The organism is Microbispora sp. NPDC049125 (assembly GCF_040802045.1).
GTDB lineage: Bacteria > Actinomycetota > Actinomycetes > Streptosporangiales > Streptosporangiaceae > Microbispora.
The window spans coordinates 1-51,872 of record NZ_JBEZDW010000051.1; the positions used below are offsets into that span (position 1 = coordinate 1).

General features: G+C 70.8%; 47 protein-coding genes, 3 tRNA genes and 1 pseudogene. 20 read left to right on the forward strand and 31 right to left on the reverse strand.

The window, feature by feature from the left end:
* Positions 1-138 precede the first annotated feature (138 nt).
* Together recG and AB0B72_RS36500 are read right to left on the reverse strand one after the other, a co-directional pair.
* Positions 139-2,310 (reverse strand): ATP-dependent DNA helicase RecG, encoded by a 2,172-nt coding sequence (gene recG, locus AB0B72_RS36495; protein WP_367744088.1) that lies wholly within the window; start codon positions 2,308-2,310, stop codon positions 139-141.
* Between the two features lie 37 nt (positions 2,311-2,347).
* The gene (locus tag AB0B72_RS36500; protein ID WP_367744089.1) at positions 2,348-3,907 is read right to left on the reverse strand and encodes a DAK2 domain-containing protein; all 1,560 of its coding nucleotides are present in this window, start codon (positions 3,905-3,907) and stop codon (positions 2,348-2,350) included.
* A 204-nt stretch (positions 3,908-4,111) separates the two neighbouring features.
* Between AB0B72_RS36500 and rpmB the strand changes: the two genes are divergently transcribed.
* Positions 4,112-4,297, forward strand: coding sequence for a 50S ribosomal protein L28 (rpmB, locus tag AB0B72_RS36505; protein ID WP_367744090.1), 186 nt, complete (start codon positions 4,112-4,114; stop codon positions 4,295-4,297).
* A 74-nt stretch (positions 4,298-4,371) separates the two neighbouring features.
* On the opposite strand, the gene thiD is transcribed toward rpmB, so the two are convergent.
* From thiD to AB0B72_RS36520, 3 genes are all read right to left on the reverse strand, one after another.
* Positions 4,372-5,169, reverse strand: a complete 798-nt coding sequence (gene thiD / locus AB0B72_RS36510; protein WP_367744091.1) for a bifunctional hydroxymethylpyrimidine kinase/phosphomethylpyrimidine kinase — start codon at positions 5,167-5,169, stop codon at positions 4,372-4,374.
* 89 nt (positions 5,170-5,258) lie between these two features.
* Positions 5,259-6,827, reverse strand: a complete 1,569-nt coding sequence (locus tag AB0B72_RS36515; protein WP_367744092.1) for a hypothetical protein — start codon at positions 6,825-6,827, stop codon at positions 5,259-5,261.
* 70 nt (positions 6,828-6,897) lie between these two features.
* Entirely contained in the window at positions 6,898-7,893 is a 996-nt protein-coding gene (locus AB0B72_RS36520; RefSeq protein WP_367744093.1) for a thiamine-phosphate kinase, read from the reverse strand.
* Positions 7,894-7,940: 47 nt separating this feature from the next.
* Here AB0B72_RS36520 and AB0B72_RS36525 point away from each other — a divergent pair, with 47 nt between their 5' ends.
* Entirely contained in the window at positions 7,941-8,174 is a 234-nt protein-coding gene (locus AB0B72_RS36525; RefSeq protein WP_367744094.1) for an Lrp/AsnC family transcriptional regulator, read from the forward strand.
* Between the two features lie 22 nt (positions 8,175-8,196).
* On the forward strand, positions 8,197-8,634 hold the full coding sequence (locus AB0B72_RS36530; RefSeq protein WP_367744096.1) for a DUF3515 domain-containing protein: 438 nt from the start codon (positions 8,197-8,199) through the stop codon (positions 8,632-8,634).
* Positions 8,635-8,642: 8 nt separating this feature from the next.
* Here AB0B72_RS36530 and AB0B72_RS36535 read toward each other — a convergent pair whose 3' ends face one another.
* From AB0B72_RS36535 to AB0B72_RS36550, 4 genes are all read right to left on the reverse strand, one after another.
* A complete protein-coding gene (locus tag AB0B72_RS36535; protein WP_367744097.1) occupies positions 8,643-9,758 on the reverse strand; it encodes a D-alanine--D-alanine ligase family protein in 1,116 nt (371 codons plus the stop codon).
* A gap of 40 nt (positions 9,759-9,798) precedes the next feature.
* Positions 9,799-11,037 (reverse strand): PLP-dependent aspartate aminotransferase family protein, encoded by a 1,239-nt coding sequence (locus AB0B72_RS36540; protein ID WP_367744098.1) that lies wholly within the window; start codon positions 11,035-11,037, stop codon positions 9,799-9,801.
* Positions 11,034-12,041, reverse strand: a complete 1,008-nt coding sequence (locus AB0B72_RS36545) for an NAD(P)H-dependent glycerol-3-phosphate dehydrogenase (protein ID WP_367744099.1) — start codon at positions 12,039-12,041, stop codon at positions 11,034-11,036. Before AB0B72_RS36545 ends, AB0B72_RS36540 begins: the two co-directional genes overlap by 4 nt.
* Positions 12,042-12,109: 68 nt before the next feature.
* Entirely contained in the window at positions 12,110-13,030 is a 921-nt protein-coding gene (locus AB0B72_RS36550) for a lysophospholipid acyltransferase family protein (protein ID WP_367744100.1), read from the reverse strand.
* Between the two features lie 77 nt (positions 13,031-13,107).
* On the opposite strand from AB0B72_RS36550, the gene cofC reads away from it, so the two are divergent.
* Complete coding sequence (gene cofC, locus AB0B72_RS36555; protein WP_367744101.1) at positions 13,108-13,764, forward strand: 2-phospho-L-lactate guanylyltransferase; 657 nt, start codon at positions 13,108-13,110, stop codon at positions 13,762-13,764.
* Between the two features lie 54 nt (positions 13,765-13,818).
* On the opposite strand, the gene AB0B72_RS36560 is transcribed toward cofC, so the two are convergent.
* Entirely contained in the window at positions 13,819-15,321 is a 1,503-nt protein-coding gene (locus AB0B72_RS36560) for an MFS transporter (protein WP_367744102.1), read from the reverse strand.
* A gap of 194 nt (positions 15,322-15,515) precedes the next feature.
* Here AB0B72_RS36560 and AB0B72_RS36565 point away from each other — a divergent pair, with 194 nt between their 5' ends.
* Positions 15,516-16,253 (forward strand): TetR/AcrR family transcriptional regulator, encoded by a 738-nt coding sequence (locus tag AB0B72_RS36565; protein WP_367744103.1) that lies wholly within the window; start codon positions 15,516-15,518, stop codon positions 16,251-16,253.
* Position 16,254: 1 nt separating this feature from the next.
* Here the strand turns inward: AB0B72_RS36565 and AB0B72_RS36570 are convergent, their stop codons facing one another.
* A complete protein-coding gene (locus AB0B72_RS36570) occupies positions 16,255-17,481 on the reverse strand; it encodes an MFS transporter (RefSeq protein WP_367744104.1) in 1,227 nt (408 codons plus the stop codon).
* A gap of 248 nt (positions 17,482-17,729) precedes the next feature.
* On the opposite strand from AB0B72_RS36570, the gene AB0B72_RS36575 reads away from it, so the two are divergent.
* A complete protein-coding gene (locus tag AB0B72_RS36575) occupies positions 17,730-17,930 on the forward strand; it encodes a hypothetical protein (RefSeq protein ID WP_367744105.1) in 201 nt (66 codons plus the stop codon).
* Positions 17,931-18,065: 135 nt separating this feature from the next.
* Here the strand turns inward: AB0B72_RS36575 and AB0B72_RS36580 are convergent, their stop codons facing one another.
* The 4 genes from AB0B72_RS36580 to leuC all read right to left on the reverse strand — a co-directional run bounded on the left by AB0B72_RS36580 (position 18,066) and on the right by leuC (position 20,709).
* A complete protein-coding gene (locus AB0B72_RS36580) occupies positions 18,066-18,365 on the reverse strand; it encodes an HU family DNA-binding protein (RefSeq protein ID WP_367744106.1) in 300 nt (99 codons plus the stop codon).
* A 51-nt stretch (positions 18,366-18,416) separates the two neighbouring features.
* Complete coding sequence (locus tag AB0B72_RS36585) at positions 18,417-18,677, reverse strand: hypothetical protein (RefSeq protein ID WP_367744107.1); 261 nt, start codon at positions 18,675-18,677, stop codon at positions 18,417-18,419.
* A complete protein-coding gene (gene leuD / locus AB0B72_RS36590; RefSeq protein WP_367744108.1) occupies positions 18,656-19,243 on the reverse strand; it encodes a 3-isopropylmalate dehydratase small subunit in 588 nt (195 codons plus the stop codon). The genes AB0B72_RS36585 and leuD overlap by 22 nt, the downstream gene beginning before the upstream one ends.
* A gap of 80 nt (positions 19,244-19,323) precedes the next feature.
* Complete coding sequence (leuC, locus tag AB0B72_RS36595; protein ID WP_367744109.1) at positions 19,324-20,709, reverse strand: 3-isopropylmalate dehydratase large subunit; 1,386 nt, start codon at positions 20,707-20,709, stop codon at positions 19,324-19,326.
* 135 nt (positions 20,710-20,844) lie between these two features.
* Here leuC and AB0B72_RS36600 point away from each other — a divergent pair, with 135 nt between their 5' ends.
* Together AB0B72_RS36600 and AB0B72_RS36605 are read left to right on the forward strand one after the other, a co-directional pair.
* On the forward strand, positions 20,845-21,561 hold the full coding sequence (locus tag AB0B72_RS36600) for an IclR family transcriptional regulator (protein ID WP_367744110.1): 717 nt from the start codon (positions 20,845-20,847) through the stop codon (positions 21,559-21,561).
* A gap of 216 nt (positions 21,562-21,777) precedes the next feature.
* Positions 21,778-23,481 carry a hypothetical protein gene (locus AB0B72_RS36605; RefSeq protein WP_367744111.1) on the forward strand — a complete coding sequence of 568 codons (1,704 nt, stop codon included), beginning with the start codon at positions 21,778-21,780 and terminating at the stop codon, positions 23,479-23,481.
* Here the strand turns inward: AB0B72_RS36605 and AB0B72_RS36610 are convergent.
* Together AB0B72_RS36610 and AB0B72_RS36615 are read right to left on the reverse strand one after the other, a co-directional pair.
* Positions 23,459-23,953 carry a PaaI family thioesterase gene (locus AB0B72_RS36610; RefSeq protein WP_367744112.1) on the reverse strand — a complete coding sequence of 165 codons (495 nt, stop codon included), beginning with the start codon at positions 23,951-23,953 and terminating at the stop codon, positions 23,459-23,461. The genes AB0B72_RS36605 and AB0B72_RS36610 overlap by 23 nt on opposite strands.
* A 50-nt stretch (positions 23,954-24,003) precedes the next feature.
* Entirely contained in the window at positions 24,004-24,789 is a 786-nt protein-coding gene (locus AB0B72_RS36615; protein WP_367744113.1) for an alpha/beta fold hydrolase, read from the reverse strand.
* 117 nt (positions 24,790-24,906) lie between these two features.
* Between AB0B72_RS36615 and AB0B72_RS36620 the strand changes: the two genes are divergently transcribed.
* Positions 24,907-25,494, forward strand: coding sequence for a TetR/AcrR family transcriptional regulator (locus AB0B72_RS36620; protein ID WP_367744114.1), 588 nt, complete (start codon positions 24,907-24,909; stop codon positions 25,492-25,494).
* Between the two features lie 91 nt (positions 25,495-25,585).
* On the opposite strand, the gene AB0B72_RS36625 is transcribed toward AB0B72_RS36620, so the two are convergent.
* The 4 genes from AB0B72_RS36625 to AB0B72_RS36640 all read right to left on the reverse strand — a co-directional run bounded on the left by AB0B72_RS36625 (position 25,586) and on the right by AB0B72_RS36640 (position 26,989).
* On the reverse strand, positions 25,586-26,440 hold the full coding sequence (locus AB0B72_RS36625; protein WP_367744115.1) for a sulfotransferase: 855 nt from the start codon (positions 26,438-26,440) through the stop codon (positions 25,586-25,588).
* Positions 26,441-26,706: 266 nt separating this feature from the next.
* Positions 26,707-26,779, reverse strand: a tRNA-Glu gene (locus tag AB0B72_RS36630).
* A gap of 10 nt (positions 26,780-26,789) precedes the next feature.
* Positions 26,790-26,865 (reverse strand) — tRNA-Glu (locus AB0B72_RS36635).
* A gap of 52 nt (positions 26,866-26,917) precedes the next feature.
* Positions 26,918-26,989, reverse strand: a tRNA-Gln gene (locus AB0B72_RS36640).
* A gap of 172 nt (positions 26,990-27,161) precedes the next feature.
* Between AB0B72_RS36640 and AB0B72_RS36645 the strand changes: the two genes are divergently transcribed.
* Positions 27,162-29,141, forward strand: a complete 1,980-nt coding sequence (locus AB0B72_RS36645; protein WP_367744117.1) for a M3 family metallopeptidase — start codon at positions 27,162-27,164, stop codon at positions 29,139-29,141.
* A 57-nt stretch (positions 29,142-29,198) separates the two neighbouring features.
* Here AB0B72_RS36645 and gltX read toward each other — a convergent pair whose 3' ends face one another.
* Together gltX and AB0B72_RS36655 are read right to left on the reverse strand one after the other, a co-directional pair.
* A complete protein-coding gene (gene gltX, locus AB0B72_RS36650) occupies positions 29,199-30,563 on the reverse strand; it encodes a glutamate--tRNA ligase (RefSeq protein ID WP_367744119.1) in 1,365 nt (454 codons plus the stop codon).
* Positions 30,556-31,326 (reverse strand): fumarylacetoacetate hydrolase family protein, encoded by a 771-nt coding sequence (locus tag AB0B72_RS36655; protein ID WP_367744121.1) that lies wholly within the window; start codon positions 31,324-31,326, stop codon positions 30,556-30,558. The genes gltX and AB0B72_RS36655 overlap by 8 nt, the downstream gene beginning before the upstream one ends.
* A gap of 175 nt (positions 31,327-31,501) precedes the next feature.
* Between AB0B72_RS36655 and AB0B72_RS36660 the strand changes: the two genes are divergently transcribed.
* Together AB0B72_RS36660 and AB0B72_RS36665 are read left to right on the forward strand one after the other, a co-directional pair.
* Positions 31,502-31,909 (forward strand): antibiotic biosynthesis monooxygenase, encoded by a 408-nt coding sequence (locus tag AB0B72_RS36660; protein WP_367744123.1) that lies wholly within the window; start codon positions 31,502-31,504, stop codon positions 31,907-31,909.
* 248 nt (positions 31,910-32,157) lie between these two features.
* A complete protein-coding gene (locus AB0B72_RS36665) occupies positions 32,158-33,858 on the forward strand; it encodes a heparinase II/III family protein (protein WP_367744124.1) in 1,701 nt (566 codons plus the stop codon).
* Positions 33,859-33,928: 70 nt separating this feature from the next.
* On the opposite strand, the gene AB0B72_RS36670 is transcribed toward AB0B72_RS36665, so the two are convergent.
* The 4 genes from AB0B72_RS36670 to cimA all read right to left on the reverse strand — a co-directional run bounded on the left by AB0B72_RS36670 (position 33,929) and on the right by cimA (position 38,153).
* Complete coding sequence (locus AB0B72_RS36670) at positions 33,929-34,579, reverse strand: DivIVA domain-containing protein (RefSeq protein ID WP_367744126.1); 651 nt, start codon at positions 34,577-34,579, stop codon at positions 33,929-33,931.
* Entirely contained in the window at positions 34,576-35,697 is a 1,122-nt protein-coding gene (locus AB0B72_RS36675) for a globin domain-containing protein (protein ID WP_367744127.1), read from the reverse strand. Before AB0B72_RS36675 ends, AB0B72_RS36670 begins: the two co-directional genes overlap by 4 nt.
* Positions 35,698-36,081: a group 1 truncated hemoglobin gene (locus AB0B72_RS36680; RefSeq protein WP_367744129.1), complete on the reverse strand. Its 384-nt coding sequence runs from the start codon at positions 36,079-36,081 to the stop codon at positions 35,698-35,700.
* A 497-nt stretch (positions 36,082-36,578) separates the two neighbouring features.
* Positions 36,579-38,153 carry a citramalate synthase gene (gene cimA / locus AB0B72_RS36685; RefSeq protein WP_367744130.1) on the reverse strand — a complete coding sequence of 525 codons (1,575 nt, stop codon included), beginning with the start codon at positions 38,151-38,153 and terminating at the stop codon, positions 36,579-36,581.
* 245 nt (positions 38,154-38,398) lie between these two features.
* On the opposite strand from cimA, the gene AB0B72_RS36690 reads away from it, so the two are divergent.
* The 3 genes and pseudogenes from AB0B72_RS36690 to AB0B72_RS36700 form a co-directional block, all read left to right on the forward strand.
* Positions 38,399-38,710, forward strand: a complete 312-nt coding sequence (locus AB0B72_RS36690) for a hypothetical protein (RefSeq protein WP_367744146.1) — start codon at positions 38,399-38,401, stop codon at positions 38,708-38,710.
* Positions 38,659-39,609 (forward strand): TolB family protein, encoded by a 951-nt coding sequence (locus AB0B72_RS36695; protein ID WP_367744132.1) that lies wholly within the window; start codon positions 38,659-38,661, stop codon positions 39,607-39,609. Before AB0B72_RS36690 ends, AB0B72_RS36695 begins: the two co-directional genes overlap by 52 nt.
* A 148-nt stretch (positions 39,610-39,757) precedes the next feature.
* A pseudogene (locus AB0B72_RS36700) lies at positions 39,758-40,024 on the forward strand (hypothetical protein); the annotation flags it as partial.
* A 30-nt stretch (positions 40,025-40,054) separates the two neighbouring features.
* On the opposite strand, the gene AB0B72_RS36705 reads toward AB0B72_RS36700, so the two are convergent.
* The 3 genes from AB0B72_RS36705 to serA all read right to left on the reverse strand — a co-directional run bounded on the left by AB0B72_RS36705 (position 40,055) and on the right by serA (position 44,550).
* Complete coding sequence (locus tag AB0B72_RS36705) at positions 40,055-41,146, reverse strand: branched-chain amino acid aminotransferase (RefSeq protein WP_367744134.1); 1,092 nt, start codon at positions 41,144-41,146, stop codon at positions 40,055-40,057.
* Between the two features lie 140 nt (positions 41,147-41,286).
* The gene (locus AB0B72_RS36710) at positions 41,287-42,333 is read right to left on the reverse strand and encodes a 3-isopropylmalate dehydrogenase (RefSeq protein WP_367744136.1); all 1,047 of its coding nucleotides are present in this window, start codon (positions 42,331-42,333) and stop codon (positions 41,287-41,289) included.
* A 627-nt stretch (positions 42,334-42,960) separates the two neighbouring features.
* Positions 42,961-44,550: a phosphoglycerate dehydrogenase gene (serA, locus tag AB0B72_RS36715; protein ID WP_367744137.1), complete on the reverse strand. Its 1,590-nt coding sequence runs from the start codon at positions 44,548-44,550 to the stop codon at positions 42,961-42,963.
* Between the two features lie 289 nt (positions 44,551-44,839).
* Here serA and AB0B72_RS36720 point away from each other — a divergent pair, with 289 nt between their 5' ends.
* The 3 genes from AB0B72_RS36720 to AB0B72_RS36730 all read left to right on the forward strand — a co-directional run bounded on the left by AB0B72_RS36720 (position 44,840) and on the right by AB0B72_RS36730 (position 48,376).
* A complete protein-coding gene (locus AB0B72_RS36720) occupies positions 44,840-45,736 on the forward strand; it encodes a hypothetical protein (protein ID WP_367744139.1) in 897 nt (298 codons plus the stop codon).
* 190 nt (positions 45,737-45,926) lie between these two features.
* On the forward strand, positions 45,927-47,366 hold the full coding sequence (locus tag AB0B72_RS36725; RefSeq protein ID WP_367744140.1) for an MFS transporter: 1,440 nt from the start codon (positions 45,927-45,929) through the stop codon (positions 47,364-47,366).
* A gap of 242 nt (positions 47,367-47,608) precedes the next feature.
* Positions 47,609-48,376: a CAP domain-containing protein gene (locus AB0B72_RS36730; RefSeq protein ID WP_367744141.1), complete on the forward strand. Its 768-nt coding sequence runs from the start codon at positions 47,609-47,611 to the stop codon at positions 48,374-48,376.
* Between the two features lie 74 nt (positions 48,377-48,450).
* Here the strand turns inward: AB0B72_RS36730 and AB0B72_RS36735 are convergent, their stop codons facing one another.
* Positions 48,451-49,236 (reverse strand): hypothetical protein, encoded by a 786-nt coding sequence (locus AB0B72_RS36735; RefSeq protein ID WP_367744142.1) that lies wholly within the window; start codon positions 49,234-49,236, stop codon positions 48,451-48,453.
* Positions 49,237-49,523: 287 nt separating this feature from the next.
* On the opposite strand from AB0B72_RS36735, the gene AB0B72_RS36740 reads away from it, so the two are divergent.
* Together AB0B72_RS36740 and dacB are read left to right on the forward strand one after the other, a co-directional pair.
* Positions 49,524-50,057: an FHA domain-containing protein gene (locus AB0B72_RS36740; protein WP_367744143.1), complete on the forward strand. Its 534-nt coding sequence runs from the start codon at positions 49,524-49,526 to the stop codon at positions 50,055-50,057.
* Between the two features lie 111 nt (positions 50,058-50,168).
* Positions 50,169-51,716, forward strand: coding sequence for a D-alanyl-D-alanine carboxypeptidase/D-alanyl-D-alanine-endopeptidase (gene dacB, locus AB0B72_RS36745; RefSeq protein WP_367744144.1), 1,548 nt, complete (start codon positions 50,169-50,171; stop codon positions 51,714-51,716).
* Positions 51,717-51,872 lie beyond the last annotated feature (156 nt).

The window sequence follows — 51,872 nt, forward strand, 5'->3', positions numbered from 1 at the left end:
CTCTTCCCCTCCCCGACGCTCTCCCGAGCTGCGCCCGTCCCTGGGCGGGCCCCGGGGTCTTTCCGGGGGGGTGGCCCGGGCGCTCAGCGCCCGGACCACCCTCCCTTTTTCCCCGCCGAACCTGTTTCCCACGGGCGGTCAGGCCTTTTCGAGGAACTCCGCCTGCTCGCCGGCCACCAGCAGGTCGAGCTCGGCGCGCAGGGCCGGGTGGGCGGTCAGCTCCGGGTCGGCGGCCAGCAGCGCCGTCGCCTCCTCGCGGGCCGTCTCGATCACCTCTTCGTCGCGAAGGAGCTGCAGCAGCTTCAGCGAGGACTTCCGCCCCGACTGGGCGGCCCCCAGGACGTCGCCCTCCCGCCGCTGCTCCAGGTCCACCCGGGACAGCTCGAAGCCGTCCAGCGTCGCCGCCACCGCGTCGAGCCGCCGGCGCGCGGGCGTGCCCTCGGGGGCCTCGCTCACCAGCAGGCACAGCCCGGGCAGGCCGCCCCGGCCCACCCGGCCGCGAAGCTGGTGGAGCTGGGAGACGCCGAACCGGTCGGCGTCCATGATGACCATGACGGACGCGTTGCGCACGTCCACGCCCACCTCGATCACCGTCGTGGCCACCAGCACGTCGACCTCGCCCCGCGTGAAGGACCGCATCACCGCGTCCTTGTCCTCCGGCGCGAGCTTGCCGTGCAGCACCTCGACCCGGAGCCCCTCCAGCGGGCCCTCGGCGAGCGCCCGCGCGACGTCGAGCACGGCCAGCGGGGGACGGCGCTCGTCGTCGCCCGCCTCCACGTCGCCCTGGTCGCCCTCGTCGCCCTCCTGGTCCCCGATGCGCGGACAGACGACGTACGCCTGCCGGCCGAGCCCCACCTCCTCGCGGACCCGCTGCCAGGCGCGGTCGAGGAAGTGCGGCTTGTCGGCGGCGGGCACGACGTGCGTGGTGATCGGCGCGCGGCCGGAGGGCAGCTGCGACAGCGTGGAGACCTCCAGATCGCCGAAGACGGTCATCGCGACCGTACGGGGGATCGGGGTGGCCGTCATGACGAGCACGTGCGGGCGCCCTCCCCCGCCCTTTTCACGCAGGGCGTCGCGCTGCTCCACGCCGAACCTGTGCTGCTCGTCCACGACGACCAGGCCGAGGTCGGCGAACTGGACGTGCTCCTGGAGCACCGCATGGGTGCCGATCACGATCCCGGCGGCGCCGGAGGCCGCGTCGAGCAGCGCGCTCCTGCGAGCGGCCGCGCCCATGGAGCCGGTGAGCAGCGCCACGGCCGTGCCCCCGAACATGCCGCCGGTCGCGAGGTCGCCGAGCATGGCCGTGATCGAGCGGTGGTGCTGCTGGGCGAGCACCTCGGTGGGGGCGAGCAGCACGGCCTGACCGCCGGAGTCGACGACCTGGAGCATGGCGCGCAGCGCCACCACGGTCTTGCCCGCGCCGACCTCTCCCTGGAGGAGCCGGTGCATGGGGTGCTCGCAGGCGAGGTCGGCGGCGATCTCCTCACCGACCTGCCGCTGCCCCTCGGTGAGCTGGAACGGCAACCCGGCGTCGAACGCGTCGAGCAGGCCTCCGGCGCTCCCGGGGCGCGGCCGGGAGAGCCAGGCGGACGCCGCCATCCGCCGCCGGACCAGCACGGCCTGGAGCGTGAACGCCTCGTCGAACTTCAGCCGTCCGCGCGCCCGCACCCAGTCGTCGGCGTCGCGTGGCCGGTGCACGCGGCGCAGCGCGTCCTCGAAGGCGGGCAGCCGCAGCCGCTCCCGCACCTCGGGGGGCACCGGGTCGTCGAGGCTGATCACGTCGAGCACCATCCGCACGGCCCGGCGGATCTTCCAGCTCGGCAGGCCCTGGGCGGACGGGTAGATCGGCACGGGAGCGGCGGCGAACTCCTCCGCCGTCTCGCCCGTCTCGTCGAACGACTCGTACTCCGGGTGGGTGAGCGAGACGCGCTTGGTCTTCCCCGTGGTGAAGACGCTCACCTTGCCCGAGAACATCGCCTCGGTACCCGGGGGAAGCCGCTGCTCGGCGACGTAGCCGCCCTTGCCGAAGAAGGCGAGGTGCAGCCTGTCCTTACCGTCGCTCACCTCGACGTCGAGCCAGGTGCCCTGCCGGTTCTTCATCGGCCGGCGCATCGCGGACGACACCTTCGCGACCACGGTCACGTGCTCGTCGTGCTCAAGCGAGGCGATGGGCGTCAGCTCCCCCCGGTGGACGTAGCGCCGGGGGTAGTGGCGCAGCAGCTCGCCCACCGTGGTGATGCCCAGCGCACTCTCCAGCGACGCGGCCGTCTTGCCCACCGCCCGCTTGAGGGGCTCGTCGAAGCTCGTCACGACACCAATTCCTACCCTGGCGGGCCGACATTCCGGCTCACTCGACACCGATGAGAAGGGGATAACCGCCCTGGCCGCCCTCGTACACGACCACCTCCAGGTCGGGGCGGGCCCGCTCCAGGTGGTCGCGTACGGCGTGGACGAGGCCGGGCGGCGGGTCCGCCCCGGTCACGAGCGTCACCAGCTCGCTGCCGCTGGAGACCAGGCGGCCGATGACGGCGACGGCGGTCGCGGCCAGATCGTCGCCGATCAGGGCCACCTCGCCGTCGGCCACGCCGAGGACGTCGCCGGGACGGCACAGCCCGGCGCTGGTCATCGCCTCGCGGTCGGCGATCCACACGTGCCCGTGGCGGGTGTGGCCGGCCGCGTCGGCCATCGCCACGATGTCGTCGTCGAAGCGCCGCAGCGGGTCGTGCACGGCGAGCGCGGCCAGGCCCTGGACCGACGCCCTGGTCGGCAGCACGCTGACCGTGACGCCCTCCTCGCGTGCCACCTCCGCCGCCGCCACGGCGACGGCGTTGACGCCGCCGTCGTTGGGCAGCACGGCGACCTCCGCGCCCGCCTCGCGGATGGCCTGGAGCAGCGCGGCGAGCGGCGGGGAGGAGCCGGGCTCGCGCCGCACCACGGTCGCCCCCGCCTGCCGGAACAGCGCGGCGAGGCCGTCCCCCGCCGCCACCGCCACCACGCCGCGGCCCTTGCTCGGCTCGTGCGTACGCGCGCCGAGGTAGGTCACACGGACGCGGTGCGGACGGCCCGCGCGCAGACCGGCCTCAATGGCCGCCCCGGCGTCGTCCACGTGGACGTGGACGTTCCACAGGCCGTCGCCGCCGACGACGACGAGGCTGTCGCCGAGCTCGTCGAGCTCGGCTCTGAGGCGGTCCACCTCGTCCTGCCCCGCGTCGAGGAGGTACATCACCTCGTACCCCGGGCCGTCCTCGGTCTCCACGGTGATCTTCGAGGTCGGGGCGGGCACGTCGTGCCGGTCGCTGTAGGCCTCGGCGACCACCTCGGCCAGGCTCTCCAGGATGATCGCCAGCCCGGCGGCCCCCGCGTCCACCACGCCGTTGCGTGCCAGCACGTCGAGCTGCCCCGTGGTGCGTCGCAGCGCCCGGCGCGCCTCGTCCGCCGCCCGCCGCGCCACCTCGGCGAGGTCGTCGGGGGCGTCCCGCACGGCTCCGGCCACGGCGGTGAGCACGCTCAGCACGGTGCCCTCCACGGGACGGACGACGGCGGCCCTGGCCAGCTCGGCGGCCTTGAGCAGGCCGTCGCGCAGGTCGGCCCCGCGCCCCTCGGCCTGCCTGAGCACCTCGGCCAGCCCCCTGATCGCCTGGCTGACGATCACCCCCGAGTTTCCCCGGGCGCCGAGCAGCGCGCCGCGTGCGAACGCCTGCCAGGTCGGGTCGCGGCCGGCGTCGCGGGGCAGGGCGTCGAGGGCCTCGGCAGCCGACAGGAGCGTGAGGTGCAGATTGGTCCCGGTGTCCCCGTCGGGCACGGGGAAGACGTTGAGCGCGTCGATCTCCGCCCGGGCCCGCCCCAGGGCCTGCGCGCAGTGCCTTGACCAGCGCCTCACGGCCGGGGGGTCGAGCACCTCCAGCATTCGGGCATCCTTCCTGCGACGCCACGGTGCTCGCATGCGCTACCGTTGGCGGATACGAGATTATGCCTGCCTCCTGGGGTCACCGTTTGGCGTGCACCTTCGGACATCGGATATCCTCGTACGGCCAGCCGGTTGTCCCGGCATGCTCGGACAAGCCGTTGTACCGGCGCCGGGCCGATCGACTGAATCAAAGGAGTGACTACCGTGGCCTCCGTCTGCGACGTCTGCGCCAAGAAGCCGATCTTCGGCAACAACGTCTCCCACTCGCACCGCCGCACCCGCCGCCGCTGGAACCCCAACATCCAGACCGTGCGCGCGGTGGTCAACGGGACGCCGAAGCGGATGAACGTCTGCACCTCGTGCATCAAGGCGGGCAAGGTCACTCGCTGACCTCCCGCACTCGCTGAGCCCGCCGCCGAGTCTCATCCCGGTGGCGGGCTTTCGCGTTCCCAGCACGTGAGGCGCTAGGCGGAGGCGCGCAGCCGCCAGCCGTGGTCGACCGGGCCGATGCCCGCTCCCAGAGGGAAGCCGTGCTCGATGGCCCCGGTCACGTACTCCTTGGCCAGCCGTACGGCGCCGGGAACGTCCTCGCCGAGGGCGAGATAGGACGCGATGGCCGAGGCCAACGTGCAGCCCGTGCCGTGGGTGTGCCGGTTGTCCAGCCGCCTGGCACGGAAGCGGTGCTCGGCCGAGCCGTCCGTGAGCAGGTCGACCGGCTCGCCGGGCAGGTGTCCCCCCTTGATGAGCGCCCATGTGGGGCCGAGCGCGAGCACGGCCTCCGCCGCCCTGGGCAGGTCGTCCTCGTCCTCCACCTTCACACCGGTGAGCTGCTCGACCTCCCACAGATTCGGGGTGACCACCGTCGCGACGGGCAGCAGCAGGCTCTTCACCGTCCCGACGGCGGCGGGCGCGAGCAGGCTGTCGCCGTGCTTGGACACGCCGACCGGGTCGACCACGACGGGCACGCTCACGGCGGACAGCACCTCGGCGACGGTCTCGACCAGCGCGGCCGAGGCCAGCATGCCGGTCTTGACCGCCTGAGCGCCGATGTCCCCGAGCACCGAGTCGAGCTGGGCCCGCACCGCCTCCGGGGGGAGCTCCCAGTAGCCCTGGACGCCCACCGAGTTCTGCGCGGTCACGGCGGCGATCACACTCATGCCGTGCACGCCCAGCGCCAGCATCGTCTTGAGGTCGGCCTGGATCCCTGCTCCGCCGCCGGAGTCGGAGCCGGCGATCGTCAGGACACGCGGAGGAGTCGTCATGCGCCCATCAAATCAGGACCTCACAGCGGGTGAGATCCGCCACCTGCCGCTCATCGCACAGGAGGTCGCCTCGGGACCTTCGTGAGCCCTCAGTGCCCGGACCGCCGGCGCTCGTGCGACGAGGTGGCGGCCACCGCGCAGTCGCCCCCGGCGAGCACGCATTCCCCGGGTGTGCGGGGGTCGCCCACGGCGTCGAACGCGATCCGCAGCTCGCCGCCCTCGGTGAGCGGGTCGCCAGAGGTGACGACCAGGGTGCCGCCGTCCTGCCGCCAGTCCGCCCCCTCGACTCCCGTGACCCTGCCGCCGACCGGCAGCTCGATCGTCCAGGAGGACAGGGCGGCCCCTTCGTTGCGTACGGCCAGCTGGGCGGCGTAGCCGCGCCGGTCGCGACCGGTGACCGCGAAGTCCACGCTGACGTCGCCCGGGGCGTCCGCCCTCGCCTGAGGGTCGTCGGCGTCGGCCGCCATGGGGGTGTCCGCGTCGTCGCCGGTCGTCCCTCCGGCCGCCGCGGAAGAGCCGGTGTCCGCCGGGGAGTCGCCGCCGGAGACCGGTGAGTCGTCCGAGGAGGCGGAGGTGTCGTCCGGCACGCCGGCGGGAGAACCCGTGGCCGACGGCTCGCGCGTGTGCTTGCCCCCGCTCGCCTTCGTCGTACGGGAGCCGGGGGTGGTGGGTGTCCCGGCGCCGGCCGGCGCGTCCCCGGCGGAGGGAAGGGCCGACGGGCTCGCCGATGAGGTTGGCCCGGCGTCGCTCCCCAGGTCACCGGTGTCGCCCGGCAGGGGCGCGGCGCTGTCCGGAGCGCCGAAGGTCCCCGGAGCCGCGGGGGCGGTGACGCCTCCGGCGGCGAGCGTGCCACCCGGGGCGGAGTCGCACTGGGCGGCGGTCGCGCATTCGGAGGAGGGCGGCTCCATGGTGAGAGCGGTCCGCCCGGCGGCCAGTTTCACGCCGCCGACCGTCAGGCCGACGGCGAGCACGACGGAGAATCCGGAGATGAGGGCCATCCGGCGCAGTCGCCGGGGCGGCCGCGGCTCGTCGTTCCATCCCGAGCCGAGGAAGCCGCGCCGGCCCTTGCCGTCGCGCTCATCCCCGGGGAGGGAGCCGTGCCGGCCCGTGCCGGCAGGCGTCCCCGACGCTCCCACGACGCTCTGCCCGCCCTTCGGCGCCGGTGCGCCGCCGGCGAGCGCGGAGCGGCTGGGCTCGTCGCTTCCCTTCCAGGCGGGGAGCACCCGTCCCCCCTCCGGGCCGAGCTCCTCGGTCCTCGCCTTCCACGGCTCTTCTGCCAGGCCGCTCCAGGCGGAGCCGGAGAAGGCCCCGGTGGCCGCCTCGGCGGCCAGGCTCTCGGGCGACAGCGCGGCGAACGGCGCCGTGTGATCCAGCCGCTGATCGTCGCGGTCCGGCCAGGAGGAGACATCGCGGTCCGGCCATGCCGGGGCGTCACGGCTGGGCCGGGCGGAGGCGTCACGGCCGGGCCGGTCATCGGCGGTGAGATGGCCCGGACGGGCGGGGGCGTCGCCGTCGCCCGGCAGCGCCGTTCCCACGGCAGGCGAGTCGGGCCAGCGGAAGGTCAGGCCACCGACCAGGCGGCCGGTATCCGCCGGATCATCCGGGGCCGGAGAGGGGTGGCCCTCCCCGGGATCTCGTGCTGTCGTGTGGCGACCCATGGCGGTCCTTCCTGTTGGCGACCGCCATACTTAATAACAGATCTAGCACGCCTTTGTCACAAATTTCACATCATCCCCTGAAGTGATCCCAGCCCCCCTTTGTCCTCGTATGTCCCTCCACCTGCACGTCGTGTCCCGCGACCACCCGGCCGATCGGGGTCCAGTAAGGCGGGAGTCGTACGCCGTCGGGGAAGGTCGCCGCGAGCGCGTGGTCGTCACCGCCCGTCAGCACCCAGTCCAGCGGATCGGCCCCCAGCTCGGCCGCGGCCTCCGCGATGATCTCCGGGATCGGCAGCGCGGCGGGGTCCAGCACGAGCCCCACACCGGCGGCCTCGGCGATGTGGCCGAGATCCTGCAGCAGCCCGTCGCTCACGTCCAGCATCGCCGTCGCGCCGAGCCTGGCCGCCTCCGGGCCTTGTGCGTACGCGGGCTGGGGCCGCCGGTGGGCGTCGATCAGCGCCACCCGGCCCGCCGCCGCCTCGCCCGGCACAGGATGGTGCGTCTGCGTCCCGCGGCCGCCCTCCAGCAGGGCGAGCCCGGCGGCGGCGTAGCCGAGACGGCCCGCGACCGCCACGACGTCACCTGGGCGGGCGCCCGCCCGGGTCACCGGCGGGCGGCCGCCGAGATCCCCGAGCGCTGTCACGCCGAGCACCACGATGTCCGAGCGGGCGATGTCCCCACCGGCGACCGACGCCCCGACCAGGGCGCACTCGTCGCGGAAGCCGTCGGTCAGCGCTTCGAGCCAGGCGACCGCCGTGTCGGCGGGCAGGCCGAGCCCCACGACGATCGCCGTCGGGTCGGCTCCCATGGCAACGACGTCGGAAAGGTTCTGAGCCGCCGCTTTACGGCCGATGTCATAGCCACTGGACCAGTCGCGGCGGAAGTGCCTACCCTCGATCAGGAGGTCCGTGGTCACAACTACCCGGCCGTCGGGCGCCGCGAGGACGGCGGCGTCGTCTCCGGGGCCGAGCAGCACCTGCGCTCCCTGCGACAGACGTCCGGATATACGCTGAATCACTCCGAATTCGCCGAGATCTCCGACTCTGATGACACACCCCTTGTGCATTCGAGGTACGGTTACGCTCCGGCACTGATCTCTACCCGGAGGGCGTCATGGTGCAGGCTTACATCCTCATCCAGACCGAGGTCGGCAAGGCGGCGAACGTCGCGGGGGAGATCGCCTCGATAAACGGCGTCACCAAGGCAGAGGATGTCACCGGCCCCTACGACGTCATCGTCCGCGCCGAGGCCCGCAACGTCGATGAGCTGGGCAAACTCGTCGTGGCCCAGATCCAGGCCGTGGAGGGCATCACCCGCACGCTGACCTGTCCGATCGTCCACATCTGATCGGACACCCGGTGGTCGAGCGATGCTGAGCACGGCGCGCGTGGCGGCGGCCGCCGCCGCACTGGCGGCCCTGGCGGCGTGCTCGGGGACGGTGCGGATCGAGCCGCCGGCGCCCACAGGGAAGGCGGCCGAGGCCTGCGCGAAGCTCGGCCCCGCGCTCCCCCGCACCCTCGACGGGCTCGACCGGGTGGCCACCGAGCCGTCGTCACCGTACGTCGCGGTCTGGGGCGCCGGGGAGATCGCGCTGCGCTGCGGCGTGGACCGGCCCGCGGCGATGTCCCCCACCGCCGAGGTCTCCGACATCAACGGCGTCGGCTGGTTCGCCGACCCGCGGGCCGGGACGCTGTTCACCGCCGTCAACCGGGTTGCGTACGTCGAGGTGACCATCTCGCGCGAGCACCCCGCCGGGGCGGTGCTGGTCGATCTCGCCGCCCCGATCAAGGCCACCATTCCCGAGTAGGGCCCGGCTCAGCGCAGGCCCGGCGCTCGGCGCAGCGCGAGCTGGATCAGCCGGTCGACCAGCTCCCCGTACGGCAGGCCGGTGGCGGCCCACAGCTGCGGCGCGACGGACAACGACGTGAAGCCGGGCATCGTGTTGATCTCGTTGACGATCAGCTCGCCCGACGGCGTGTAGAAGAAGTCCACCCGGGCGAGCCCCTCGCAGCCGAGCGCCTCGAACGCCCGCACGGCCATGGCGCGCAGCGTCTCCATCGTCTCGCCGGGAATGTCGGCCGGCACGTCGAGCGCCATCTGCCCGGCGAAGTACTTGGCCTCGAAGTCGAAGAACTCGTGCTCGCCCTGGACCAGCACCTCTCCCGGGATGCTCGCCTCGGCGGCGGCGTCGTCCAGCGACTCCAGCACGGCGCACTCGATCTCACGCCCGGAGATGGCGGCCTCGACCAGCACCTTCGGGTCGTGCGCGCGGGCCGCCTCGATCGCGGCCTCCAGAGACTCGGAGTCGTGCGCCTTGGAGATCCCCTGGGACGACCCGGCGCGGGCGGGCTTGACGAACACCGGCCAGCCGAGCTGCTCGATCTCCTTGAGCACCCGGCCCCGGTCCAGGCGCCAGTCGCGGTCGCGCACGGCCACGTACGGCCCGACCGGCAGCCCGGCGGCCTGGAGCACCACCTTCATGTACGCCTTGTCCATGCCGACGGCGCTGGCCAGGACGCCGGACCCGACGTAGCGGACGCCGGCCATCTCCAGCAGGCCCTGGATGGTGCCGTCCTCCCCGAACGGGCCGTGCATCACCGGGAAGACCACGTCGACGCCGCCCAGGGAGCGCGGGATCTCACCGGGCTGGAGGGCGACGAGCGCCCCCGGCTCCGACGGAAGCGCGAGAGCCGTTCCGGTGGCGTCCACCTCGGGCAGGGTCCCCGACTCGATCGCGTACGCCTGGTCGTCCGACGCCAGCACCCAGCGTCCGTCCTGGGCGATGCCGATGGGGACGACCTCGTACTTCGACCTGTCGATGGCCTCAAGCACGCTGCCCGCCCCCATGAGGGAGACGGCGTGCTCGGAGTTCTTGCCGCCGAATACGACTGCCACGCGCACGCGCGACCCGGGCTCGCGATCCTCGTTCATGATGCCCGAATCTACCCTGTTCGAGGGGCAAAATGGCTTGTCAGCCGCGCGTCGCGGTTGTCGTGCCGAGCGTGTCGAGTGCCTGGGTGACGTCCATCACGATGTCCTCGGCGTCCTCCAGCCCGATCGAGAACCGTACGGCTCCCGCGTCCACGCCGGACAGGGCCTCGCCGGAGCGGGCGGCGGAGGCGAGGTGGGAAGCCCGGGTGTGGGTGCCGCCGAGCGACGAGGCGACACCGGTCAGCCGCAGCGCGTCGGCGAGCGCCATGCCCGCCGCGTATCCGCCGTGCGGCACCACGGTCACGCACCCGCCGAACCGGGTGCCCTCCGGGCCGGAGTCGAACAGGTGGCGGGCGAGCTGGTGGCCGGGGTGGGCCGCCAGCCCGGGGTAGTCGACCCGGCGGACGGCCGGGTGCTTGGCCACAGCGGCGGCGAACTCCATGGCGGTCGAACACATCCGGCGCACGCGCAGGGTGAGCGTCTCCAGCCCGCGGCGCAGCAGGAACGCGTCGTCCGGGGAGAGCGAGGCGCCGGTGTCGATCCTGACCTCGCGGATCTGCGCCATCAGGTCGGGCCGGCCCACCACCACTCCCCCGGTGCAGTCGTCGTGGCCGCCGAGATACTTCGTGGCCGAGTGGACGACGAGGTCGGCGCCGTGCTCCAGCGGGCGGCAGACGATGGGGGTGGCGGTGGAGGAGTCGACGACGAGCAGGGCCCCCGCCTCACGGGCGATCCGGTACAGCCCCCGCAGGTCGGCGACCGACATCGTGGCGCCGGCCAGCGTCTCCGCGTACACGACCTTCGTCGTGGACCGCACGGCCGCGTGGACCCGCCGCAGGTCGGCGTAGTCCACGAAGTCCGCCGTCACCCCGAACCGGGACAGCACGCCGGTCAGCAGCGAGTAGGTCCCGCCGTACAGCGGGGCGGGCGCCACCACGTGGGATCCGGCGCGCAGGAAGGTCATGAGGACCGCGTTGATCGCGGCCATGCCGGAGGAGAACGCCTCGCCCGCCACGTCCTCCGGCGCGGCCGCGCCCTCCAGCGCCGCCACGGCGGCCGCGAACGCCGCGACCGTGGGGTTGTCGACGCGGCTGTAGGCGAAGCCCGGCCCCCGGCCCGCGAGGACGTCGCCGTACTCGGCCGAGCTCTCGAAGCCCCAGGCGGCGGTCCGCCACACGGGCAGGCCGATCGGCACCTGCCGGGGCAGCGGAGGAGACGGCAGGTGGACGGCCCTTGAGTTCTCCCCGAGCATCCGGCGAGCGCGCCTCGCGGAGCTCATACGCCGTAGCGCTCGGGCTTGGGCGTCCGTGACATCAGCAGCATGGCGGCCTCACCGGGGGTCATACCGTCGTGGACGACGCCGACGACCACTTCGGTGATGGGCATCTCCACATCGTGCTTCCTGGCCAGTTGCAGGACCGATTCGCACGACTTGACTCCTTCTACGGTCTGCTTCGTCGCCGCGACGACCTCGGCCATGGTCATCCCGCGCCCCAGATTCTCCCCGAAGGTGCGGTTTCTGGCCAGCGGTGACGTGCAGGACGCGACGAGGTCGCCCATGCCGGCGAGACCGGCGAACGTGTGCTGGTCGGCGCCGAGCGCCGCGCCCAGCCGGGCGATCTCGGCGAGCCCCCTCGTCATCAGCATGGCGCGGACGTTGTCGCCCAGGCCCATGCCGGCCGCGACCCCCACCGCGACGGCGATCACGTTCTTCACCGCGCCGCCCAGCTCGACGCCCACGACGTCGTGGTTGGTGTACGTGCGGAACCACGGCAGGTGGCAGGCGTCCTGCAGCCTGCCGGCCACCTCCTCGTCCGCGCAGGCCACCACGGTGGCGCCGGGCTGCCGCTGGGCCAGCTCGCCGACCAGGTTGGGCCCCGACACGACCGCCACCCGGCTCTCCGGCACCTGCGCCACCTCGCAGATGACCTCGCTCATCCGCTTGCACGTGCCGATCTCGACGCCCTTCATCAGGCTCACCAGGACCGCGCCGTCCGGGATGTGCGGCCGCCAGGCGGTGAGGTTCTCCCGGAGCGTCTGCGCGGGGACCGCGAGCACGACGAAGTCGGCTCCGCGCATCGCCTCGGCCGGGTCGGTGGTGGCCCGGAGCGTCTCGGGAAGCGCGAGGCCCGGCAGGTAGTCCGGGTTCTCGTGGGTGTCGTTGATCGCGTCGACGACCGCCGCCCTCCGGCCCCACAGCGTCGTCCGGGTGCCCGCCTCAGCGAGGATCATCGCGAACGTGGTGCCCCACGAGCCCGTACCGAAAACGCCCGCCCTGCTCACTGGTCGCACCTGTCTCTCTTGGTCCGGCGGGCCGGCTCCCCGCCGTTTTTCCTCACCGTACGCCCGGGTCAGCCGCCGGCCGCGTTCTTGGGGTCGTAGGGGACCTCGGGCGCCTTCTCGTCGCGGATCTCGGCGAGCAGGGCGGTGACGGCCGCCATGATGTCCGCGGTCGCCTCCCGCAGGACCGACGCCCGCAGGGGCAGCCCGGCGTACTTGGACAGGTCGACCGGCGGCCCGGCCACCACGTGGAAGGTCGTGCGGGGCAGCAGCCGCGGCTTCTTCGCGCCGTACGGCAGCAGCTCCTGGGCGCCCCAGTGGGCGATGGGGATCACCGGCACGCCGGTCGTCAGGGCGAGCCTGGCGACGCCGGTCTTACCGGTCATCGGCCAGTTGCCCGGGTCCCGGGTGATCGTGCCCTCCGGGTAGAACAGGATGGACGCACCGCCGCGCAGCCGCTGCTCGGCGGTCTTCAGCGACTGGGTGGCCTCGGTGCTGCCGCGGTGGACGGGGATGGCCTGGAGCTGGGTGACGGCATGGCCGAGCACCGGCACCTTGAAGATCCCCGCCTTGGCGAGGATCGTCGGCCAGCGCCCGTTGTTGTAGAGGTAGTGCGCGAGCAGCACCGGGTCCGACCAGGACAGGTGGTTGGCCGCGATGATCAGGCCGCCGGTGCGCGGGATGTGCTCTCCCCCGCGCCACCTCCGCTTGACGAACAGGCGCGACAGCGGCTTGACGATGACGACGGCCAGGGCCTCCCAGAAGCGCGGCGGGCGTCCGGCGCGGCGGCCCGGCGTCGCCGGGACGGCCTCGGCGTCGCGGGAACGCGCGACGGGGCGCGCGGCTCTCGCCGGCACGGCCGGATCAGCGGGCGCGGGCTCGACCGCGGGCTCAACCGAGGGCACTGGCGCGGCGGAGGACGGGACCGTGGGGTCGGGGGCGCTGGGGAACGGTTCCTCCGCGCCGGACGGTCGCTCGCTGGGCTGGCTCACTGGGTCTCCAAATCACCGGGATGCGGCACAAGTCTCCCGGTTGGCCGTGGGCAATGTCGAGGCGGGATGCTACAACCATGCAGCTCGCACGATGGTCCATTGTGGTGCCGGTCAAAACCCTGATCCGGGCGAAGACCCGCCTGGCCGGAGCGGCCGGGCCGTACCGGACGGACCTGGCGGTGGCGGTGGCGAGCGACACGGTCGCCGCGGCGCTGCGCTGCCGGCTGGTGGCGCGCGTGGTGGTGGTGACGGCCGACCCGCTGCCCGCCGAGCGCCTGGCGGCGCTGGGCGCGCACGTGGTGAACGATCCGGACATGGGGCTCAACACGGCGCTGCGCGCGGGCGCCGCGGAGGCCGTACGGCTCGCGCCCGGCGACGCCGTCGGAGCGTTACAGGCGGATCTGCCGGCGCTGCGGCCCGCCGAGCTGGAGGCGGTGCTGGCGGCGGCGCCGCAGTTCGAGCAGGCGTTCCTCCCCGACGCCGCCGACGTGGGGACGACGTTCTACGGCGTACGGCCCGGTGTGCCGTTCGTGCCGCGGTTCGGCGGCGAGTCGAGGGCGAGGCACCTGTCGGGCGGGGCGAAGGAGCTGACCCTGGCCGGTGTGTCTTCGGTGCGCCGGGACGTGGACACGGTCGAGGACCTGCGGGAGGCCGTTGCCCTCGGTCTCGGCCCCGCCACCTCGGCTGTCGTGCCCCTCTTCCTCCGGGACGGGTTCGTTCAGGACGGCCCGTGACCCCGCGGCGGAAGCCACGGGGTCACGGGCGGCGGCGGGGACGCATGGCGAGGGTCACGCGGCGACGGTCTCCGCTCCCTCTTCGACCTCCTCACGGGCGTGCCGCGGGAGGAGGAAGGCCACCGCGAAGGTCAGCAGCAGCATCCCGGCGACCACCCACAGAGTGATCTTCATCGCGTCGCCGAAGCCGTCCGGGGTAGGCACGTTCCCGAGCACGTCGAAGAACACCGTGCCGAGCAGCGCCACCCCGAACGCGTTGCCGAGCTGCTGGACGGCGGTCAGCGTGCCGGACGCCGAGCCCGTCTCGTGCTGCTCGACACCGGCGAGCACGATGTCGAAGAACGGCGCCATGAGCAGGCCCATCCCGATGCCGCCCACGACCAGGCCGGGGGCGAGCTGCCACGGCGTCACGTGCATGCCGGTCACGCTCACCGTGTAAAGCAGGCCGAGCACGCCGAGGGTCATGAGCAGGACGCCGGCGTGCAGCACCTTGCGCCCGAACTTCTGCACCGCCTGGGCGATCCCGAAGCCGACGATCATGCCGGCGGACATGGGCACCATCGCCAGGCCCGCCTTGAGGGTCGAGTAGCCGAGCCCGATCTGGGTGTACAGGTTGAGGGCGAGCATCATTCCGGCCATCCCGGAGAAGAACACCATGCCGGTCAGGAGCCCGCCGGTGAACGCCCGTTTCCGGAACAGGCTGGGAACGATCAGCGGGTCCCCGCCCCGGCGGCTCCTGCGCGCTTCGAACCAGCCGAAGAACCCGAAGACCACGACCGAGGCGGCGAGCATGACGAACGCCCACGCCGGCCAGTCGTTCTCCCGTCCCTGGACGAGGGGGTAGATCGCCAGGAAGCCGCCCACCGACGCGAGGGCCACCCCGGGGATGTCGAGCTTGAGCGGGTGGGGCGAGCGCGACTCGGGCAGGAAGCGGAGCCCGGCGAGCAGCGCGGCCAGGCCCAGCGGCAGGTTGATGAGGAAGATCATGCGCCAGCCGGTGCCGAAGTAGTCGGCGTCCACCAGCCAACCGGCCAGGATGGGGCCGCCCACCGCGGACAGGCCCATGATCGGCCCGAACATCCCGAACGCCGTCTGCATCTCCTTCGGCGGGAACAACTCTTTGATCATGCCGAGCCCCTGCGGCAGCATGACGGCGCCGAAGAGCCCCTGCAGCACCCGGGCGCCGATCAGCATCTCAGGCGACTGCGCCACCGCGCAGAGCAGGGACCCGATCGTGAACCCCACGGCCCCGATCAGGAACATGCGCTTGCGTCCGAAGATGTCCCCGAGCCGGCCGCCGGTGATCAGGCCCACGGCCATCGACAACGTGTAGGCCGCCCCGAGCCACTGGATCGTCGCGCCGGAGCCGCCCAGGTCGGCGCGCATCGTCGGCGCCGCGATGTTGGTGACCATCGCGTCGAGGAGGTCCATGACCTCCGCGGCGAGGATCACGAACAGAGCCGCCCACCGCCATCGGTACGGCGGCGTCTCGGCCGCCGTACCGGCCGGCGGAGCCGTCAGGGAAGGGGTGGACGGCGGCGCGGGTGGGTTTCCCATTGTCCCTCCAGATCTTTTGAACAGCGTTCATGATTTAGTGAGCACTGTTCTACACTCGATCAGCGTTCATCCGCAAGTATGACGTTCTTACGATATATCTCGATCTCTCCGTGAACAAGATATGTCTCGATACAGAGCGTCGTTCGTCCTGGGAAGCACTGTTCATTACGATGGCTGGGACAGCGGAGGTCCCCATGAGTCAGCAGGATGTGCCCGTACCCCCGTGGGAGCGTCCGAGAAAGCGCCCCGCCCCGGCACGCGTGCCCCTGACCCGGGAACGGATCATCGACGCCGCCTTCGCCGTGCTCGACCGCGAGGGCTACGACAAGATGAGCATGCGGCAGGTGGCCGCGGAGCTCGGGGTCGCCGTCTCGGCCCTGTACGCCCATGTGAGCGCCAAGGACGAGCTGCTGCAGCTGATGTACAACCGCATGTTGCGCAGCGTCGAGCTGCCCGATCCCGACCCGGAGAACTGGCAGGAGCAGATCAAGGAGTTCGCGCGGGACGGGCGGACCCGGATGCTGAGCCACCGCGACATGGCCAGGATCTCGATGGAGCAGACGCCCTTCACCCCCGAGCTGCTTCCGCATATCGAGAAGCTGCTGGCCATCTTCCGGCAGGCCGGCCTGCCTGATCGGGTCGCGGCGATAGCGGGCGACATCCTGTCGACGTTCATGGACGGGTTCATCCTCCAGGAGTCGATCTGGCAGGGACGCCGCGTCGAGGCCGGCGAGTCCGGAGGCACCGGAGACAAGGGGTGGCCGGAGATGCGCGCCGAGATCCAGAAGTACTTCGCCGCACTGCCGGCCGACCGGTTCCCGAACATGGTGGCGCTGGCCGACCTGATGGTGGACGAGTCCAACGACTACCGGTTCGATCTCGGCCTGGACATCATCCTGCGAGGCCTGGCCTCCTACATCGAGGAGAAGTGACCTACCGGACCGAACGGATCCCGGGAGTCGCCAGCACGGGCACGTGGGCGAGGGAGTAGCAGGCGCAGGCCGCCACGAACGCGGCGCGCACCCCGGCGAGCTGGCCGAGCGTGCCGGCGAGCAGCCCGCCCAGCGGCATCGCACCCCACATCAGGAAGCGCATGGTCGCGCTCAGCCGGCCGAGCAGGTGCGGCGGGCAGATCGACTGGCGGTACGCCCCCTGGACCACGCTGAACACCGTGCCCGCGAGGCCGCTGAGCGCCAGACCGGCGGGGAAGACGAGCAACCGCCATCCCGGGCCGGTCAGCGCCACGGGGAGCATGAACGCCGCGGCGAGCGCGGCCGATCCGTACATGGCGGGCCCGGTCCCGAGGCGCCGGGCCACCCGTGGCGCGAGCCAGGCGCCGCCCACGCCTCCCGCCGCGCTCGCCGACAGCAGCAGGCCGTACGCGGCCGGGCTCACGCCCACCTCGCGGATCAGGTAGAGCGGCAGCGTGGCCGTCCACAGGCCGAACGCCAGCATGGTCAGCGCGCCGGTGACGGCGACGACCCGCAGCACGGGATGGCCGGCCACGAACCGGACCCCCTCGGCGATCTCGGCCCGCAGGCTCCCCCGCCGCTCCTGGAGACGCTCCTCCCCCGCGCGGACGCCGAGCAGCAGCACGGCGGAGACGGCGAAGCTGACGGCGTCGGCCAGGATCGCCACCGGCGCTGTGAGCAGCTGCACGAGCCATCCGCCGATCCCGGGGCCGGTGAGCTGGGCCAGTGAGAGATTGCCCGCGAGCGCGCCGTGGCCGCGCGTCAGGTCCCGCCCGTCGACGATCGCGGGGAGGTGACTCTGCTGGGCGACGTCGAAGAAGACCGTGCACAGCCCGGTCAGGAGCGCCACACCGTACAACTGGGGCAGTGAGAGCACGTCCAGTGCGGCGGCGACGGGGACCGACAGCAGGGCGGCGGCGCGGATCGCGTCGGTCACGACGAGGACGGGCCGGCGGGGCATCCGGTCGACCCAGGCCCCGGCGGGCAGCCCCACCAACAGGAACGCCAGCATCCCCGCGGCGGTGAGCAGGCCGACCTGGAACGGGCTCGCATGAAGGGTGATCGCCGCCGTCAGCGGCAGGGCGACCAGGGTGATCTCGCTGCCGAGCTTGCTGATCGCGTCCGCCCCGGCGTAGCGGCGGAAGGAGGGGACCTGCCAGAGGCTACGGGTCCCCTCTCCGGCTGTCATGCCGGGAAATCCTCGCAGGAGCCTCGTCCACGGTCAAAAGGTTTCGCTTCGCGGGCAGATCGTTCGCGTGCGGGACGAGGACTGCCGCAACAGAGGCCACCAGGGGGTCGCGGGAGGGGCTCGCGGGAGGGGCTCGCGACCGGGCCGCGAGGCTGGTGAGGCCGGGGGCGCGATGGACGGCGAGTGGACGGGTGGGCCGAGGCCGGTGAGGGCGGGACCCAGCCGAGGCCGCCGAGTACGCTGATCGCGTGCAGGCCACGGTGAAGACGTTCGACCGCGCGACCCGCTCGGGCTCGGTGTTCCTCGACGACGGGACGGAGATCCCGTTCGACGCGGAGGCGTTCGACGCGGGGCCGCTTCGGCACCTGCGCCCCGGCCAGCGGGTCGCCCTCGTGATGGCCGGCGGCCGCGTCACCTACGTGACGCTGTCCACGTTCCCGTTGCCGTGACCCGTGAAATCTTGAACCCGTGAACCCGTGAATCTGGGAACCCGCGCCGCCCGACGCCGGTGTGCGCCGTTGTGCGGAGACACGAACGGCGCCCGGAAGGATCCGGACGCCGTCCCTGGCCTGGTTGTGCGCCGCCTACTTCTTCTTCGCGGACGCCTTGCCGCCGGCGTTGACCTGCTCCTTGAACTCGGCACCCGGGCGGAACCTGGGAGCCCAGCTCTCGGCTACCTTGATCGGATCGCCGGTCGAAGGGTTGCGAGCCGTACGAGCCGGCTTGTGCACCATCTCGAAAGCGCCGAAGCCGGTGATCGAGACCTTGTCACCGCCCGCGACCGCGTTCTGGATCGCGTCAAGGACAGCGTTGACCGCTTCGGTAGCGGTCTTCCTGTCACCGACGCGATCAGCGATCGCGTCGACGAGTTCCTTCTTGTTCATTTGGTTCCTCCCCCTTACGCGCTTTGAAATTAGGGGACGAGGAAGCGGGACTCAATCACCGGGGGGCATGTTTCGCCTGCTCGGCGTGTCGGATACGCCGTCCAGGTAGGCGATGAAGGCGTCCAGCCGGACGGCCGCATGGCCTATGTCCCGCTTTGCCACGTCACAGATGGAGAGCAGCCGTCGAGTCAGGCGAGCCCGCTCCTCCTGTGGTAAGGCTAACGCCCTGACGCGGCGATGCGCATCACGCAGTCGCCGCGCCAGCAGGACTTCCAGGGTCTGATGATCGTTCAGACGGTCGTCGGCAGCCATGGCTGCCGTCCATTCTCGTACTCGCCGATCGCGTCCGCGTGACGCAGGGTCAGCCCGATGTCGTCGAGGCCCTCCAGGAGCCGCCACCGCGTGTAGTCGTCGATCTCGAACGAGGCCACGAGGTCGCCCATGCGCACCTGCCGGTCGACGAGGTCGACGGTGATCTCCGCCGACGGGTCGGCCTCGACCGCGGCCTGCAGGCGCTCGACCACGTCCTCCGGCAGCACGACGGGCAGCAGGCCCATCTTCGTGGAGTTGTTGCGGAAGATGTCGCCGAACCGGGCGGAGATCACGGCGCGGAAGCCGTACTGCTGGAGCGCCCAGACGGCGTGCTCGCGCGAGGAGCCTGTGCCGAAGTCGGGTCCGGACAGCAGGATCGAGGCGTCCGCGTAGGCCGGGTCGTTCAGGACGAAGGACGGGTCCTCCCGCCAGGCGGCGAACAGGCCCTTCTCGAAGCCGGTACGGCTGACCTGCTTCAGCCAGACGGCGGGGATGATCTGGTCGGTGTCCACGTTGCTGCGCCGCAGCGGCACCGCGCGGCCGGTGTGTGTGGTGAAGGCATCCATGAGTGATCTTTCCTAGGACAGGTCGGGACGGGTGGGCCGGCCGCTGGTCACCCGCCGGGACGGGCAGAGCCGGCTGCGTGTCACAGGTCGGCGGGCGCGGTCAGCCTGCCGGTCACCGCGGTCGCGGCGGCCACCTGCGGCGACACCAGGTGCGTACGGCCACCCTTGCCCTGGCGGCCCTCGAAGTTGCGGTTGGAGGTCGAGGCGCTGCGCTCGCCCGGCTGCAGGATGTCGGGGTTCATTCCGAGGCACATGGAACATCCGGCCTCGCGCCACTCGGCGCCGGCGGCCCTGAACACCTCGTGCAGGCCCTCCTGCTCGGCGGCCCTCTTGACCTGCATCGAGCCGGGGACGATCAGCGTGCGCGTGACGACGGTGCGCCCGCGCAGGATGTCGGCGGCGGCGCGCAGGTCCTCCAGCCGGCCGTTCGTGCAGGAGCCGACGAACACGGTGTCGACCTGGACGTCGCGCAGCGGCGTGCCCGCCGTCAGGCCCATGTACGTGAGCGCCCGCTCGGCCGCGGACCGCTCGACCGGGTCGGCGAAGTCCTCCGGGGACGGCACGACCGAGCCGAGCTGGACGCCCTGCCCGGGGTTCGTGCCCCAGGTGACGAACGGCGTCAGCGTCGAGGCGTCGATGTTCACGACCTTGTCGAACTCGGCGTCGTCGTCGGTGCGCAGCGTCTTCCAGTACTCGACGGCCTGGTCCCAGGCGACGCCCTCGGGGGCGTGCGGGCGTCCGCGCAGGTACTCGAACGTGGTCTCGTCGGGGGCGATCATGCCGGCCCGGGCGCCCGCCTCGATCGACATGTTGCAGACGGTCATCCGGCCCTCCATGGAGAGCCCGCGGATCGCCTCGCCGCGGTACTCCACGATGTAGCCCTGCCCGCCGCCGGTGCCGATCTGGGCGATGATCGCCAGGATGAGGTCCTTCGCGGTGACGCCGACCGGGAGCTCGCCCGCGACCTCGATGGCCATCGTCTTCGGCCGGTAGGCGGGCAGCGTCTGGGTGGCGAGCACGTGCTCGACCTCGGAGGTGCCGATGCCGAACGCGATGCCGCCGAACGCGCCGTGCGTCGAGGTGTGCGAGTCACCGCAGACGATCGTCATGCCGGGCTGGGTCAGGCCGAACTGCGGGCCGATGATGTGCACCACGCCCTGACCGGCGTCGCCCATCGGGTGCAGCCGGACGCCGAACTCCGCCGCGTTCTTCCGCAGCGTCTCCACCTGCGCGCGCGACACCGGGTCGGAGATCGGCCCGAGCACGGTCGGGACGTTGTGGTCCTCGGTGGCGATCGTGAGATCGGGCCGGCGCACGGTCCGCCCGCTGAGACGGAGGCCGTCGAACGCCTGAGGGCTCGTCACCTCGTGGATGAGGTGGAGGTCGATGTAGAGCAGGTCGGGCTCGCCGTCGGCGCGGCGTACGACGTGCTGCTCCCATACCTTCTCAGCCAGTGTGCGACCCATAGGTGTAACGCCTCCTTGCGTTCGACCCCCGGATGTCTCTTATCATGAGACGCAAATATCGGGATATGGACACTGTATCTCGTGAATCCCAATATTGCGTTTGCATCTCGGATAGCGAGACGGCAGTATCGGGGTATGGACAACTCTAGCGGGGTCGGAGTACTCGACAAGGCGGTTCTCGTACTCAACGCCCTGGAGGCGGGCCCCGCTTCCCTGGCACAGCTCGTCCAGGCGACGGGACTGGCCCGGCCCACGGCTCACCGGCTCGCGGTGGCGCTGGAGCACCACCGCATCGTCTCCCGCGACACGCAGGGTCGTTTCATCCTGGGCCCCCGGCTGTCGGAGTTGTCCACCGCCGCCGGGGAGGACCGGCTGCTCGCCGTCGCCGGTCCCGTGCTCATCCAGCTCCGCGACCTCACCGGGGAGAGCGCCCAGCTCTACCGCCGCCAGGGCGACGAGCGCGTCTGCGTTGCCGCCGCCGAGCGCGCGAGCGGCCTGCGCGACACCGTGCCGGTCGGCTCGGCCCTGCCGATGACCGCGGGCTCGGCCGCCCAGATACTGCTGGCCTGGGAGGAGCCCGACCGGCTGCACCGCGGCCTGCGCGGCGCCAAGTTCACCGCCGCCACCCTCGCCAGCGTACGCAGGAGGGGCTGGGCCCACAGCGTCGGCGAGCGGGAGCAGGGCGTCGCCAGCGTCTCCGCCGCCATACGGGGCTCCGGGGGCAAGGTCATCGCGGCCGTGTCGGTCTCCGGCCCCATCGAGCGCCTGACCCGCACGCCCGGCCGCATGCACGCCGCGCCCGTCGTCGCCGCCGCCGAAAGGATCACCGAGGCCATGCGGCGGGCAAACTAGCCGGTCCTCCCCCGTAGCGGTGTTCTGCGGGCCGGCGAACCCGGCCCCGGCGGGAATTCGGGGCTTGCGAGGAGTCCTCGCGGGTGCGGCGACGACACGGCGAGACGTCATCTGAGCGGCGGCGGCAGGCGAGAAGATCCAAAAGACATGGCCCGGTCATCCACAGGCGCGCTAACTGATTAGAGAGCGGCGTCCCGATAGCCCTAGGCTGGCGGGGTGACAGATCGCATCGAGGCGGCCGCCGGTGAGCTGCGTCCCCTGCTCCAAGAATTCATACTCTGGGCGCCCGCCAACGCACCCGGCAGCGATCCGGAGCTCGTGGGGCCGGTCGCGTTGTGGCACCGCCTCATCGCCCGCGAGGACGTCGGGCTCTGGAAGCGCGGCGATCTGCGCACCGTGCTCCTTGAACGCATGCCGCAGGTGGTCGAGGACCCCGACGCCGCCGCCGACGGCATGGTGGGCGCGATCCGGGCGTACCTGACGTTCCTGTCGTCGACCGGCCGGCTCTCGCCGGGCTCCGCCACGCTCCCCACCCTGCTCGCCGAGCTGGAGGAGATCGAGGACGACTTCGTCGACGCGATGGAGGACGCCATCGCCGAGCGCGACTGGGACGAGGAGGAGGACGAGCTCGACGGGGACGAGGAGGACGAGGGTCTCGGCGACTTCGAGACGTTCGCCGACGAGATCGGCGCCCTGCCCACGATCCGGCTGCGGCCCGACTCCGAGCTCGCCGAGGCGGCCCGGGGGGTGACGCTCATCGCCCAGGCCAGGGACCTGGCCCTGTGGGTCGGGACCGGCCGCAAGGTCGGTGAGGAGACGCTGCTCGGGGACGACGAGGTGGACGAGGCCGTGCGGACGCTCGGGCTGCCCGACGCGCACAACATCTGGAACCTGTGGAACCTCGCCATCGACCTGGAGTTCCTCGCTCCGGACGGCGACGACACGGTGAGCGTGGACTCCGACACCGCCGCCTGGCCGTTCGACGACGACGAGGACGTGCTGGACGCCTGGCTGCTCGGGCTCCACTCGCTCGACTACGGCGACCCCGAGCTCGACGACGACGATCTGACCCTCGCGTTGTCCGGGCTGACGCGCGCCCTGCTGATCCGCCTGCTCCTGGGCGGCGGCGAGCGGTCGCTCACCGACCTGCGGGGGGAGCTGGCCGAGGCGGTGGCCGAGTACGACGACCTCGGCCCCGACGCGTGGGCCGCCGCCGGCGACCCGCTCGCGCCCGTGATCGCCTGGCTCGGCGGCTACGGCATGGTGACCGTCGAGGACGACGTCGTACGGCTGACGCCGCTCGGCACCGAGGGCATGGTCCACATGCTCGACGACGCCGACATCGAGATCGACGCGCGGCCGGCCATCGACGCGATGACCGCCCTCGACCTGCTGTCGTTCAGCGCCGACATGTCCGAGGAGGAGGCCGACGAGGAGTTCGCCGCCTGGCTGAGGCTGCGCGACACCCCGCAGGCCGCCTCGGAGCTGCTCGCCGCCGCCGCCGAGGAGGAGTCGGACGCCCTGGTCCGGGTCCAGGCCGCCAGCCTCGTCGGGGCACTGGGAGAGGCCGCCGTGCCGGCCTGGCGGGAGGCGCTGAAGGAGCCGTCGCTGCGGCCGTACGCCGCGACCCACCTCACCCAGCTGGAGGTCGAGGAGGCGCCCGAGCCGACGCCTGAGGACACGCACTGGCTGATCCTCGACATGTGGACCATCTCCGCCGGGCTCGGGCGGCCGGAGTTCGTGAGCAGCCTGCACGACATCGGCCCGGCCCAGACGCTCATCGAGCTGCTCGACGTGATCTGGAAGGTCCCCCACCCTCACGTGGAGGAGCTGATGGAGGCCATCGACGACGCCCATCCGGACAAGCAGGTGGGCAAGGCCGCCAAGCGGGCGCTGTTCAAGGCGCGATCGGGAAGATAGCGCAGGTCGTCGTGCCGTGGGCGTAGAGCTTGCCGTCGGCGGCGCCCACGATCCTCGCCTCCGCGGTGGCGATCGACCTGCCCACATGCAGGACGGTCCCCTCGCAGCGCAGCGTGCCGGTGTGCGCGAACGCCGGGCGCACCATGTGGACCGTCAGGTTCGTGGTGGTGTAGCCCGCCCCCGCCGGCAGCCGGGTCATCACCGCGCAGCCGAGCGCGGAGTCGAGCAGCGTGGCGTAGTAGCCGCCGTGGACCGAGCCGATCGGGTTGTACAGGTGCTCCCCGGTCTCACCCTCGAAGACGGCCAGTCCCGGCTCCACCCGGACGAGTGTGAAGCCCAGCGTCCCGGCGATCGGCGGCGCGGGGATCCGGCCTTCGATCATCTCGTGGAGGAACTCCAGCCCGCTCAGCTCGCCGGGAGGAACCGTCGGAGGGGCCCAGGAATGGGTGCGGGAGGTGGCCGTCGTCGTCATGGGTTCAACTTTGGAACCCAGACCACCTTCAGCGCAAATCGGTCGTCCGCCTAAAGCCCGCGCAGGAACTCGTGGACCACCGCGGCGAACCCGTCCGGGTCGGCGGCGTGGACGAAGTGGTCGCCGTCCAGCTCCGCCCGGCGGGTGCCGGGACGGCGGCTGATCATCTCCTGGACCTGCTCGGCCGGGATGACGCCGCGGCTGCCGTGGACCAGCAGCGCCGGACATGAGCCGGCCGTCCAGTCCGCCCAGTGACTGCCGTGCACCAGCTCTTCGGAGTCCACCATGTCGCGGGGGACGAACGGCAGCCGCCAGCCACCGTCGGCGTCGCGACGCAGGCCGTCGGCGAAGAACGGGGCGAAATGCCCGAGCCCCTCGATCAGCGCCTCACGGGTGGGCGCCTGGTACGGCAGATCCAGCACGAAGGACAGCGGGTTGGGGCCGTGCAGGCCGAGTTCGGCCGGGCCCTCGGTGTTGACGAGGGCCGCGACGCGAGCGGGGTGGCGGGCGGCGAACTGGTAGGCGTTGATCGCGCCCAGCGAATGCCCGAGCAGCACCACCCGGTCGAGGCCGAGATGGTCGAGGAGCGCCAGGACGTCGGCGACGTAACCCTGGCGGCTGTAGTCGGCCGCCCGGTCGGAGTCACCGTGCCCGCGCTGGTCGGGGGCGATGACCCGCCATCCGGAACCGAGCCGCGCAGCCAGGCCGGCGAAGGAGGCGCCTTCGGACATGTGCCCGTGCAGGGCCACCAGAGGACGGCCGGGGCCGCCGAAGTCGAGGTAGGACAGGCGACGGCCGTCGATGGTCAGCTCGGCGCGGTTGATGGTGTGGCTCACGGGATCCCCCTTGGTTGTCGGTGTCTCCACGTTAACGGTGGTTTGCGCGTACGCGCAAGACGTACGCCTAAGGCATTTGCCTAGGACGATCGCCTCATCGGCCGGTAGCATTCCCGCATGGGAAATCGGGAGGACCTGATCGCCGGAGCGCGGCGCTGCCTGGAGGAGAAGGGCTGGGCACGGACGACGGTCCGCGACATCTCGGCCGCCTCGGGCGGTGTCAGCATGGCGGCCATCGGCTACCACTTCGGTTCGAGGGAGGCGCTGCTGAACGCCGCCCTCATCGAGGCCATCGACGACTGGGGCGCTCAGACGGGGCGGGTGCTCGCCGACTTCGGCCAGGCCGGGTCAACCCCGGCCGAGCGGTACGAGGCGATGTGGGACCGGGTGATCGCCTCTCTCGCGGAGAACCGCAAGCTGTGGCTGGCGACCGTCGAGGCCCTCATCCAGGCGGAGCATTCGGAGGAGCTGCGGCGTTACCTGTCCGACGGCCAGAGCGAGGGCCGCCGTGGGCTGGCGGCCCTCCTGGCCGGCGTCGAGGAGGACACGGTCGACCAGGCCACCGTACGCACGCTCGGCGCCGTCCAGCTCGCCCTGCTGTCCGGAGTCCTGACGCAGTGGCTCACCGACCCTCAGCGGGCTCCCACCGGAGCGGAGGTGATCGCGGGCCTGCGCGCGCTGGCCCCTCTCCTGGGCCCTTCCTGAATCGATCCCCGGCCGTCCGCGTGATCGGGAATCTCGCGGGGGTGCGCGGTAGCGGCAGACGGCCGATCACGAGCACCGTCTGACCGCGGTGTCAGGACTCTTGGAGGTAACCCCAGGCGGTGGCGACCTCGCGCAGGTCCTCCGGGACGTCCTCGGGGGCGGGAAGCGGCCGGCCACGCTGCACCCGGCCGCTGCGGATCTTGTCGCGCCAGTCTCCGATGCCCTTCACGAACTCGCCGTGGTCGTGCCGGCCGTACTCGATCATGCCGGGCTCGTAGCCGATGCCGAGATAGGTGCACACACGGCGCATCTCGCCCTCGGGGTCGTCGACGAGCGCCTCATATCTCAGGTCGAGCCCGTCGTACCGCCGCCTGGCCTCCTGGAGGTAGCGCATGTACTGCAGGGTGTGCCGGACGGCCTCCTCCATGGGCCGCTCCTGCGGGTCGGCCTCATGCCAGGAGCCGGCGATCGAGGCGGGGTGACGCATGAGGAAGATGAAGCGGGCGTCGGGCCAGCACGTGGATATGCGCCGGTGGGCGAAGACGTTGCTGGGCGTCTTGTCGACGATGATGTCCTTGCCGCTCGCGACCAGTTCCCGGTGCAGCATGCGGTCCCAGAGGACGTGCTCGATGTCGCTCGGGGAATGACCGAGCGCGTCCATGGCCTGCCGCACCGGCTCGGTCGTCAGGCTGACGGCGATCCTCCGTATGTGGAGCTCGTGCGGCGCATGGATTCGCGAATGGCTGTTCAGCATGACGCGGAGCAACGTGGAGCCGGACCTGACGGGCGAGAGCACGAAGACGGGTGCGCGCAGCAGCCGGTCGATCTTCGGATCGGCCGGCGGGCGTGGAGTGTCCTTGGGGGGCGGGGCCTGCGGCCTGGGCCGGACGATGGTGTAGCCGGTGATGCCTTCGAGGGCCGAGTTGACCTTCGTCTTCCACGTCATGGGCCTTCACCGTAGGCAGGGCGGTTGGCCGAGAGATGAACGTGAGCTGGGAAGGGCCAAAGAACCGGACTGGCGCCCGCGCAGCGGGCCGTGAACAGGGCGCGGCGTCCCGTAACGGCGAAACCCCCGGCGATGGAGATGCCGAGGGTTTCTATGGGATGTAGCCCCGACCGGATTCGCGCCCGCGCAGCGGGCCGTGAACAGGGCGCGGCGTCCCGTAACGGCGAAACCCCCGGCAGGTGGATGCCGAGGGTTTCTATGGGATGTAGCCCCGACCGGATTCGAACCGGCGCTACCGCCTTGAGAGGGCGGCGTCCTAGGCCACTAGACGACGGAGCCAGGTGCAGTGTGGTAGTCCCGAGCGGATTCGAACCGCCGTTACCGCCTTGAGAGGGCGGCGTCCTAGGCCACTAGACGACGGGACCATGCACTGCGCTGTTGTTCTTCCAGCAGAATCCCTGAACTGGGGGGATCCAGCTGGGGTACCAGGACTCGAACCTAGACTAGCTGAACCAGAATCAGCCGGGCTGCCAATTACCCCATACCCCATCTGCTCACGAGACCCAGGGCCCCGCTTGCGACTCCGAAAGGATAGCCCAGCTTGGGACCCACTACCAAAACGATTCCCGGCGAGCCCCCGGGCGATCCCCGAGCCGTCCCTCGTGTGCCAGGCTGGGCAAGCGCCAGCCCACCCATCGCACGACGCGAGGAGCCGCCAGAGATGACCCCGGCCGCGAACCCTTTCCTCACCCCCAGCACGCTGCCCTACCGCCTGCCCCCCTTCCAGGAGATCCGGGAGGAGCACTACGCGCCGGCGTTCGAACAGGGCATGGCCGAGCACCTGGCCGAGGTGGAGGCGATCGCGGACAACCCGGAGCCGCCGACGTTCGAGAACACCATCGAAGCTCTGGAACGGTCAGGACGGCTGCTGGAGCGGGTCTCCGCGGTCTTCTTCAACCAGGCGTCCTCGGACACCACGCCGGGCATCCAGGAGATCCAGAAGGACGTCGTGCCCAAGCTGGCCAAGCACGCCGACGCCGTGCACCTGAACGCGGCGCTGTTCGCCCGCATCCAGGCGGTCGAGCCGTCCGGGGACGAGCAGCGGTGGCTGCTGGAGCGCTATCTGACCGACTTCACCCGCGCGGGCGCCCGGCTGGGGCCGCAGAAGCAGGAACGCCTGCGGTGGCTCAACGAGCGGCTGTCCACGCTGTCCACGACGTTCCAGCAGAACCTGCTGGCCGACACCAACAACCGGGCCGTCCTCGTGCACGACTCCGCGGAGCTCGACGGCCTGTCGCAGGACGCGATCGCCGGGCTCGCCGAGACGGCCAGACAGCGCGGGCTGGACGGCGGATACCTCATCACCCTGGTGCTGCCGACGGGTCAGCCGGCCCTCGCCGAGCTGACCGACCGGTCACTGCGGGAGCGGATCCATGCCGCCTCTGTCGGCCGGGGCGCGGACAACGCCGAGCTGATCACGGAGATGGCGGCCCTCCGCCAGGAGCACGCCACCCTGCTGGGCTACGGCAACCACGCGGAGTACGTCCTGGCCGACCAGACCGCGGGGACCACGGCGGCGGTCACCGCGATGCTGGAGCGGCTGGTGCCTCCGGCGGTGGCGAACGCCCGCAAGGAGCAGGCGGACCTGGAAGAGCTCGCCGGCCATGCCGTACAGCCGTGGGACTGGTCGTTCTACGCCGAGAAGGTGCGCAAGGAGCGCTACGACATCGACAGCGCCCGCATGCGGCCGTACTTCGAGCTGAACTCCGTGCTGGAGAAGGGCGTCTTCCACGCCGCCAACCGGCTGTACGGGATCACCTTCACCGAGCGGCCCGACCTGCACGGCTACCACCCGGAGGCGCGGGTCTTCGAGGTGGCCGAGGAGGACGGGTCGCCGATCGGCCTGTTCCTCGGCGACTTCCACGCCCGGGCCTCCAAGCGGGGCGGCGCCTGGATGAACAGCCTGGTCAGGCAGTCGGCCCTGGAGGGCACCGGGCCGGTCGTGGTCAACAACCTCAACATCGTCAAGGGCGAGCCGACGCTCATGACGTTCGACGAGGTCAACACGATGTTCCACGAGTTCGGCCATGCCCTGCACGGCCTGTTCTCCGACGTGCGCTACCCGCGTTTCTCCGGCACGTCGGTGCCGCGTGACTTCGTGGAGTATCCCTCGCAGGTGAACGAGATGTGGGCCACCCATCCGGAGATCCTGGCCAACTACGCCCGTCACCACGAGACGGGCGAGCCCATGCCTCAGGAGCTCGTCGACCGGATGCTGGAGACCCAGAAGTTCAACCAGGGGTTCGCGACCGTGGAGTACCTGTCCGCCACGCTGCTCGACTGGGCCTGGCACACGGCGTACACGGGCGGCGGCGCCGAGGAGTTCGAGGCGCGGGCGCTCAAAGACGCGGGCGTGGACCTTCCGGCTGTGCCGCCGCGCTACCGGAGCACCTACTTCGCCCACATCTGGGCGGGCGGGTACAGCGCCGGGTACTACTCCTACATCTGGAGCGAGGTCCTCGACGCGGACACGGTGGAGTGGTTCACCGAGAACGGCGGCCTGCGCCGGGAGAACGGCGACCGGTTCCGCCGGGAGCTGCTGTCCAGGGGCGGCAGCGTCGACGCGATGACGGCCTTCCGCCGGTTCCGCGGCCGGGACCCGGAGATCGGCCCTCTGCTCACCCGCCGCGGCCTGCTGTAAAGCCCCTTTTCAGCGCCGCGTCTGCGGGTGACGGCCGAAGACCGTCACCCGCAGGTGTCAGGAGAGCCGGGCGAGAGCCGTACGGATCCGATCAAGTGATCGCTCACGGCCGAGGACCTCGATGGACTCGAACAGCGGCAGGCCGACCGTCCTGCCGGTGATCGCCACCCGTACGGGGGCCTGGGCCTTGCCGAGCTTCAGCCCGTGGGCGGCGCCGACCTCTTCCAGCGCCTCCTTCAGCGAGTCCGGGTCCCAGCTGACCGACTCCAGGCGCTCGGCGTAGCCGGAGAGGATCTCGGCGGCGCCCGGCTTCATCGCCTTGTCCCACGCCGCGGGGTCGACGGCCGGCTCCTCCAGGAAGAGGAAGTCGACGTTGGCCGTGATCTCCGACAGCACGGCGACCCGGGTCTGGGCCAGCCCGGCCACCCGGGCGAAGACGTCCCGGTCCCACGAGGGGTCGAGCCACGGGTCGCAGCGGGCGATGAAGACGGCGGGCGGCAGCGCGCGGATGTATTCGCCGTTGAACGCCCGCAGCTTCTTCTCGTCGAAGAACGCCGGAGCCTGGTTGACGTCCTCCAGGCGGAACAGCGGCACCATCTGCGACCACGGCATGATCTCGCGGTCGTCGCCGGGGCCCCAGCCGAGCAGCATCAGGTAGTTGACCATGGCCTCCGCGAGGTAGCCCTCCTCGCGGTAGGACTCCAGGGCCACCTTGTCACGCCGCTTGGACAGCTTCTGCCGCTTCTCGTTCACGATGACCGGCACGTGCGCCCAGACAGGGGGCTCCGCGCCGAGCGCCTCCCACAGCAGCTGCTGCTTGGGCGTGTTCGACAGGTGCTCCTCGGCCCTGAGGACGTCGGTGATCCGCATCTCGATGTCGTCGACCACGTTGGCGAGGATGAACAGCGGGGAGCCGTCGCCGCGGACGATGACGAAGTCCTCCATCGCGGCATTGGGGAACTCGACCCGGCCGCGGACCTTGTCGTCCACCACGGTCACGCCCTCGTCGGGGGTGCGGAACCGCACGGCGCCCTCGGTGAGGCCGAGATCGCGGCAGTGGCCGTCGTAGCCCTGGTGCTCGGAGCCGGTCCTGGCCTTCACGTCGTCGCGCGTGCAGGTGCAGTGGTAGGCCTTGCCGTCCTTGAGGAGCTTGGCCGCCGCCTCGCGGTGCTGCTCCTCGTACGCCGACTGGAAGTAGGGCCCCTCGAAGTGCGGCGAGTCGCCGTTGATGCCGATCCAGGCGAGGGCCGAGATGATCCCCTCGGTCCACTCCGGCCGGTTGCGCGCGGCGTCGGTGTCCTCGATGCGCAGGACGAACGTGCCACCGGTCTGCTCGGCGACGGCCCAGTTGAACAGTGCCGAGCGGGCGCCGCCGACGTGGAACATGCCGGTCGGCGACGGCGCGAAGCGCACCCTAGTCACGTGAGATCACCCGGTTAGTGAGAGTTCCGATTCCTTCGATGGAGACGCTGACCTCGTCGCCCACGTCCATCGGCCCGACTCCGGCGGGAGTGCCGGTGAGGATGACGTCGCCCGGCAGCAGCGTCATCGCCGCGCTCACGTACTCGATGAGCGCGGGGATGTGGTGCAGCAGCAGTGAGGTCCGCGCGGTCTGCCTGAGCTCGCCGTTCAACGTGGTGGTGATCGCGAGGTCGGCCGGGTCGAGGGAGGTCTCGATCCAGGGGCCGAGCGGGCAGAACGTGTCGAAGCCCTTGGCCCTGGCCCACTGCCCGTCCTTGGCCTGGAGATCCCGGGCCGTGACGTCGTTGGCGCAGGTGTAGCCGAAGACCACGTCGTACGCGCGCTCGGCGGGCACCTCCCGGCACAGCCGCCCGATGACCACGGCCAGCTCACCCTCGAAGTCGACGCGGCTCGACAGTTTCTCCGGGTGCATGACGGGCTCCCCCGGCCCGATCACCGAGGTGTTGGGCTTGAGGAACACCACCGGCTCGGCCGGAGGCTCCCCGCCCATCTCGCGGGCGTGGTCGGCGTAGTTCTTGCCGATGCCGATGACCTTGCTGGGCAGCATGGGGGCGACGACGCGGACCTCGGCCAGCGGATACCGCTCGCCGGTCAGCTCCACGCCGCCGAACGGGTGGCCGGCGATCCTGGCGATGACCTGCTCGCCCTCTTCCACCACTCCGAACGCGACCCCGTCGCCCGTGGAGAACCTCGCGATACGCACGTCACGAGCCTAGTGCCGACTGCCGGATGGTCATGTTCGGCGTGGCCGTCCTGTGGACGAACCGCGGACCCGCCTCCCGCGTACCGGGCGGGGCCGCCTCGTAAGGTGGTGTCCGTAGGTCGTGTCCGTGGCTGGTCTCGGATCACGTGGGGAATCGAGTCGTACGGGAGTCCATGTGCCTTCGGTCGTGAAGATCAACGTGCTGACGGTGCCCGCGGGGATGCGGGAGGAGCTGGAGAAGCGGTTCGCGAACCGGGCCGGGATGGTCGAGTCGTCCGACGGGTTCGAGTGGTTCGAGCTCCTCCGGCCCGTGGAGGGCACCGAGCGCTACCTCGTCTACACCCGCTGGCGGAGCGAGGAGGACTTCCAGCGCTGGCAGCAGAGCATGGCGTTCCAGGCGGGGCACGCGCGGGCCGCCGCCGAGTCGGGCCGCCAGGGTGAGGCGCACGGCCACGCGGGGGGCGAGGGCCACCCGCACGCACAGGGCCAGGGGCACGGCCATGGGCACGGCGGGCCCGCCGCCACCGACTCCGAGCTCTGGTCGTTCGAGGTCGTCCAGAGCGCGTCCCCCAAGCAGGGCTGAGCCTCACTCCACGACAGGAGCGTCGAACGGGTCGGCGGCGGTCCGCGCCGCCGTCAGGCCGATGTCGTGCGGGACAGCCGGGACGTGGCGAAGCTCGTCGCCGGCACCGATACTGCGCCCTGCCGCGCCACGTTCTGCACAGGTACCTTTCGGAACGCATGCCCTGTTACTGCCGTGACTTGACGATATGAGTGGGATTCGGCCAGCATCCTCCCCATCCCCTGTCTTGATCGGTCGGAAGGAACTGCGTGCGCAGCCGCTCTCCAGTCATCGGCGTGTTCGCCGTCCTCCTGCTGGCCGGTCTCCTCGCCGCTCCCGCGCGGGCCGGGACCGCGCGGGACGGGACCGCGCGGGCCGGCACGCAGCAGCCGCAACGGACCGCCGAATGCCAGGGCGACTGGCTGCCCGCCACCCCCACGTCCCCCGACATCATGAACGGCAAGCTGTCGTTCCTCGACCTCCCCACGGTGACCGTCGGCAAGGACGTCGACTGGCGGACGGATCCGTACAAGAACAGGTCCTGGCAGATGGTGTTCCAGTCGCTGCGCTGGATGGGCCGTCTGGTGGCGGACTACGAGTCGACGGGCCGGCAGGAGTACCTCAGCAGGGCGACCGAGATCGCCAAGGACTGGGTGGCCGACAACCCGCCCGGGGGGCGCCACACCGCCAAGTACGCCTGGTCGGAGCATCCCATCGCCCTGCGCGCCCCCGCTCTCGTCTGCCTGAGCAGGTACGTCACGGCCGGGTGGCTGAAGGACAGCCTCGCGCTGCACGCCAAGCTGCTGTCCGACCCCAAGCATTACGAGGCCGGCCACAACCACGGGCTCGACCAGGACATCGGCCTGCTGCGGATCGGCTGCCGCTACGGCAACGGCACGTGGAAGAGCCTCGCCCTGCGGCGCATGACGAGCTCGATGCGGACGGACATCGACTCCGAAGGCGCGCTGAGGGAACAGGCCCCCCGCTACGCCATCTACGTCCACGACCGGCTGCGGGTCGCGATCGACACGATCCACGACTGCGGGCTGAAGGTGCCCGCGGACCTGGCCGCCCGCTGGGAGCACCTGCCCGAGCACATCAGCGCCGCCACCCAGCCGAACGGATACCTCGTGCCCATCGGCGACGGCCCCGCCGACGTCCAGCCCGCCGGTTTCGCGCACGCCGACGCGACCGTGCAGATCTTCAGGGCGGGGTACGTCTTCGGCCGCACGACCTGGGGGGACCCCCAGTCGGCGTACTACTCGATCAGGTTCGGCCCGGGGCTCAAGTTCCACGGGCACGAGGACCATCTGGGCGTCACCTACTACGCCCAGGGGCGCCCGATCCTCACGGAGGCCGGGTTCCACTCCTACGAGGGCACGCCGTACCGGAAGTGGACGATGACCCCCGAGGCGCACAACGTGCCGGTCGTCGTGGGCGCCAGGTTCCGCGGCCACACCCCGACCTCGCTGGTGCGCAGGTCCGTCGGCAAGGAGCGGCAGTCGTTCACGCTGACCGACCGGGCGTACGGCGTCCGCCGGACCCGCGCGGTGCTGGTGAACCACCACCAGGACGTGATGGCCGTGCTCGACACCGGCGGCGCCGCGCTGCGCAACCTGTGGCACCTCGACCCGTCCCTGAAGGTCGTGTCGTCGGCGAAGGGCACGGTCGTGGTGGCCGACGGCTCCTGGCGGGCGTCGCTCGTGCAGCTCACGATGCCCGCCTGCAAGCCGATCAAGGGCCAGCGGGTCGTCCGCGGGCAGACGAGCCCCTACCAGGGGTGGGTGTCACCCGCGTACATGCGCAAGGTGCCCGCCTCGGCCGTCATCTCACCCGTGGCGAAGTCGCTGCTGACGATCGTGGTGCCCGGGACGGACAGCCCCGCCGTCACCTGCTCGGGTCGTACGGTGATCGTCCACACCCCCGACGGCCCCGTTACGCTGCGTGCGAGCGGCGGGAACCTGTCGTAGCCCTCGGCGGCCGGTCGTCGTCCGCGGCCCCCATGAGTGCGGTGTGCCGCGGTGACGCCTGGAATCGCGGCTAGCGATGGACCGGCGAGGAGCCGTTGACGACCTGCCGGCCCTGATCCGGCAGGTGGCCGAGCTTGTCGACCTCCTGGGCCAGCCCTTCGAGCACGGCGCGCAACTGCACCTGGGTCACCTGCGCGAACGTCCGCAGGTAGGCGATCCGCCGTTCCAGCTCCTCCGCGTCGGCGCTCTGCACGCCAGAACCCGAACGGTAGGCGCCGACGGCCTGGTCTGCGGCCTCCTCGGCCTGCCGCTGCGCCTCCTGGAGAATCTGCTCGTACTGCTGGCGGGCCTCCCCTACGAGCCGGCGCGCGTAGTCCTCCGCCTCCGCGATCTGGGCGTCGGCCGCCTGCTGCGCCCGTGACAGGAGGTTGATCGCATCGACGCTGAGCCCTGTCTGCAGGCCGGCCATGCCGTCCACGTTGACGCCGTGCGCCTTGTACCACTGCCTCATGCGGTCGACGGAGGCCCGCAAGTCGGCCTTCTCCCTGTCGCCGGCCGCGATGTCCTCCGCCACGCGGTACAGGAACGTGCGCACCTCGTCCTCGCTGTAGCCGCGGTGCCCGAGCTTGGTCCGCGAGAACTCCTGCTTGCGCACCCGATCCGGGGTAAGTGGCTGCCGGCCGCTCAGTGGGCGATCTCCCCAGGCCATCTCTGCCGTCATGACTCCCGACCCCTGTCGCTCGTGAACTCGTCGAAGTGGATCCGCTCCGGTGGCACGCCGGCGTCCAGCAGCCGTGCGACGGTGCTCTGCACCATCTCCTCCGACCCGCACACGAAGACGTCCTGGCCGCGCCAGGCCGGGAGCGCCGCGTCCACCGCGTGGCTCCGGACGCCCCGGTAGAGAGGGTCGTGGGAGACGACCGGCGTGAGGGTCAGCCACGGGTGCTCGGCGTCCATCTTGGCCAGCGCCTCGAGATCGTACAGTTCCCGGGAGGTACGGGCGCCGACGACGAGGTCCACCTTGCGCAGCGGGCCCTCGTGCATCACCTGTTCGACCAGCGCCTTGAGGGGGGCGAGGCCCGTGCCGCCGGCGATCAACAGCAGGTCGCCGGGCCGCTCCTCGGAGAGCGTCAGCCGGTCGCCCACCGGCGCTCCCACCCGCAGGACGTCGCCGTGACGCGCGCCGTGCACCAGCGCCGAGCTGAGCATGCCGCCGTCTACGAGGCGTACGTGAAGGTCGATCGTGTTGTCTTCGCGCGGCGCGTTGGCGAAGGAGTAGTAGCGCCAGATCCGCGGTCGCAGGGCGAACGAGATCGAGGCCGACTGGCCGGGCCGGTAAGGGTACTGGTAGTTCAGCCGCGCCCGGATCACGGCGATGCCGAGGGCCCGGGGCTCATGGCTGATGATCTCCCCCTCCCACCAGGGCGGAGTGGTCGCCGACGCGTCGGCCGCGGCGTCCGACATGACCTGGGCGACCAGGCCGTACGCCTGCGTCCAGTCCTGGGCGAGGGCGGGCGTCCACCCTTCGGCCAGGAAATGTTCGAGGGTGGCGAGCAGTGCCCTGCCGACCGCGGGGTAGTGCTCCGCGACGACGGCGAACTTGCGGTGGTCGCGACCGAGCTGCTGCAGGAACGGGACCAGCTCCTCCACCCGGTCGACGTTGCTGACGATCTGCCCGAGCGCGCCGACGAGCCGGTCGCGCTGGCGCGCCATCGACACCGGGAACAGGTCCCGTGTCTCCGGGGCGGTGAGGAACAGGGCCGAGTAGAAGAACAGCGGCACCTGATCACCCGATCGGGCGACGAGGTGCCAGCTGTCCTTCAGAGCTTGCGCGTCCACTTAGCCGGCCGTCTCGACGGGCTCCGCCACGATGGACGACTCCACCTTCCTCAAGACCAGCACGACGTGCTGCACGATCTCGTCGCCCACACCGGCCTCCTGAAGGACGGAGACGAGGATCTCACCGACCTTCGCGTAGTGCTCGGACGTGATGCCCATGCCGCTGTGCGCCTCGGCGAGGTCGCGCCCCTCGTAGGGCTCCGGGCCGCCCAGGACGGAGCACAGCAGCACGACCATGTGCCGCTTCAGCCTCGGCATGTCGACACCGGCGAAATACGGCCGCAGGTCGGCGTCGTCGAGCACGAGCACGTAGAAGCGCTCGACGGCGTCGCGGACAGCCGGGGCGCCGCCGATCTGGTCGTAGTAAGAGGGCGAGGTGGTCACAAAACCTCCATGACAGGACGGGCGTCGGGCGAGCCGGTTGACAACGTTCGATGATTTTCCGAACTCGGCTCGGTCATGACGCCGGTCATACGAAAGGACGTTCTCCGGCACTCAGCGCGCGGCCGTTTCGGGCGAGGAACCCGCCCAGGGCGGCGGAGAGTACGGGGCGAGTGAAGGTGGTGTGGATCTGCCGTCACCCTCCGTCGAGGCCAGAAGCATGAGACGACGAGGCCGAGCCATGGCCCACATCGTGAGCCACAGGCTCAAAGCCCGTCCGCCTAGGCAACTATTGTCCCATAAGTCACAGCAGCAACAAACACTAATGCTGACAAATCCAGACTTGCGCAGGTCAAAGTCGGTTCCGTCGCCTCTCCAGCGCGACATGAGGAAAGCGCGCGAGCGAACCGGCCGGAGCGGTGGCCGCCTACCTTCGCGCCTTCGGCGCGGCCTCACGGCCTCAAGGGCGTCCCGAGACCGGGCGAGCGGAGCGAGCGCGGTTAAACGCTGTGCCCGGCGCGGAGGAGGCCGTAGGTGACGGCCTGCTCCAGGGCCTGCCAGGAGGCCTCGATGATGTTCTCGTCCACGCCGACCGTGGCCCATTCGCCGGTCGCGTCGCTGGTGGTGATCAGCACGCGGGTGACGGCGTCCGTGCCGTGGGCGCCTTCGAGGATGCGGACCTTGAAGTCGATCAGCTCGACCGCGGCGAGCTCGGGGTAGAGCCTCTCCAGCGCGAGCCGTACGGCCTTGTCGAGCGCGTTGACGGGGCCGTTGCCCTCCCCGGTGGCGATGATCCGCTCGCCCTTGGCGTGGAGCTTGACCGTGGCTTCGCTGACGATGTCCCCGGCGGGGCGCCGTTCGACGATGACCCGCCACGACTCGACGGTGAAGTAGCGCGTCCGCTCGCCTCGCACGGTGTCGCGCAGCAGGAGCTCGAACGAGGCGTCGGCGGCCTCGAAGGTGTGGCCCTTGGCCTCCAGCTCCTTCACCCGGTCGACGAGCTCCCGCGACTGGTCGCCGGTGAGCTGGTAGCCCAGCTCGCGGCCCTTGAGCTCCACCGAGGCCCGTCCGGCCATGTCGGAGACCAGCATCCGCATGTCGTTGCCGACCTGGGCGGGGTCGATGTGCTGGTAGAGGTTCGGGTCCACCTTGATCGCGGACGCGTGGAGGCCGGCCTTGTGCGCGAAGGCCGACATCCCGACGTACGGCTGGTGGGAGTTGGGGGTGACGTTGGTGACCTCGGTGATCGCGTGCGCGATGCGCGTCATGTCCCCCAGCGCCCGGGGCGGCACGAGGTCGAACCCCCGCTTGAGCTGGAGGTTGGCGACCACGGTGAACAGGTTGGCGTTGCCGGACCGCTCGCCGTACCCGTTGGCGCAGCCCTGCACGTGCGTGGCGCCGGCCTTGACGGCGGCGAGGGTGTTGGCGACGGCGCAGCCGGTGTCGTCGTGGCAGTGGATGCCGATCCGGGCCCCGGTGCCGACCGCGTCGTGGACGACCTCGGCCAGCTCGTCGGGGAGCATGCCGCCGTTAGTGTCGCACAGCGCGATCACCGACGCTCCGGCCTCGGCCGCGGTACGGAGGACCTCCAGGGCGTAGGCCCGGTTGGATCGGTAGCCGTCGAAGAAGTGCTCGGCGTCGAGGAAGACGCGCCGGCCCTCCGTACGGAGGTGGGAGACCGTGTCGCGGATCATCGCGAGGTTCTCCTCCAGGGTCGTACGGAGGGCCAGCTCAACGTGCCGGTCGTGACTCTTGGCGACAAGGGTCACGATCGGTGCGCCGGACTCGCGCAGGGCTGCCACCAACGGGTCGTCGGCGGCTTTCACACCGGCTCGGCGGGTCGCGCCGAACGCGGCGAGCTGCGCGTGCTCCAGGTCGAGCTCTGTTTGAGCCCGCCGGAAGAATTCGGTGTCCTTGGGGTTGGCGCCGGGCCATCCGCCCTCGATGAAGCCCACGCCGAGGCCGTCCAGGTGACGAGCGATGGCCAGCTTGTCGGCCACCGTGAGGTTGAGCCCCTCCTGCTGGGCGCCGTCACGGAGCGTCGTGTCGTACACGTGGAAGCCGTCGTCGGCCATCTGTCTGTCCCTTCGCGGATGTCCGTCGCCGTGCGCTGTCAGCCCAAACAAAAAGACCCCTCACGGACGTGAGAGGTCTGCGCGCCGGCGGTGTCCCTTAACCGGCGCGCCTACTGATAATGAGCAGACCGTTGCGCATGATGCCTGCGAGTCTGCCACACGTCCTCACCATTCGGCACGGCGATCTCATATTACGAGACATGTGATGGTGAACCGCTCGTGGACGGCTGGTTCCAGGTGGGCTCATCGCGGTGGACGACACCCTCCAGCACGGCGAGATCGTCGCCCCTTCGGCGAGCGGCAACGTGCCGGGAACGCGGGCGATCAACGACCTGGTGGCCGGCGACGACCGGGTGACCTCGGTCCTCCTCCCCTTCGCCGACGGCCTCACCCTGATCCGCAAGGCCTCGATCCGCAAGGCCCCGATCCAGGTTGAGTGGCTGGTTGTCGCGTGCGGTTCCCGTGATAATCGGGGCATACCACAGGTCGATCAAGGGGGCTCGCGATGGTGCCGGGTTTGCGATGGGTCGTCGCCTCCACCACGGTCGCGGTACTGATGATCACACAAGTGCGACCGACGCCGGCAGCAGCGGACGCGGCCACCACGAAGAAGGTCTTCGCCCGCTACGTCGTGGATAGCTCCCCGGTAGGAACGCATCCCGATGAAGACCCCATCGGCCCCTGGCGGCTGCGACTGCGAGGCGGCCGGCTGATTCGCCTGACGGACGCGATGTTCACCGACCCACTTTCTTGGCCCATTCTCACGCCACATGGAAGCCAGGTGGCCTACTACCGCAAGTCCGACGGCGCCTTAGTCGTCCGTGACCTCAGCACCGGTAAGGTCCGTGCCGTACCTGGAAGATTCTCGCGCGAGGGCGGACTCTGCAAGCTTTCCCCTGGAGGCCGCTTCCTGGTCGTATGCGGCCAGCCGTACCAGGTCGTGAACACCATTACCGGGCAGACCCACACGCTTCCTTCTGGATACTACGGAAAGCTGTCTTTCAGTCCCGACAACAAGTATGTGCTCTTCCATCGCGCGACCGATCCCAATCTCGTCAGCCGCGACCCCGGCATCACCGAGGTGTTCTCCACGGAGACCTGGACCGTGGTATATCGCGGCACGCAGGTCGGTGCGCTGCGCATGGGCGGGTCCATCGTCGCCTACGTCGATGCGCAGTTCAGCAGGCCTACCTACATCCGGTTCTGGAATCTGGCTACCGGCGCATCCGCTGGATCCGCCATCAAGGTCCCGGTCGGCGAAACCCCCCGAGCGCTGGTATGGGACCAGGCCGGCCACCTCGATGTCCTGACCTACCTGGAGAACAAATACCGCGGTGGCCTCGTCATCCGCAAGAGCGGCTACCGCTGGCGGCGCGCCAACTCCGGTATGCGCATCCTTGACGCTTTCCGGATCCAGGCCACCCATTGGAGGCCCGCCGACGGGGGCCTGGCCTGAGGGCTGTCAATCCCCTCGAACCAACCGGGTGTGGCACTTTCTCAGTGAGTGCCTGAGATGGACCTGGCTGGAGCTGAAGCGGTTTGGAAGCTTTACGCCCTGATCGGCTGCCAAGCGTTACCAAGAGGTCAACGACCAGTGGCCTGACCGCAGGGTCGAGATCATCAACGGCCGGATCGTGGTGAGGGAGTTGCCCACGATCGACCACGCACGGGTGATCCTCCACCTGCTGCGGCAGATCCTCACTTTCGCCACAGAGCAAGGCTGGTCACCCTTGTGGGACCTCAAGCTCTTTCTCGGCACGCAGATGGACCGGCACAAGCCGGACCTTCTCATCGTCCCCGCCGAGCCCCGGATGTGGGATCCGGAGAACCGGCACGCTGATCGAGGGCTGAGCCGCAGGCCAGGAGGGTGATCTCCCTCCTGGCGTACGGCGAAGACGGCCTCAGCAGATCTTGTGGATCCAGTCGCGGGTGTCGGGGCGGGTGCCGTACTGGATGCCCACGAGCTCCTCGCGAATCTTCTGGGTGACCGGGCCGGGGCTGCCGTCGCCGACGGTCCAGTCGCGGCCGACCCCCTTGACCGAGCCCACGGGGGTGACCACGGCGGCCGTGCCGCAGGCGAAGACCTCGGTCAGCTCGCCGGACTCGCAGCCCGCCTGCCAGTCGTCGATGGAGATCTTGCCTTCCTCCACCTTCAGGCCGAGCTCACCGGCCATGCTGAGGATCGAGTCACGGGTGATGCCGGGCAGGAGCGTCCCGGTCAGCGCGGGCGTGACGAGGCGGTCGCCGAAGACGAAGAACAGGTTCATCCCGCCCATCTCCTCGACCCAGCGGTGCTCGAAGGCGTCGAGCCAGACGACCTGGTCGCACCCCTCCTCCACCGCCTGGCGCTGCGCCACGAACGCCGCCGCGTAGTTGCCGCCGCACTTGGCGAAGCCGGTGCCGCCGGGCGCGGCGCGGGTGTACTCGGTGGACAGCCACACCTTGACCGGCTTCACCCCGCCCGTGAAGTACGACGCGGCGGGCGAGGCGATCACCATGTAGCGGTAGCTGCTCGACGGGTGGTTGACGCCGAGACCGGCCTGCGTGGCGATCATGAAGGGGCGCAGGTAGAGGCTGTGCCCCTCGGTGGTCGGCACCCAGTCGCGGTCGCTTTGCACGAGCAGCTCCAGCGACTCGACGAACGTCTCCTGCGGCAGCTCCGGCATCGCCATCCGCAGGGCCGACGCGTTGAACCTGGCCGCGTTGGCGTACGGGCGGAAGGTCACGATCGAGCCGTTGACCTGCCGGTACGCCTTGAGGCCCTCGAACAGCTCCTGGGCGTAGTGGAAGACGGCCGTGGCCGGATCGAGCACCAGGGGGCCGTACGGCTCCAGCCGGGCGTCGTGCCAGCCCCGTCCCTCGGCCCAGTCGATCGAGATCATGTGATCGGTGAATATCTGCCCGAAGCCCGGGCTGGCCAGTACCCGCTCACGCTCGGCCGCGCTGCGGGCCTTCTGGTTGAGCTGCACGTCGAAGCTGAGGTGGGTGGTCATGCGGGTCCTTCTCTCTACGTCGTCATAGTCATTGTGCGACGAGTCGGCTAACGGAAACCTAGGGCATCGGGAAGGTATGAAAAAGCGCATGGCGGCCCTAACCGGGCCGCCATGCGCGTAGTTGGGATGAGCGGCCGGGATCAGCCGGCTACTCGAGCAGCGATGTCGTCGCCGATCTCACGGGTGGAACGGGCCGTCCAGCCGCCCTGGCGCTCGACGAGGTCGTCGGCCACGGCCTGCTCGACGCGGTCCGCCGCGTCGGCGTGCCCCAGGTGGTCGAGGAGCATGGCGACGGACAGGATCGTGGCCGTGGGGTCGGCCTTCCCCTGGCCGGCGATGTCGGGGGCGCTGCCGTGCACGGGCTCGAACATCGACGGAGCGGTGCGGTCGGGGTTGACGTTGCCACTGGCCGCCAGGCCGATGCCGCCCGCGATGGCCGCGCCGATGTCGGTGAGGATGTCGCCGAACAGGTTGTCCGTGACGATCACGTCGAACCGCGCCGGCTGGCTGACGAAGAACATCGAGGCCGCGTCGACGTGGCAGTAGTCGGTCTCGACGTCGGCGAACTCCACGCTGAGCCGGTCGACCGTGCGGGCCCAGAGGTCGCCGGCGTAGGTGAGGACGTTGGTCTTGTGGACGAGGGTGAGCTTGCGGCGAGGCCGGGCCAGCGCCTTCTCGAACGCGTAGCGGACGACGCGCTCGACGCCGTAGGCGGTGTTCAGCGACTCCTGTGTCGCGATCTCCTGGTCGGTGCCGCGGCGCATCACGCCGCCGGCCCCGGCGTACGGGCCCTCGGTGCCCTCGCGCACGACGATCATGTCGATGTCCTCGGGGCGTACTCCGGCGAGCGGGGTGGCGACGCCGGGGAACAGCTTGACCGGGCGGAGGTTCACGTAGTGGTCGAGCCGGAAGCGCAGCTTCAGCAGCAGGTCGCGCTCCAGGACGCCCGGCGGGACGCTGGGGTCGCCGACCGCGCCGAGCAGGATGGCGTCGTAGCCGCGCAGCTCGTCGAGCACCGCGTCCGGAAGGGTCTCACCGGTCGCGTGGTAGCGCCGCGCGCCGAGGTCGTATTCGGTCGTGTCGGCCTTGACGCCCACCGCGTGGAGGACCTTCAGGCCCTCGGCGACGACCTCCGTGCCGATCCCGTCACCGGGGATTACCGCCAGGCGGATTGTGCTCGACTCCATGCGGGTACCTTACCGGGTGTCTCGACAGCCGAGCACCCATCTCACCATTCGGTCGTACGGGCGCCGCGGGCGCGGCGCCCCCTCCCGCGCGCCGAGGGCCGGTCAGCCCTGCGGCGCGCCCCCGTTGTCGCGGCGGTCCAGCGCCGTCTGAAGGGCGGTGGCCGCCTCGTCCTCGGCGTCCTCGAGGGCGTTCCAGGGATACATCTCGTACATGGCGGATCTCATTCCGGACAGAGGGATGCTGAGAGCGGATTCCCGCCGCGTCGATCACTCGCATGGATCACCCGCGTGGATCACTGCCATGCGGCTCCGGTCCCGGACGCGGATCGCGCGTCCTCTGGGCGAAGCCGGTGCCGGCGGCGGCGCCGCGACGGGCCCCACCTGCCCCGGTCGATGTCCCGGTCGATGTCCCGGTCAGTGTCCCGGTTGGGCCCCGCGACGGTAGGTCATGAGTACGGATTCCTGGCGCGTCATTACGGCCACAGTACCGCAGAATCTCGTAGGACGACCTAGTATCTCAGATGCCGAGACGCCGGACATGGGAAGAGGGTGCCCCGGCGGGGTCGTGACGACCCCTCGGGACACCCTCTCTCGTTCGGCTCGCGACCTCCGCGTCCCGCCCCGGGCTCAGTCCTCCAGGTCGACCGTACGGCCGCTGTCGGCGCCGATCTCGACGGCGATCTGCTCGACCACATCGGACGGGATCGCCGAGTCGACGGTGAGGGCGATCAGGGCCTTGCCGCCCTTGACGTCCCGGGAGACCTGCATGGACGCGATGTTCACGCGGTGCTCGCCCAGCAGGCGGCCGACGATGCCGACGATGCCGGGGCGGTCGGTGTAGGTGAAGAAGGCCAGGTGCTCGGTCGGCTCGATCTCCATCGCGTAGCCGTTGACCTCGACGATCTTCATGACCTGCCGGGGGCCGGAGAGCGTGCCGGAGACCGACACCGTACGGCCGTCGGCGAGGACGCCGCGCACGGTGACGAGGTTGCGCCAGTCCGGGCTCTCGGTGCTGGTCAGCAGCTCGACCACGGTGCCGCGGTCCTTGGCGAGCAGCGGGGCGTTGACGTAGGTCACCGCGTCCTCGACGACGTCGGTGAAGACGCCCTTGAGCGCGGCGAGCTCAAGCACGCGGACGTCCTGGGAGGCGATCTCGCCGCGCACCTCGACGTCGAGGCGGGTCGCCACCTCGCCGGCGAGAGCGGTGAAGATCCGGCCGAGCTTCTCGGTGAGCGGCAGGCCGGGCTTGACCTCCTCGGCGACCGCTCCGCCCTGGACGTTCACGGCGTCGGGGACGAACTCGCCGGCGAGCGCCAGCTTGACGCTGCGCGCCACCTGGGTGCCGGCCTTCTCCTGCGCCTCGTGCGTGGACGCCCCGAGGTGCGGCGTCACCACGACCTGGTCGAACTCGAACAGGGGGCTGTCGACGCACGGCTCCTTGGCGAACACGTCGATGCCGGCGCCGGCGACCCGGCCCTCCTTGAGGGCGGAGTGGAGCGCGTTCTCGTCGATGATGCCGCCGCGGGCGACGTTGACGACCCGGACGGTCGGCTTGACCATGTGAAGCTCGCGGTCGCCGATGAGGCCGACGGTCTCCTTCGACTTGGGCAGGTGGACCGTGATGAAGTCGGACTGCTGGAGGAGCTCCTCCAGCGAGACCAGCCGTACGCCCATCTGCGCGGCGCGGGCCGGCTGCAGGTAGGGGTCGTACGCGATGAGCTCGACGCCGAAGGGCTGCAGGCGCTGCGCGACGAGCTGGCCGATCTTGCCGAGGCCGAGAATGCCCACGACCTTCTCGTCGAGCTCCACGCCGGTGTACTTGGAGCGCTTCCACTCGCCGCCCTTGAGCGCGGCGTGGCCCTGCGCGACGTTGCGCGCGCTGGCCAGGATCAGGGCGATCGTGTGCTCGGCGGCGCTGGTGATGTTGGAGGTCGGCGCGTTCACGACCATGACGCCTGCCTTGGTGGCGGCCTCGACGTCGACGTTGTCGAGGCCCACGCCGGCCCGCGCGACGACGCGCAGCTTCGGCGCGGCGGCGACGGCCTCGGCGTCGACCTGTGTGGCGCTGCGGACGATCAGCGCGTCCACGTCAGCCAGGGCCGGCAGCAGCTGCGACCGGTCCGAGCCGTCGGTGTGACGGACCTCGAAATCCGCGCCGAGCACGGCGAGACCCGCATCGGAGAGCTCTTCTGCGACAAGTACGACGGGCTTGCTCACTGGTGAGTCCTTCGGAAAGTGCGACGGCACGGACGTCCCCGAGTCTATCGAGGCTTGTGAAAGGCCTCACGAGCGATCCGGCATCCGAGACACGAGCCGTGGCGCACGGCATGTCCAGGGGCTTCTGTGGCTGACGAGAAACATGAGCATCACTCACGTAAGAGCCCAAGCAAGGACGTGTACCCCTCTTGGACCGGTCCCATCCACACTGCCGCTTTCTTGGTATTGATCGCACCTAATCTTCACGATTAGCCTGATTCGCCATGGTCCAGTCCCTATCGTTCAGCTTATGAGCATCGGGAACCCCTCCCTGGGCGACGTTCTCGCGCGGCACGGGAGCCCTCAGCAACTGCTGGCGGCGCTCGCCGAGTGGGGCATCCTGGTGGCGGTCAGAGCCGACCGCTCGGTGGTGCTCGGCACTACTCAGGGCGGGGAACGCGTGCTGCTCGGCTACACGAGCCCGGCGACGTACGCCCGGCACCGGGGCAGCCACTCGTTGTCGGTGTGCGACGCCGACACAGTGCTCGACATCCAGCGCGTCACCGGCGTGCGCGACATCGTGATCGACGCCGCCGGTCCCGCCGCGGCGGCGGTGCCCATCGACGACCTCCGGCGCTACCTCCAGGCGACGCGCACCGGCCCGACGCCCGCGCTGTCCGCCCTGGGCGTCCCCGTGCCCACCGCGTACGCCACGGGCGCGATGGCGACGGTGACCCGCTCCCAGGTGGCGCACGGGGCGCAGGCGGCGGCCCCCGCGCCCGCGCCGGTTCCCGCACCCGCCGGGCCCGCGCCCATGTCACCGCAGTGGATCCCCGCGCCACGCCAGCACCTGTCGGGGGCCATGCAGGTGGTCGACCCCGGCTACCGCCGGACCACGCACCCGATCCTGCCCGCCCTGCGGGTGGCGATCGGCGAGCTGCTGCGCGACTACCCGCACGTGCACCACGTGTGGATCTCCGAGGCGCGGACCGTCTCGGGCGCGTGGGGGATCATGCTGCACGTGAAGGTCCACACGGCGGTCGGCGACGACATCGTCAAGGACCTGCACCGCAGGATCCGCGCCCGGCTGCCGCAACTCGCGGCCAGCGAGGCGCCGGTTCTCATGGCACGCCTCACAGACGCGCACACCGAGCGACGGATGATCGAGATCGGTGCCCACGTCGTGTGCGCCGACGTCAGGGACTAGGCCGGCCGGTCGTTTCCGGTCCCCGCTCCAGCGGCTCCGTCAAGGAGCGGGACGCCCCGGCTTCCGGCCGCGGCCGGAAGCCGGGGCGTCCAATGGTGAGGAAAACCAGGGACGTCCTGGGGACGGGTCCGCCGCTCATCCGTTACTCACGAGTATTCCGGTCGGCCGCTTGTTCGGCTTGAATGTCGCCATGGTTTCCACTGCGGCGACGCCCTCCCCCACGGCGGTGCCCCTCGGCGTCCGTCTCGGATACGCAGTCGGCTCGTTCTGCGCGGCCAACTTCGCGGCCATCCCTGGGCTGCTGCTGTTGTTCTACCTGACGAACCTGCTGGCGGTGCCTCCCGTGCTCGCGGGAATCGTGCTGTTCCTGCCCAAGGCGTGGGACCTGATCGCCAACCCGCTGGTCGGGCGGTGGTCGGACCGGACGGTCTCTCGCTGGGGGCCGCGCCGGCCCTGGCTGCTGGCCAGCGCCGCCGTGCTTCCCGTGTCGTTCGCCCTGATGTTCGCCGGGTTCCCGCTCAAGGGAACGCCCGCGGCCGTCTATGTGGGCGTGACCTTCCTGATCGCCGCGACCGGATTCGCGCTGTACGAGGTGCCGTACAAGGCGATGCCCGCGGAGATGACCACCGACTACCACGAGCGGACCGCGCTGCTGCAGTGGCGGATGGTGTTCATCGCCATCTCGGTCGCGCTCAGCGGGGTCGTCGCACCGCTCATCGCCGACGAGTCGCTGGACGGCTACCGCCTCATGGGGATCGTGTTCGGCGTGATCCTCTTCGCCGCCATGATCGGCTCCTTCCTCGGGACGGCCCGCGCACCCTTCACCGGCCAGCAGCAGACCGAGGGAACGCTGCGATCGCAGATCGCGGCGGCACGTTCGAGCAGGCCCTTCATGTGGCTCCTCGGCCTCAGCTCGGCGCAGAACCTCGCGGTCGGTGTGATGCTCGCCGGCGCCCCCTACTTCGCGGCCTACACGCTCCACGACCCGGGGGCGACGAGCACGCTGTTCGCCGCCCTCGTCGGCCCGATGCTCGTCACGATGCCGCTGTGGGTGTGGCTGGCCCGGCGGCTCGACAAGCGCGGCGCCATGGTCCTTTCCGGCGGGCTGTTCACCTTCGGCGGGGTGCTGATCGCGGCGGCGCCGGCCTTCGGGTCGTTGTACGCCCATCTGATCGTGATGGTGATCGGCGTGGGCTACGCGGGCCTGCAACTCCTGCAGTTCTCCATGCTCGCCGACGTCATCGCCTATGACGGAATCGTCAGCGGCAAGCGGCGCGGCGGCGTCTTCACCGGCCTGTGGACGGCGGTCGAGAACGCGGTGAGCGCCCTGGGCGCCGCCATCTACGGCGCGGTGCTGGCCCTCGGCGGGTTCCTGTCGTCCGATCCGGACCACCCCGTGACGCAGCCCGAGAGCGCCCATGTGGCCGTCGTGGTCGGCCTGTCCGCCGTGCCCGCGCTGATCACGCTGGCCGGCGTCCTCATGACCCTGAAGTACGACCTGACCGCCACGCGCCTGGCCGCCGCCGTCTCCTCCAGCGCCTCCCCCGCCGCGTCGCCCGGCGCGGCGCCCGGCGCGGCGCAGGACGCTCCCAACGCGTCCGCGCCCGGCTCCACGGCACCCGAGGCCTGACCCGGCGGCTTGTCCGATGCGCGGCGGGGCGTGGCTCCGTCCGTACGGAACGCCGCGCGCGGAGTCCTGGGCGAAAGCGACTGCGAGGCGACGTGTCCGGTGACCAGTGGTGAATTTGAGGCAGACGAGGCCGAAGAGAAGGTAGATCTTTAAGGGATAAGAGTGATTTTTCGGACAACTGTGGTCGAGGGCGACCATAATGACGACTTCCGTCCAGCGTCTAACCCCTCTGGAGGAAGATCGTGAACAGAGTGCTCGGAGCGGCCCTGTGCCTTGGGAGCGTCGCGGCCATCGGTGTGTCCGCCGGCCCCGCCCAGGCCGAAAGCGGGCACACCGGCTGCCGGGTCGCCACCACGAAGCCGTACGTCGCCCAGGACGGGAAGATCCACGCCGCCGGCTCCCGGGCCGGCTGCGTCGACACGGCCCTGTTCCGGGTCCGCGTCCTGAAGTCCCGCACCGGCCCCGACCGCGTCGTGAAGAGCGGCTCCAAGGTGGTCAGGAACGCCCGCGTGACGGTGTCCGTGCGCTGCGCGGCCGGCGTCTTCTACACCGCGATCACCGACTACCGCGGCCACACGTCGAAGTCGAAGCCCGTACGGCTGACCTGCGCACCCGCACCCTCCACCGTGGGCACGGCCCTGGAGAACGAGGTCGTCCAGCTGACCAACGCCGAGCGGGCCAAGGCCGGCTGCGGCCCGCTCAAGCACGACGCCCGGCTGCACGCCGCTGCGTACGGCCACTCGGCCGACATGTCCGCGAGGAACACGCTCGATCACGATTCGGCGGACGGCCGCACGTTCGACCAGCGCATCAAGGCCGCCGGCTACTCCTTCACCGCGGCCGCGGAGAACATCATGAAGGACCTCAGTAAGCCTAGCGATGTCGTGCAGGGATGGATGAACAGCGCAGGGCACCGCCAGAACATCCTCAACTGCGCCTACACCGACATCGGCGTGGGCTACGTCGCCGCCGGCGGCTCGTACTGGACCCAGGACTTCGGCAAGCACTAGCCGGGGCCACCGGCTCCGCTCCCGGTCCCGTGACGCCGGGACCGGGAGCGGAGGCCGGCCAGATCAGGTCAAGATCAGCCCGTGCAGGACTGCCAGGTGGCAGGGTTCACGGACAGGTTCTGGTTCTGGAACTTGTAGATCGGGCTGGTGTCCTCGAAGTTCCACAGGCTGCCGGTCATCGTGGTCCAGGTGCCGGAGGTGGACTTCACCGACTGCGCCTTCATGATCGTGGGCTGCGTGCAACTGATCGACGGGACCGGATAGGCCGGGCCGGAGTCGGAGAAGTCCTCGATGTCGTGGGAGTACATCTCCACCGTGTCCCGGAGGTCGTCCCCCAGGAACCGCTTGCCGACGCCGTCCTTCAGGTCGACGAACACGCAGACCAGGGTGCCGTTCACGTTGGCCGAGTGGTTGGAGTCGCACCACTCGTAGGTGAAGACCAGCTCTTTTCCTGCCGGAAGGTTCGTCATGACGCCGCTACAGGTGGCGCCGACTCCCCAGCCGCTCGTGTCGCACAGGGGGTTGTTCCCGACGGTGCCGTTCTCGTCGCCGTAGTAGTACACCGACCACGAACCGGGCCCGTGGTAGATGCCGGCCTCCAGGCCGTAGTACCACGTGCCGACGGCGCCCCAGGCGGTGCTGTCGTTGTTGAGCGCGGGCACCTTCCAGGTGATCGACCAGCCGCGGGTGTTGCCGATGGTGCCGTTGTACCTCGCGTTGAGGGCGTAGTAGCCCTGCGTGCTCATCCCAGAGGGCGGGGGATGAGGGACGGCGGAGGCCGGGGTCGCGTCGATCATCGTGACGGCCGCCACGACGAGGGCCGCGAGCAGCCACCGGACACGGAGGGGAGAGCGGACCAACGGATCTCCTCAGGTAGACGTTGCTGACCCGAGAAGTGTGCGAGGCGGTTCATGCGCCAGAAAATGCACATTTCGTACATGACAATGATCACTACATTGGAGAAAGCGGATCTTGTCAGATTCGCGCCGGCGGGGTTGGATGTGATCACGTACGGCGAAGCATCCGATGCGCCCCGCGCCTGCCGCACCACGTACGGAAGGGCGGGAGTACGCCAGACACAGGTGGATTGGGAGGGAATGCGGCGCTCTTCTGGACACTTCGCGGGGGCGCGTCGGATACTCCAATCATGAGCTCACCCCCGGTACGCGCCTCGGACGGGGACCGCGACCGCGCGCTCAGCGAGCTCCGCGACCGGGCCGCCGAGGGGCGGCTGTCCATGGACACCTTCGTCGGACGCGTCGACATGGCGCTGCGCGCGCGGAGCCGGAGCGAGCTCGACGAGCTGATCGCGGATCTGCCCCACCGAGGGCGCTGGCGCAGGCGCATCACCGAGGCCGTCTCCTCGGTGTCGGACCTCTCCCACCGGATCGAGTCCGCCTGGCGGCGCCCCCGCCTCCCACGGCTGGCCCTGCCCACGGACGGCCGCGTCCGCTACGTCGTGGGCCGGGGCTCCTCCTGCGACCTGGTCCTGGCGGACCTCACGGTCTCCCGGGTCCACGCCGAGCTGCTCCGCGAAGAGGACGACTGGCTGCTGGTCGACCTCGGCTCGATGAACGGAACCCGGCTCAACGGCTGGCGGCTGGTCGGGCCCGCGAGGGTGCGGACGGGCGACGAGATCTCCTTCGGTGACTGCGCTTTCATGGTGTCGGCCGCCGCCTGACCGGTGGAGGGCATACCTGCGGCACAACACCGGCGGATACGCATATTTCCGTATTGATGATCAGGCGGGTTGTGCCGACGATCGCGGAAAGCCAATCATCGGGAGCCGACTGTGCGATTGTCACGACGAACATCGATCATGCTGGCCGGCGTCGTCCTCGCCACCGGGATCGCGGGCTCCGGCGGCCCGGCGGAAGCCCTCGACCCGGCGCCGGGCGTCACCGACCTGACCCACGACATCGATCAGATCCTCGGCGACTCCCGGCTCGCGCCCGCACGCGCCGGAGTCGTCGTGAAGAGCGTGACCACGGGTGAGGATCTCTACACCCTCGACGCGGGCAAGCTGTTCGCCCCGGCGTCCAACACCAAGCTGCTCACCTCCGCCGCCGCGATCGACACGCTCGGCCTCGACTACCGGTTCAGGACGGAGGTCCTCACCGCGTCCAAGCCGGGCCGCCAGGTCACCGGCGACCTCGTCCTCAAGGGCACCGGCGACCCGACCATGCTCGCCGCCGACTACGACGCGCTCGCCGCGAAGGTGGCCCAGTCCGGTGTCCGGGTCGTCACCGGACGGCTGATCGCCGACGACACCTGGTTCGACGCCGTACGGCTGGGCACCGACTGGGCCTGGGACGACGAGCCGTACTACTACGCGGGACAGATCTCCGCGCTGACCGCCTCCCCGGACACCGACTACGACGCGGGATCGGTGATCGTGTCGGTCGCGCCGGGGAGCGCGCCCGGCGCGCCCGCGAAGATCTCCACCACTCCGGAGACCGGCTACATCAAGGTCGACAACAAGGCCGTGACCGGTGCCGCCACCGACGTGACCGTCGAGCGGCAGCACGGCACCAACACCGTCCTCGTCACCGGCACCGTGGCCGCGCCGTACGACGAGTGGGTCACCGTCTGGGACCCGGCGCTCTACGCGGCCTCGCTGTTCCGCAAGGGCCTGGCCAACCACGGGGTCCGGGTGCTCGGCGCGACCGTGCACGGCGCGGCGCCGCAGGGGGCGGCCGCGATCGCCACCCGCGAGTCGATGCCGCTGCGCGAGCTGCTGGTGCCGTTCCTGAAGCTCAGCAACAACATGCACGCCGAGATCCTCACCAAGGCGATGGGGCGGAAGGTCTCCGGCGCGGGCACGTGGGCGGCCGGCCTGGCGGTGACCACGGCGTTCGCCAAGGCCAACGGGGTGCAGACGCTGCGGCTGCGCGACGGATCCGGGCTGTCCAGGGTCGACGCGCTGACGCCCTCGGGCATCACCGCGCTGCTCGCCGCCGTCCGCGGCAAGCCGTGGTTCCAGACGTGGTACGACGCCCTTCCCGTGGCGGGGCAGGCCGAACGGATGGTCGGCGGCACCCTGCGCAGCCGGATGCAGGGCACTCCGGCGGCCGGGAACGTCCACGCCAAGACCGGCTCGCTGACCGGGGTGTCCGCCCTGTCCGGCTACGTGACCGGCGCGGACGGCGAGCCCCTGGTCTTCTCCGTCGTGTCCAACGGCTACCTGGCGAGCTCCGTGAAGGACCTGGAGGACAAGATCGCGATCAGGCTGGCCCAGTTCAGCCGGTCGGCCCCCGTGGACGCGGCGCAACCCCTGCGAGCCGCCGCCCATCCCGTCGCCGACCTCGAGTGCTCCTGGGTCAAACCCGCGACGTGCTGATCCGGCCCCAACCATCCGGCCCGCCGATCCGGCCCGGCCCCCGCCGTACCGACGGGTGAACGCGGCGCGGGGGGGGGGGGGCCGGGGGGGGGGGGGGGGGGGGGCATCGACTCGGCGGGCTGGCCAGGCTCGACGCGGTCGGCAGGCTGACCAGGC

Excerpts from the sequence above, each read along its gene's own strand:
- AB0B72_RS36560 (WP_367744102.1), bottom strand. The coding sequence starts at position 15,321 with ATGGGAAACCCACCCGCGCCGCCGTCCACCCCTTCCCTGACGGCTCCG.
- AB0B72_RS36515 (WP_367744092.1), bottom strand. The coding sequence starts at position 6,827 with ATGGGTCGCCACACGACAGCACGAGATCCCGGGGAGGGCCACCCCTCT.
- cofC (WP_367744101.1), top strand. The coding sequence starts at position 13,108 with ATGCAGCTCGCACGATGGTCCATTGTGGTGCCGGTCAAAACCCTGATC.
- AB0B72_RS36625 (WP_367744115.1), bottom strand. The coding sequence starts at position 26,440 with ATGACGTGGAAGACGAAGGTCAACTCGGCCCTCGAAGGCATCACCGGC.
- AB0B72_RS36525 (WP_367744094.1), top strand. The coding sequence starts at position 7,941 with ATGGTGCAGGCTTACATCCTCATCCAGACCGAGGTCGGCAAGGCGGCG.
- thiD (WP_367744091.1), bottom strand. The coding sequence starts at position 5,169 with ATGACGACTCCTCCGCGTGTCCTGACGATCGCCGGCTCCGACTCCGGC.
- cimA (WP_367744130.1), bottom strand. The coding sequence starts at position 38,153 with ATGGCCGACGACGGCTTCCACGTGTACGACACGACGCTCCGTGACGGC.
- AB0B72_RS36580 (WP_367744106.1), bottom strand. The coding sequence starts at position 18,365 with ATGAACAAGAAGGAACTCGTCGACGCGATCGCTGATCGCGTCGGTGAC.
- AB0B72_RS36710 (WP_367744136.1), bottom strand. The coding sequence starts at position 42,333 with ATGGAGTCGAGCACAATCCGCCTGGCGGTAATCCCCGGTGACGGGATC.
- AB0B72_RS36530 (WP_367744096.1), top strand. The coding sequence starts at position 8,197 with ATGCTGAGCACGGCGCGCGTGGCGGCGGCCGCCGCCGCACTGGCGGCC.
- AB0B72_RS36720 (WP_367744139.1), top strand. The coding sequence starts at position 44,840 with ATGAGCATCGGGAACCCCTCCCTGGGCGACGTTCTCGCGCGGCACGGG.
- AB0B72_RS36540 (WP_367744098.1), bottom strand. The coding sequence starts at position 11,037 with ATGAGCTCCGCGAGGCGCGCTCGCCGGATGCTCGGGGAGAACTCAAGG.
- AB0B72_RS36740 (WP_367744143.1), top strand. The coding sequence starts at position 49,524 with ATGAGCTCACCCCCGGTACGCGCCTCGGACGGGGACCGCGACCGCGCG.
- AB0B72_RS36725 (WP_367744140.1), top strand. The coding sequence starts at position 45,927 with ATGGTTTCCACTGCGGCGACGCCCTCCCCCACGGCGGTGCCCCTCGGC.
- AB0B72_RS36610 (WP_367744112.1), bottom strand. The coding sequence starts at position 23,953 with ATGACGACGACGGCCACCTCCCGCACCCATTCCTGGGCCCCTCCGACG.
- leuD (WP_367744108.1), bottom strand. The coding sequence starts at position 19,243 with ATGGATGCCTTCACCACACACACCGGCCGCGCGGTGCCGCTGCGGCGC.
- AB0B72_RS36570 (WP_367744104.1), bottom strand. The coding sequence starts at position 17,481 with ATGACAGCCGGAGAGGGGACCCGTAGCCTCTGGCAGGTCCCCTCCTTC.
- AB0B72_RS36520 (WP_367744093.1), bottom strand. The coding sequence starts at position 7,893 with ATGCACAAGGGGTGTGTCATCAGAGTCGGAGATCTCGGCGAATTCGGA.
- AB0B72_RS36585 (WP_367744107.1), bottom strand. The coding sequence starts at position 18,677 with ATGGCTGCCGACGACCGTCTGAACGATCATCAGACCCTGGAAGTCCTG.
- AB0B72_RS36670 (WP_367744126.1), bottom strand. The coding sequence starts at position 34,579 with ATGACGGCAGAGATGGCCTGGGGAGATCGCCCACTGAGCGGCCGGCAG.
- AB0B72_RS36535 (WP_367744097.1), bottom strand. The coding sequence starts at position 9,758 with ATGAACGAGGATCGCGAGCCCGGGTCGCGCGTGCGCGTGGCAGTCGTA.
- AB0B72_RS36695 (WP_367744132.1), top strand. The coding sequence starts at position 38,659 with ATGGTGCCGGGTTTGCGATGGGTCGTCGCCTCCACCACGGTCGCGGTA.
- AB0B72_RS36620 (WP_367744114.1), top strand. The coding sequence starts at position 24,907 with ATGGGAAATCGGGAGGACCTGATCGCCGGAGCGCGGCGCTGCCTGGAG.
- AB0B72_RS36500 (WP_367744089.1), bottom strand. The coding sequence starts at position 3,907 with ATGCTGGAGGTGCTCGACCCCCCGGCCGTGAGGCGCTGGTCAAGGCAC.
- AB0B72_RS36645 (WP_367744117.1), top strand. The coding sequence starts at position 27,162 with ATGACCCCGGCCGCGAACCCTTTCCTCACCCCCAGCACGCTGCCCTAC.
- leuC (WP_367744109.1), bottom strand. The coding sequence starts at position 20,709 with ATGGGTCGCACACTGGCTGAGAAGGTATGGGAGCAGCACGTCGTACGC.
- AB0B72_RS36705 (WP_367744134.1), bottom strand. The coding sequence starts at position 41,146 with ATGACCACCCACCTCAGCTTCGACGTGCAGCTCAACCAGAAGGCCCGC.
- AB0B72_RS36565 (WP_367744103.1), top strand. The coding sequence starts at position 15,516 with ATGAGTCAGCAGGATGTGCCCGTACCCCCGTGGGAGCGTCCGAGAAAG.
- AB0B72_RS36600 (WP_367744110.1), top strand. The coding sequence starts at position 20,845 with ATGGACAACTCTAGCGGGGTCGGAGTACTCGACAAGGCGGTTCTCGTA.